Source organism: Pseudacidovorax sp. DMC4, assembly GCF_056314265.1.
Genome location: NZ_JBQUYR010000003.1, coordinates 168,036 through 223,586 on the forward strand (window position 1 = coordinate 168,036; position 55,551 = coordinate 223,586).

The following is a 55,551-nucleotide window of genomic DNA, read 5'->3' on the forward strand; positions in this document are numbered from 1 at the left end:
GCAGGCCGCGGCTGTCGCTCTGGCCGCTGCAGACGGTGCCCAGCGGCTTCACCTCGGTCTTGTTGTCGTAGGTGTAGAAGCCGCCCACCATGCGCTTGCGGCTGGTGGTGGTGATGCGGGCCACGGCCTCGACCTTGATCTTGGCGTTGGGCTGCGGCTTGCCGGCCAGGTCCAGCGCCAGGGCCTGGAAGCGCAGCTGGCGGTCGGTGGACACCCAGCCCTCGGTCTTGATGCCGGCGACCACCGCCGCCGGCCACAGCGTGCGCGTGCTGCGCAGCGTCTGCACCTCGCCGTTGGGGTCGGCATAGCTGGCTTCGAGCAGCAGCTCGCGCGGGCCGGTGTCGGCCGTGGCGGGCAGCTTGTCGACGTTGACGCGGCCGGCGCCGCTGCGGTCCAGCGTCAGCGGCAGCTTGTCGGCGACGACGCGGGTGTCCTGCGTGGATTCGGGCTGTTCTTCATCACTGTTGGATGAGCGCTCCTCGGCCTTGCGCGGCGGCGAGAAGCTGAAGCCGTCGAAGTCCGGGTAGTTCGGCACCATGCCGCGCACCATGGCCGACACGCGCACCGGCAGGTTGGTGGCCGGACCGCCCGAGACGTAGTTCACCTGCACCGCCACCGGCAGGCTGGTAACGGCCACCAGCGGCTTGTTGTCGGCGGGCGCCACGCGGCCTTCCAGCACCGGCAGGCGGAATTCCTCGACGCGGAACTGGCCGGTCGAATAGCTGCGGCCACTGCGATCGCCGTCTTCCTCGGCCTCGCCGCGCTGCGGCGCTGATCCACTCCGCAGCTCGATCTGGTAGACGCCCAGTTTGGCCGCCGGCGGCACCTGGAAGGTGTTCTCCGCGCTCAGGCCGCCGGTGCCGGTGGAGCGCCAGTTGATCGGCTGGGTGAACTCCTGCCCGCTGCCCACATGCGTGATGACCAACCGGCCCGGCCGGTCCGTCGGCAGGCCGAAGCCCTGCGCCGTCTGCGTGCGGATCAGGTGCTTCATCGACACTGTCTCGCCGGCGCGCAGCAGCGGCCGGTCGAGCACGGTGTGCGCGACCACGTCGGGCTGCGTGTCCAGGCTGGTGGGCACGTTGAAGCGCCAGGGCTCGATGCCGCGCTGCCAGTTGCTCCAGACGAAGGCCAGGTCTTCCACGCCCTTGTCGTCCTTGGCGCGGGCGCTGACGAACCAGGCGGCCTCGCTGTAGTAGTCGTCCTCCCCCGAGCAGCTCGTCGGCTCGGAGGGCACGTCGGCCAGCCGCGCCAGGCCGTTGGCATCGGTGCGGGCCGTGGCGATTTCCCTGCCGCGGCAGTCCGACACGCGCACCTGCGCGTTGGCCACCGGCTTGCCCTTGTCCAGCGTCGTGACCCAGGCCAGGCTGTTCTCGCGGCCCAGTTTGAAGTGCACGGCCAGATTGGTGGCGAGCGCCGTCGTGCGCACGTACATCGTGCGGTTGGCGCCGTACTCCTCGTTCAGCAGGGCCTCGCCCAGCTTGCGGGAGGCGATCTCCAGCACATGGAAACCGGGCGTGAGTGGAATGCCCACCACCTCGAAGGGCCGGTCGTCGGCGGCATCGGACTTGGGCATGTCCAGCTGGCGTGCGCCGGCCTGGCTGGTCAGCAGCGAGACGGCGCGCGTCTCCACCCGCTTGGCGTTGTCCCGGTCCACCACCGGTGGCAGCGGTGCGCGGCTGTCGCGGCGGGCCTCGTCGCGCGCCACCGTGGTCTGGTCGTAGCGCTGCACCTTGCGGTACCAGGCGATGATCTCGGCGTCGGTCTTCGGATTGAGGTCGCTCACCTTGCCGGGCGTCAGTGCCTCCACGCGCAGGGCAGGCTCGACCCGGCGCACCGTGACGGGCATCAGCGCCACGCCGTTCGGCTCGGCCAGCCGCTCGACCACGCCGAAGGGCGAGGCCGCGAACTTGGCCAGCGGCGGCATCGCGCCGGTGGCGGTCTTCATCGGAAAGGCATCGGCCTGGCCGAGCGTGCGGCCAGAGGCGTCCTGGAAGCCGCGGGGCAGCGAGATGGTGAACTCGGTGCGCTCGGGAAAGGGCGCGGGCAGGGTGACCGAATAGACCACCGCGTCGTCGCCGCCGCCGTTGTCCTCCAGCACCGGCTTGATGGTCTTGCCACCGCCCTTGGCCTCGATCTGGCTGGCCAGCTTGCGGGTGACCGGCGCGTTGAAGCTCAGTGTCATCGGGCGCAGCGGCAGGCAGGCCGCCTGGGCGTTCTCGCGCTCGCAGCTGAAGCTGACGGCGAAGGGCTCGCGCACCTCGAAGGACAGGCGCTTCTCCACCGAGTTGGCGACGCCCGAGGGCGTGGTCACACCCTTGCCGTACACCAGCTGCACCCGGCTGCCGGGCGTGAGCGTGCGGTTGCACTGCAGGGCGACGAAGCGCAGTGGCTCCTTCTTCGCCAGGCTCTCGACGCCGCGGGCCTTGATCAGCGCGGCGCGCTGATCGCCCTCGACCAGCTTGACGGGGATGCGCTCGCCGATGCCGTCGGCCGCACACCAGACGTTGGCCTGGAGGCTCTGCGTCGTCGCCGGGCCGGTCAGCTGCAGCAGGAAGAGCTGCTCCTCGTCGATCTTGCCGTAGCTGGGCCAGTGGTTGCGCACCGCCGGGCCGCCGGTGCTGAAGGCATAGCTCTGCGAACCGGACAGCGCCTCGCCGGCGGGCGACTTGAAGTTGGCGACCCGGGTGGCGGTGCAGCGCACGCCGGCGGGCAGGTCGTCTTCGAAGGTCCAGACCCAGCGGCGGTCGCTGGTCCAGCGGCCGCTGCCGCGGCCGGCCTGGGCGTTGTCGCAGCTCACGGTGAGCGGCGCGGGGGCCTGGGCGTCGCCGAAGCGTACGGCCGGCTGGTCGAAGCTGGCCACCACCTGCCGCACGCGGGCCACCTCGCCCTGGGGCGACAGGTTGGCGATCTGCAGGGCCTGGGCGCCCAGGGCCGTCAAGCCGGCCGCAAACAGGGCGGCGACGGACGGAAGGCGTCGTGCAAGTCTCATTTCTTGTCCCTCTGACTCGGAAAGCACCCGGCAGGTTAGCGGATGTCCGTGGCGGGCCCGGCGCAGAACCGGTCGCCTCCTACAATCGCGCCCTCGTCCGCAGGCCGTGCGCGTGGGTGGCAGTAAGCCGTTTCGCTTCAGGCCCGACCGCCGCCACCCGCCTCATGAAACGCCATTGGGAAATCGACGCCTTGCGCGGGCTGATGCTCGTGCTGATGACCGTCACCCACCTGCCCACCCACTTCACTGACCCGCTCGGCCAGCCCTTCGGCTGGGTGTCCGCCGCCGAGGGCTTCGTGCTGCTGTCGGCCTTCATGGCGGGGCTGGTCTACAGCCGCTATGCACGGCGCGATGGCGTGGAGTCGATGCGCAGCGCCTTCTGGCGGCGGGTGCTCAAGATCTACCTGGCGCATGCGGCGCTGCTGCTTTTCCTGTTCACCGTGATCACGGCGCTGGGCGTGCGGCGCATGCAGCCGGCGGTGACCAATCTCGTGTCCTGGTACCTCGCGCAGCCCGGTGAAGGCTTCGTCTTCGGCCTGCTGCTGGTCTACGAGCCGGCGCTGCTGGACATCCTGCCGATGTACATCTTCTTCATGCTGCTGAGCCCCTGGGTGCTGGCTTTCGCACTGCGCCATCAGCGCTGGGGCTGGCCGGCGGTCATGGTGGCCAGCGCCTTGCTGTGGATCGGCGCGCAGTACGGGATGAGCGAATGGCTGTACGGCTGGACCTTCGCGCTGACGGGCCTGCCGGTGCCTTTCAACGAGATGGGCGCCTTCAATGCCTATGCCTGGCAGTTCCTGTGGTTCGGTGGACTGTGGCTGGGCTTCACGCGCAGCGCGCCGCATGCCCGGCCCCTGCGGTTGCACTGGGCGGTGGTTCTGCCGGCGGTGGCGGTGGCGCTGGTGGGGCTGTACTGGCGGCACTTCGGCGAGCATGGCCAGGCGCCCTTCGGCGCGGACATCGCCCGCAATCTGTGGGTGGACAAGTGGCAGCTGGGGCCGCTGCGCCTGCTCAACCTGATCGCGCTGGGCATCGTGGCCATCCGCTTCGGTCCGACCTGGGCCCGCTGGCTGCCGCGTGTGCGTTGGCTGGAGACGATGGGCCGAGCCTCCCTGCCGGCCTTCTGCGCCCATCTGGTGGCGGTGCTGACCGTGCTGGCCATCTTCGGCGACAGCCAGACCTCGCGCCCCTGGTGGGCCGACACGCTGCTGCTGGCCGTGGTGCTGGCGTGGATGTGGGCCGTGGCGCGCTATACCCAGAACGCGGATGCCGCGCCGCCCGAAGAGACGGTTCAGCCGCCCGAGGACCTGGGGTCGGCGAAGGCCGTTGCGCCCGCCGGATCTGCCGGCCTGACCTGAAGCCGGGCGGCTGGAGTACCGCCCGCGGCCATGTCGCCGCCGGACCCACGCAGGGCCGGCCGGGTGTCGCCGGTCAGTGCGGCCGGCTGGCCGTCGCCATTGCACCCGTCGGCGCCATCGCCGGCACCGAGGGTACGGCCGCCGCGCTGGAGGCGCCCACCGCAGGCGGGGGTTGCACGGGCGTCGCCGCCTGCGCCCCGGCCGTCGGCTGCACCTGGCTGGCGATCACCGAATGCCAGACGCGATAACCCGCCTCGGTCATGTGCAGCCGGTCCGGCAGGAAGAGTTCGGGCCGCGGCTGACCGTCGGCGCCCAGCATGGGGTTGAAGATGTCGATGAAGTCCGACTTGGCCTGGGTGCGCAGGTAGGCCGCGATGATGTCGTTGGTCTCGCGGATCTTCGGCAGCAGGTGGGCCCGCGACGGGCTGGGCTTGATCGAGATGTAGCTGATGCGCGTGTCCGGCAGCTCGTTCTGCACGGTGTTGACGAAGAGGGCGAAGTCTTCCAGCACCTGGAAGGGCGTGCGGCCTTCGGCCAGGTCGTTGTCGCCGGCGTAGACCAGCACATGGCTGGGCTTGTAGCGCACCACCAGGTCGCGCACGAAGAGGCTGCAGTCGGCCATGGTCGAGCCGCCGAAACCGCGGTTGATGACCACCGGCCAATTGCGGAAGTCCTGGGCCAGGTTGGTCCACATCCGCACCGTGGAACTGCCGACGAAGAGCACGCCGCCCTCGGCCGGCAGGGCCGCCTTGTCCGCCTTCTCGAAGGCGTCGAGCGAAGCCTTCCAGCGCGCGTGGGCCGCCAGGTAGGCGGGCGACGGCCCGTTGGTGGCGACGGCCACCGGGCTCTGCGCCAGGGCCGAAGCGGTCGCCAGCAAGGTGGCGAGACCCAGGACCACCGGGCGCACGCGCGCACCGAGGCGGGACGAAAGGTGGGGCAGGAGTGTCATCGGCACGAAGAACTCAACCGAACGGCAGCGCAATCGGTTGACGGCTGTCCGAAAAGCAACGGATGTTAGGTCAGCCTGTCGCCGACGCGCCAGCGCGGCCGCCCATTCCCGCACTCGCCACGCGGGCGACGGCTCCTCTTATTGGCAAGGGACGGCATGCCTCTGCCCTGATCGAGCGGCCGCGGAGCAGGCCATGCCAGGGCACCCGAGGAACTGGCTCCGCCAGGCCTCTGGGTGCGCCCCCCTCCAAGCCGAAGGCTGTAGAGAGGGGGGAGCCGCGAAGCGGCATCGGGGGATCAAAGTTTCTGGATTTTTGCCTTGGCGATCACGTCGCTCCAGCGCTGGATGTCGGCCGCCAGGAAGTCGCGTGCCTGCTGCGGCGTGCTGCTGCGCGCCGCGAGGTTCAGGTCGCGCAGGCGCTGGACCAACTCGGGCTTGGCCAGGGCCGCCTGGATCTCCTTGCTGAGGCGGTCCACCACGGCGGGCGGCGTCTTTGCGGGCGCGGCCAGGCCATTCCAGGAGCTCAGGTTCATCTGGGCGAAGGCCGGGCCGGTCTCGCGGGCGGCGGGTACGTCGGGCAGCTGGGGCGCGCGGTCCTTGCCGAGCACGGCCAGCGCACGCAGCGTCTTGCCCGAGATCTGCGTCACCAGCGGGCCCAGGATGTCGACCATGGCGTCGATCTCGCCGCCGCGCACGGCCGTCACCACCGGCGGGGTGCCGTTGAAGGGCACCACCTGCGCGTCGATGCCGGCCGTGAGCTTGAACATCTCGGCCGCCAGGTTCTGCGTGGTGCCGATCTGCGGCGTACCGATGTTGAGCTTGCCGGGATTGGCCTTGGCCCAACTGACCATCTCGGGCAGGCTCTTGAAGCGGCTGTTGCCGGCCACGGCGATCACCAGGTCGAAGGTGGCCAGCAGCGAGATGGGCGCGAAGTCCTTCATCGTGTCGAAGGGCATGCTCTTGAACAGCGCCGCGCTCACGGCCGAGCCGCTGGAGATCAGCAGCAGAGTGTGGCCGTCCGGCTCGGCGCGCGAGACGGTCTCGCCCGCCACGATGCCGCCGGCGCTAGGCTTGTTGTCGATCACCACCGCCTGACCGAGCGGGCCGGCGATGGCCTGGCCCACGGCACGGGCCGTCAGGTCGGCGCCGCCGCCGGCGGCATTGGGCACCACGATGCGGATCGGGCGCGACGGAAAGGTGCCCTGGGCCCCGGCCAGGCCGGGCAGCAGGCTGCCGGCGGCCAGCGCGGCGGAATGGGCTAGGAATTGGCGTTTGCTGTGCATGTCTCGTTCTTGGCGAGGGAGGGAAGAGGGGAGATCCGGCAGCCGCGCTCAGTCGCGCGTCGCCTTGCGCTGCACGCAGTCGACATAGGCGTGGCCGTCGGGCGGCCGCCCGGCGCGCTGGCTTTCCCACATCATGCGGCCGAGGCACTCCATGGCCTCGTGGTGCGCCTCCAGCAGGGAGCCGCGGCGCGCGGCCAGCAGTTCCACCGCCTGGCGGATGCCGCGCGGCTGGTCGATGGAGCACTGCTCGCTGATCGACAGGTGCATCGACAGGTGCAGGAAGGGGTTCTCGCGGCCGTCCTTGCCGTCGTAGACGCGGGCGACGGCGGCATCGGCGTCGGCCAGGTCGGCGTGGTATTCGGGGTGCTGCGCAATCCACTCCGCGGCGATGATCTCGAGCGCCTCCATGGGCTGGCCGGCGCGGTGCTTGGCGTGGACGGCGCAGAAGAAGCGCCGTACGTCTTCCTGGGTGGGATTGAACATCCGGCCGAGGTTAGCACCGGCGACCACGCTGCCGCCGCGGGGCTGTCTTGCGCATCAGGCAAGATCGCGGATTCCCCATTTCACCGTCCGGATGACCAACCTGCCCCCCTGGGCCCGCGAACTGGGCTCCCGAATGCGCGAGCGCGCCCCGCTCAAGATCGTCGGCACCACCATCTGGGTGTGGGTGTTCTTCATCGGCTACTTCTACCTGCTGCGCCACCCGGCGCGGCCACCCCTGGTCATGCCGCTGACCTGGGTCGATGCCTGGGTGCCCTTCGAGCCCCTTGCGCTGGTGCCCTACCTGTCGCTGTGGCTGTACGTGGGCATCGCCCCGGGGCTGCTGCGCGGCTTCATGCCGCTTCTGGTCTATGGCGTTTGGGCGGGGGCGCTGTGCGCCTGCGGGCTGATGATCTTCTACCTGTGGCCCACGCAGATTCCTCCGCTGCCGCTGGACCGCGCCGATGCGCCCGGCTTCGCGCTGCTGGCCGGCATCGACGCGGCGGGCAATGCCTGCCCGTCGATGCACGTGGCCATCTCCGTCTTCACGGCGGTATGGATCGAGCACCTGCTGCGGCGCGTGGGGGCGCCGGCGGCGCTTCGGCTGACGAGCCTGGCCTGGGTGCTGGCCATCGCCTGGTCCACGCTGGCCACCCGGCAGCATGTGGCCTGGGACGTGGTGGGCGGCACGGCGCTGGGCCTGGTGTTTGCTGCGGCCTCGCTGCGGTGGCGCTGGCGCGAGCCGGACGAGGCCCCGCGGATCGAACGGCTATCATGAAATTTGACATTACAGACACAAGACTCATGAGCTCGCTGAAGGAATTGCAGGATCTGATCCAGGAGAAATACGGCATCGACCCTGCCACCCTGGACCCGAACGAGTCCATGCGCGACAAGGGGCTCGATTCCCTCGCCCTGGTTGAATTCCTGTTCGAGATCGAGGACCGCTTCAAGATCTCCATGCCCGATCCGGATCCGAGCATCGAGACCCTCGCCGGCCTGGCCGCGGTGGTCGACAAGGCGCGTGCCGAGGCGGCCGCGAAGCAGGCCTCGTGACGCAGGTCGCCATCACCGGGCTGGGCGTGGTCTCGCCGCATGGCGAGGACGCCCAGGCCATGTTCGCGGCCCTGATGCGGGGCGAATCCGCCATCCGGCCCGTCTTTCCCGACCTGCCCAAGCCCGCCGCCGCGGCCACGCTGCAGTTCGACGAATCCCGCTGGTTCACCAAGCTGCAGCTGCCCGGCGTGGACCGGGTCAGCCAGCTGGCGGTCGCCGCCGCCGAGATGGCCGTCCGCGATGCCGGCGCACTGCGCGATGTGGCGCCTGAGCGCCTTGGTGTCTACGGCGGCTGTGGCATGGGCGGCGCCACGGCGCTGGAGGCCGCCTACCGCGGCAACGGCCGGGTGCCTCCGCTGACCATTCCCGCCTTCATGCCCAACGCGCCGGCGTCGCAGGTGGCGATGCGGCTGAATGCGCGCGGGCCGGTGTTCACCTATTCGGTGGCCTGCGCCTCGTCGGCGGTGGCCATCGCCGAGGCCGCCAAGGCGGTGCAGCGCGGCGAGGTCGATGTGGCCATCGCGGGCGGCAGCGAGGCGCTGATCGTGCCCGGCGTGGTGCTGGCCTGGCAGGCCATGCAGACGCTGGCGCCGGTGGTGGCGGGCGAGGAATCGCGCGCCGTGCGGCCCTTCGCGGCCGACCGGGCCGGCTTCGCGCTGGGCGAGGGTGCGGCCTTCCTGGTGCTCGAATCGGCCGAGCGCGCCCGCGCGCGCGGCGCCGCGGCGCATGCCCTGCTGACCGGCTGGGGCCACAGTTGCGACGCCACCCACCTGACCAAGCCCGACGCGGCCGGCCAGGCCCGCGCGATGCACGCCGCCCTGCAGGTGGCCGGCCTGCAGCCGTCCGATGTCGGTTACTGCAATGCCCATGGCACCGCCACCCGAATCGGCGACGGCGTCGAGGCCGAGGCGCTGAGTGCCGTCTGGGGCGATGCCATCGGCGCGCTGCGCGTCAGCTCCACCAAGGCGCTGCATGGCCACCTGCTGGGTGCGGCCGGCGCGCTGGAGGCGGCCATCACCGTGCTGGCGGTCAAGAACGGCCAGTTGCCGCCCAATGCCCATGCCGAGCAGCCCGACCCGGCCTTCGGCCTGAACCTGGTGCCGGCGGCCGGCCTGGATGCGCCCGACCTGCGGGCGGCCGTCAGCAGCTCCTTCGCCTTCGGCGGCTCCAACGCGGTGCTGCTGTTCGAACGATCCTGACCGCGCGCCCGGCTTTCAGCCGGGCACGGCCTGTCGCGCGGTGGCAGGCGAGGCCAGCGCGAACTGCATGTCGGCCAGGGCCCGCAGCAGTTGCGCATGCGCGGCCTGCAAGGTGTCGACGCGGGAGCGGGCTTCGTCGATCGCTCCCAGAGCAAGCGCCCGTCCGACCTCGTCGCTGTGCCGGCGCACGATGGCGTGCTCCTGGCGCACCCGGTCGACCAGCGCGAGGCGGTCGACGGCGGACAGGGTGGGTGCTGCGGCGGGGTCGGGCAAGGTCGGCAGCGGCGGCATCACGGGGCTCGTGAGGCGCCGGCCGTGCTGCAGCGCATGGCGCAGCTGTTGCAGGTGGCCGCGCGCCTGCACTTCGGCCAGCAGCAGCGGATAGACCTCGTCCGTCCAGCGCACGCGCGCGCAGTCGCGCCAGGCCTGCGGCGGCTGCCACACCTGCACCCAGGCCGGCAGGTCGGCCGCCGGCATGGGGCGGGCCACGCCGTAGCCCTGGGCGCGGTCGCAGCCCATCTGCAGCAGCAGGCGGCCGTGGGCCTCGCTTTCCACGCCTTCGGCGATGACCCGCCGGTCCAGCGCGTGGACCAGCCGGATCACGCCATGCGCGATCACCAGGTTGTCGCTGTCCTCCAGCAACTCGCGCACGAAGCTCTGGTCCAGCTTGATGGTGCGCGCGGGCAGGCGCTTGAGGTAGGTGAGCGAGGAATAGCCGGTGCCGAAATCGTCGATGGACACATGCACGCCGAGGGCGTGGCATTGCTCGATGATGCGGGCGGCCTTGACCACGTCGTCCAGGCTGGTGGTCTCTAGGATCTCCAGCTCCAGCAGGTCCGCCGCGTCCGGATGCCGCTCCAGCGCCAGGCCGAGCTTGCGCATGAAGTCGGCCGCCTGCAGCTGCGCGCTGGCCACGTTGACCGACACCGGCAGTCGCAGGCCGGCGGCTGCCCAGCGCCCGGCTTGCACCAGCGCCTGCTCGATCACCCATTCGCCGAGGTCGATGGTCAGCGCATCGTCCTCCAGCAGGGGCAGGAAGGCACCGGGCGGCAGCAGCCCGCGTTCGGGATGCTGCCAGCGGATCAGCGCCTCGGCACCGAGCACCGTGCCCAGGCGCATGTCCACCTTGGGCTGGTAGTGCAGCACCAGCTCGCCGTTGCGCATGGCCTGCCGCAGGCGCTGCGCATGGTGGCCGACATCGCGGGCATGGCGGTCGTCTTCGGCATCGAAGACATGGAAGCGACCGCCGCCGGCCTGCTTGGCGCGGTACATGGCCTGGTCGGCATGGCGCAGCAGGGCTTCGGGTTCCACCTCGTCCTGCGGGAAGAAGGTGACGCCGATGCTCCCGGTGAGCGTGTGGCTGCCGCCGCCCACCTGCAGCGGCAGCGTGATGGCATCCACCACCTGCTGCAGCATGCGGTGGCAGCCTTCGGTGTCGCTGCGCTCGAAGAGCAGCACGAACTCGTCGCCGCCGGTGCGCGCCACCGTGTCGTCGGGCTGGACGGCCGCCTGCAGGTGCCGCGCCACCTGGACCAGCGCCAGGTCGCCCGCCGCATGGCCATGGCCGTCGTTGACGGGCTTGAAGTTGTCCAGGTCCATGTAGCAGACGGCCAGCACCGTGGCGCGCCCGCGGGCCCGTGCCACGGCGTGCTGCAGCCGGTCGGCCAGCAGCACGCGGTTGGGCAGGCCGGTGAGCGCGTCGTAGTAGGCCATGCGCGCCAGTTGCTTCTCCTGCGCCTTCAGGTGCCGGATGTCGGCGAACACGGCGACGAAGTTGCTGACCTGGCCGTGGCCGTCGCGGATGGCCGAGATGGACAGCAGCTCCGGGTACACCTCGCCGTACTTGTTGCGGTTCCAGATCTCGCCGTTCCAGTTGCCCGTCTCCAGGATGCGCTTCCACATGGCCGTGTAGAAGGCGCGGTCGTGGCGGCCCGACTGCATCATGCTGGGGTTGCGGCCGATCACCTCGGCGCGGCTGTAGCCGGTGATGCGGCAGAAGGCCGGGTTGACGTCGACGATGTTGCCCCGCGCGTCGGTCAGGGTGATGCCGTCGTAGGCGTTCTCGAAGGCGGTGGCATGCAGCTTCAGGCGCTGCTCGGCCGCCAGCTGCGCCTGGTAGCGTCGCTGCAGTTCGCCATGGGCGCCCGCCAGCTGGCGCTGCATGCGGTGCCACTGCAGGAAGGCCCAGCTCAGGTAAGCGGCCATGAGCATGGCCAGGCCGAACAGCACCAGGCGCCAGGCGTGGGCCTCGGCGTCCAGGCGCCGCCAACTTTCCTCGTAGCGGCGCTGCACGTCCTGGATGCGGGCCGTGGTGTCGAGCCTGCGCACGGCGTCCACCGCGCCGTCGCGGGCGCTGCGCAGGCGATGGATGGTGTCGCCCTGGGTGAGCAGGCGCTGCACGGGCAGGGCGAGCGCGGGGTCGGACTGGGCGGCCACCCGCAGCGCCTCGGCCGCCGCGTCGGCCTCCGCGCCGTCGCTGTCGCTGTTGCCGCTGCCCGGCAGGAAGCCGAGCACGTAGCGCCGGGCAGCCCCTTGCAGCGGCGTGCTCTCGGTGGCCTGCAGAAGGTCCTGGGCGGCAGAGGGCAGGCCGGCCTGGGCCTGCACCAGTCCGAGGTGGCTGCGCCGGAAGTCTGGCAGGCCGGCGGCCTTGGCCTCCATGGCCGTGCGCAGGGCGGCGAGCGCCTGCTGCAGCGCGGGCCGATCCGCCGCGGGTACGACGTCGGGCAGGGCCTGCAGCTGCTGGATCTGCTGCGCGGCCCGGGTGGCGAACTGCGACAGCGCGCGGTCGTCCACCGTGCGCCCGGCCTGTAGCGAAAGCAGTTGCGCATCGAAGCCGGCATCGGCCTCGCGCACGCCCAGCAGCTGGCACAGGAAGGCCATGTGCGCGCTGGCCGGTGCCGGATCGGCGCGCAGGTAGGTGAGGGTGAGGCCCGCCAGCAGCAGCGCCGCCATCGCGCCCACCCGCAGGTACCAGGCGCGAGGCAGTTGCACCGGGCGCGCATCGGGGGCCGCCGCCGGCGCGGCCAGGGCGTGCCGCGGCTGGAGGCTGCCCCAGTCCGAGGGTGGGGCGGAGGGCGCCGCGCTCACGGGGCGGCCTTCGGCAAGGCCTGAGGTGACGGTGCCAGCCGGTGCGGCTGGGCGGGCATGGCGCCGCATCCGGCCATGGCATCGGGCCGCGGCGGCGGGCGCAGGCGCCCGGAGGGCCGCGGGGGCAGGGAGGGAGGGCGCATGGCGCGCCGATTCTGGGCAGCGCCGCCCCTGCTTGTATTGCGCTAGATCAAATCTACGGGTTCGGCGGCGACCCTACAGCAGGCTGGACACCCGCGCCGCGGCGTCCAGAAGCGGCGGCAGCAGGCTGTCCTGCATCACCTTGGCGCTGGTCCGGTTGGCCTGGCCGCTGATGTTGAGCGCGGCCAGCACCCGGCCCGCGCGGTCGCGCACCGGTGCGGCGATGGAGATCAGCCCTTCCTCCAGCTCCTGGTTCACCAGGCACCAGCCCTGGCGCCGCGCCTGGGCGATACGCGCGGCGATGGCCTCGGGATCGGTCAGCGTGTGGCGCGTGAGCGGGGCGATGGGCGAAGCGGCCAGGCGGCGCTGCAGTTCGTCCTCGGGCAGCGCAGCCAGCAGCACCCGGCCCATCGAGGTGCAGTAGGCCGGCAGGCGCGAGCCGATGCCGACGTTGATGCGCATGATCTTGTGCGTGGGCACGCGCATCACGTAGACCACGTCGGTGCCCTCCAGCACCGCGGCCGAGCACGACTCCTTGACCTGGGCCACCAGCGACTCCATCACCGGCTCGGCGCGGTTCCAGATCGGCATCGACGACAGGTAGGCGAAGCCCAGGTCCAGGATGCGCGCCGTGAGCGAGAAGAAGCGGCCGTCGCTTTCCACATAGCCCAGCGTCTGCAGCGTGAGCAGGATGCGGCGCGCCCCGGCGCGGGTGAGGCCGCTGGCGGCCGCGACCTCGCTCAAAGTCTGGCGCGGCGCGCTGGCGCTGAAGGAGCGGATGACCTGCAGGCCGCGGGCGAAGGACTGCACGAAACCGTCGCCGGGGCGTGGCGCTTCGGGGACTTCGGTGGAAGACGGGGTGGATGGCATGGTCGAGGAAGCGGGCTAGAATTCATTCTAAGAACAAATGTTCGTATTGCGAACATCTTCCGGCTTTTCCCCGTCGACTTTCCCGTGACCCGCGCCCGCCCGTGCAAAGGCTGGCGTCCCTGAAGAAGGAACCCCGCATGATCGACAAACTCGCCGCCTCGGTGGAGGAGGCGCTCCAGGGTACGCCCGATGGCGCCACGGTGCTGATCGGAGGCTTCGGCACGGCCGGCATCCCCGACGCGCTGATCGACGGCCTCATCGCGCAGGGTGCGCGCGACCTCACGGTGGTCAACAACAACGCCGGCAACGGCGAGGCCGGCCTGGCCGCGCTGCTCAAGGCCGGCCGGGTGCGCAAGATCATCTGCAGCTTCCCGCGGCAGGCCGACAGCTTCGTCTTCGACGGGCTCTACCGCGCCGGCAAGATCGAGCTGGAGCTGGTGCCCCAGGGCAATCTGGCCGAGCGCATCCGCGCCGCCGGTGCCGGCATCGGTGCCTTCTTCTGCCCGACCGGCTATGGCACCGAACTCGCGGCCGGCCGCGAGACCCGCGTGATCGATGGCAAGCACTACGTGCTCGAACTCCCCATCCACGGCGACCTGGCCCTCATCAAGGCCGAGCGGGGCGACCGCTGGGGCAACCTCACCTTCCGGAAGGCCGCGCGCAACTTCGGCCCCGTGATGGCCATGGCCGCGAAGACGACCGTCGCCACGGTGCACGAGGTGGCCGAGCTGGGTACGCTCGACCCCGAGGCCATCGTCACGCCCGGCATCTTCGTCAGCCGGGTGGTAAAGATCGACCGCACGGCCACCCAGGCCGGCGGCTTCAAGAAGAAGGAGGTGGCGTGATGGCCGACTACCAACGCCGAACCAAGGACCAGCTCGCCGCCCGCGTGGCACAGGACATCTTCGACGGTGCCGTCGTCAACCTCGGCATCGGCCAGCCCACGCTGGTGGCCAACCATCTGCCCGCGGGCCGCGAGGTGGTGCTGCACAGCGAGAACGGCATCCTGGGCATGGGCCCGGCGCCGGCCGCGGGGGAGGAGGACTACGACCTCATCAACGCCGGCAAGCAGCCCGTGACGCTCCTGCCGGGCGGCGCCTACTTCCACCATGCCGACAGCTTCGCCATGATGCGCGGCGGCCACATCGACATCTGCGTGCTGGGCGCCTTCCAGGTCAGCGCCACGGGCGATCTGGCCAACTGGAGCACCGGCGAGCCCGGCGCCATCCCGGCCGTCGGCGGCGCCATGGACCTGGCCACGGGTGCCAAGCAGACCTGGGTCATGATGGACCTGCTGACCAAGCAGGGCGTGAGCAAGGTCGTGGCGCAGTGCAGCTACCCGCTCACGGGTCTCGCGTGCGTCAAGCGCATCTACACCGACCTGGCGACACTGGCCTGCACATCGCAGGGCCTGCGCTGCATCGACCGCGTGCCGGGCCTGTCGCTGCAGGAACTCGAACGGCTGGTGGGCCTGCCCATTGCCGAAGACACGGCTGCCGACTGAACCCCCCCTCTTTCATCCGATTCCCAAGGAGACCTTCCGCATGACCATCGACGCCTTCATCTGCGACGCCATCCGCACCCCCTTCGGCCGCTACGGCGGCGCACTCGCCAGCGTGCGTACCGACGACCTGGGCGCGATCCCCATCAAGGCGCTGATGGAACGCAATGCCAAGGTCGACTGGCAGGCCGTGACCGACGTGCTCTACGGCTGCGCCAACCAGGCCGGCGAGGACAACCGCAACGTCGCGCGCATGGCCGCGCTGCTGGCCGGCCTGCCCATCGAGGTGCCGGGCGCCACCATCAACCGCCTGTGCGGCTCGGGCCTGGACGCCGTGGGCAGCGCGGCCCGCGCCATCAAGGCGGGCGAGGCGCAGCTGATGATCGCCGGCGGTGTGGAGAGCATGAGCCGCGCGCCCTTCGTCATGCCCAAGGCCGAGTCGGCCTTCAGCCGCAGCAACGCCGTCTACGACACCACGATCGGCTGGCGCTTCGTCAACAAGCTGATGAAGGCGCAGTACGGCGTGGACTCCATGCCCGAGACGGCCGAGAACGTGGCCGAGCAGTTCAAGATCGAGCGCGAGGCGCAGGACCGCATGGCCCTGGCCAGCCAGCAGCGCGCGGTGGCGGCGCAGAAGTCCGGCTTCTTCGAGTCCGAGATCGTGCCCGTGACGATCCCGCAGAAGAAGGGCGACGCCATCGTCGTGGCCAAGGACGAGCATCCGCGCGACACCAGCCTGGAGTCGCTCGCCAAGCTCCGTGGCGTGGTCAAGCCCGAGGGTACGGTCACGGCCGGCAATGCCAGCGGCGTGAACGATGGCGCCTGTGCGCTGCTCATCGCCAGCGAAGCGGCGGCCGCGAAGAACGGCCTGACGCCGCGCGCCCGCATCGTCGGCATGGCGACGGCCGGCGTGGCGCCGCGCATCATGGGCATCGGTCCGGCACCGGCCACGCAGAAGGTGCTGGCGCAGACCGGCCTCTCGCTGGACCAGATCGACGTCATCGAGCTGAACGAGGCCTTCGCGGCCCAGGGCCTGGCCGTGCTGCGCATGCTGGGCCTGAAGGACGACGACGCGCGCGTCAACATCAACGGCGGCGCCATCGCGCTGGGCCATCCGCTGGGCGCCAGTGGCGCGCGTCTGGCGACCACGGCGGTCAACCAACTGCACCGCGGCGGCGGCCGCTATGCGCTGTGCACCATGTGCATCGGCGTGGGCCAGGGCATCGCCCTGATCCTCGAAAAGGTCTGATCAGCGGCCGATGAGCGCCAGGTAGTCGCTGCGCGTGCGCGGCGACACCGAGGCCAGCACCTGCTCGTACGAGGTGCCGTGCCGGGCCAGCAGCCGCGCGCTGGCCACGGCCTTGGAGCGGCAGAACCAGTGGCAGGTGTGCTGCAGCAGAAGCAGCTCCGCACTCATCATGAAGGCCCGCGGCTTGTCGGCCAGCCCGGGCTCGTTGGCCGCCACGGCCGCGATGCCCTTCGCATGGATGGCGAAGGCGCGCCGCACATCGAACAGCAGCCCGCCCGACAACAGCGGCTGCGCCCAGGGCAGCCACATCGGCAGCTTGCTCATCTGCGCCAGCGGTGCCTCCGTGCCGGCCACGTCGGCAGCGAAGCGCCGCAGCTGCTCGGCCAGCGATTCCTCCGTCGCGCACAGCGTCTGCCAGATCTGCCGGCGGCGGTCCTCGTCCGCCTCGTCCAGCCAGCGCAGATAGCCGTCGAGCAGCGTCTCCATCTGGGGTTCGATGCGGTAGGGCGCCAGCTTCGCGCCGAGCAGCGCGATGCGACGTTGTTGATCGCGCCGTTTCAACAAATGCAGGCCGAGCGCGGCCAGGGCCAGCAAGGCCAGGAAGTCCATGAAAGTTCCGCAGGGAAATGCCGAAAACGAGGCAGTGTAGGCAGGTCTGCAACACCTGCCGCGCGCGCAACGTCAGAACGAATACTTAAGGTTTCCAAAAATGTGTCGCGAAGTCCTAAGGTCGAGACACAATTTGCAACATGGCCAATTCCTCTTCAAGATGCGGGGATTGATTGCGCGCCGCACGTTCATTTCTGCCCCATGCGCCTCTTCCTGAGGATTTTTTTTTGCTGTGTCTGGGCCGCCGCCTGGCCCGCGGCAGGACAGGACACGCCCCTGCAGTTGCGGGTTGTGGGGGGGCTGGCCGGCGTTGCCCAGTACACGCAGCACGAGGCGCCTTTCTGGACGCAGACCTTGCCCCGGCTGATGCAGGGGCGGGTGGCTGCGACCATCGCGCCCTTCGACCAGGCCGGGGTGCCCGGCAACAAGATGCTCACCCTGCTGGAGACCGGCGTGGTGCCTTTCGGCACCGTGCTGCTCAGCCAGGTGGGCGGTGAGCATCCGGCCCTCGCCCTGCCCGACGTGGCCGGCCTCAGCGCCGATGCCGCCACGTTGCGGCGGGTGGTCGATGCCTTCCGGCCCGAGATGGACCGCATGCTGCGCGAGCGCTTCAACGTGAAGCTGCTGGCCATGTACATCTACCCGGCGCAGGTCATCTTCTGTGCCACGCCGATGAAGGGCCTGACCGACCTCAAGGGCCGGCGCGTCCGGGTCTCCAGCGGCACCCAGGCCGACTTCGTTCAGGCATTGGGCGGCACCCCGGTGCCGACCGCCTTCGCCGCACTCATGAGCAACATGACCTCGGGCAACACCGACTGCGCCATCACCGGCGGGGCCTCGGGCAACACCCTGGGGCTGCACCGCATCACCCGCTCGCTTTTCACCATGCCGATCAACTGGGGCCTGGCCATCTTCGGCGCCAATGCCGACGCCTGGGCGGTGCTCCCGGCCGACCTGCGCATCGTGCTGGAGCAGCAGTTGCCGCAGCTCGAACGCCGCATCTGGGACCAGTCCATCCGCGACACCGACCTCGCCGTCGCCTGCAACACCGGCGCCGGTCCCTGCGACGGCGGCACGCCCGGCGCCATGGTGGCCGTCGCGCCCACCGCCGAGGACGACCGCCTGCGCCGCCAGATCCTCCGCTCCACCATCCTGGTCAACTGGCTGCAGCGCTGCGGTACCGAGTGCACGCGGCTATGGCAGCGCACGATTGCGCCCGTGGTCGACGGCAAGGCGGCGCGGACGCCATGAAGTCGACCAGCAGCCCGCCGCGGCAACTGGCCGCGTCCACCCTTGCGCTGGCCACGCTGTTCATCGTGGTGGTCTTCGGCCTCTCCGTGTTCGCGGTGCTGGAGATGCGCAGCCGCGCCGTCGACGACGCCCGCGACCAGATCGACCGCTTCCTCAGCGGGTCGGTGGCGGCCGTCAACCAGAACCTGCTGGGCGTGGATCTGCTGCTGGCCGACCTGGGCATGCTGCTGCGCCCCGTGGGCAACGAGGACATGGCCGCGGCGGCGCAGCGGGCGGCCACCAGCATGCAGTCGCTCGCCCGGCACAGCCTGCTGGTCGAGCGCCTGGAGGTGCTGCGTCCGGACGGCAGCGTGGTCTCGCCTCCGGGCGGCGAGGCGGTGCAGCTGTCGCCCGCCTTCACCGCCCGCCTGATGGGCCAGCCCGTGCCCGAGCTGATGACCACGGCGCCCTCGCTCAGCCCGCGCACCTCGCAGCAGGTGCTGTACTTCACCCGCATGGTGCGCCTGCCCGACGGCACGCAAGGCATCGCGCTGGCCGAGGTGCAGGTGGCGTCGCTGGCCCGGCTGCTGGCGCATGGGGCGGGCATCGACGGCATGGAGGTCACGCTCGAAAGCCTCAGCCAGGGCCTGCTGGTCAGCGTGCCTCCGCGCAGCGAGATCGCCGAAGGCTCGGCCTCGCTGCCCGAACTGCGCAGCGCCGCCGATGCGCGCGGCATCGTGCGTGCCAATTCGCGCCTCATGGGGCAGGACGCGCTGATGGCGCTGCGCCCCACGCTCAACCAGGACATCGTGCTCAGCGCGGGCCTGCCCATGGAGGAGGTGCTGGAGGGCTTCCGCACCGAGCGCAACCTGATCGTGGGCGTGACGGTGCTGCTGATGCTGATGGTGGTGGGCGTGTCGGCCTACGCGCTGCACCAGTTGCGCGAACAGTGGCTGCGCCGCCGCGAGGCGCTGCATGCCAAGAGCATGCTGGACCAGGCCCTCGAATCCATGTCCGACGGCTTCGTGCTGCTGGATGCCGAAGGCCGCGTGGCGGCCTGGAACCGGCGCTTCGCCGAGATCTTTCCGCAGGCGCGCGTCGCGCTGGAGGCGCGCATGCACATGGTGGCGGTCGAGAGTGCCGTCTCGGGCCGCAGCGCAGAGGAGGCGGCCCTGCTGCCGCCGAGCCTGCCCGCGCCGGGCGAGCAGGAGCTGGAACTGCCCGACGGCCGCACGGTGGTCGTCGTCAAGAGCCCGACGCCCAACGGAGGCATGGTCTGCGTCTACCGCGACACCAGCGAGAAGCGCCGCCACCTGGCCGACATCGTGGAAGGCAAGGCCCAGCTGCAGGCCACGCTCGACGCGCTGCCCGACGTGCTGCTGGAGCTGTGCCTGGACGGACGCTGCATCGGCTTCCATTCGGCGCGCGCCTCGCTGCTGGACATCGGCGACCCGGTGGGCCGCACCCTGTCGGAGGTGCTGCCCGGCGACGCCGCCATCCAGATCATGGCCGCCATGCGCGAGGCCTATCTGAAGGGCCTGTCCTTCGGCAAGCAGTTCGAGCGCCGCGCCTCGCAGGGCACGGCCTGGTTCGAGATCTCAGCCTCGCGCAAGCTGGTGGGCGAGGGCGCGGACGCGCGCTTCATCGTCATCCTGCGCGACATCACCGACCGCATGTCGGCGCAGCTGCAGATCGACCATCTGTCCTTCTACGACAACCTGACGGGCCTGCCCAACCGGCGCATGCTGCTGCACCGCCTGCAGTCGGCCATCGACGCCAACGTGCGGCGCGAGCGCCAGGCGGCGCTGCTCTTCCTGGACCTGGACCACTTCAAGACGCTCAACGACGCGCAGGGCCGCAATGCCGGCGACGTGCTGCTCAAGCAGGTGGCGCAGCGGCTGCAGCAGCTCATGCGCGAGGGCGACACCGTGGCCCGCCTTGGCGGCGACGAGTTCGTGATCCTGATCGAGGGCCTGAGCGCCGACTCCGCCACCGCCGTGATGCAGACCCAGGCCTTCGGCGAGGCGGTGCTGGCCGAGCTGGGCCGGCCCATCCAGCTGCCGGCGATGACCTACCACGGCACCTGCAGCATCGGTGCCACGCTGATCAGCGCCAGCTCGGCCTCGCTGGAGGACCTGCTCAAGCAGGCCGACATCGCCATGTTCCACGCCAAGACGGCCGGCGGCGACGTGCTGCGCTTCTTCGAGGCCGACATGCAGACCACCGTCAATGCGCGCGCCTCGCTGGAGAGCGAGCTGCGCGCGGCATTGAAGGCGCGCGGCCAGTTCCTGCTGCACTACCAGCCGCAGGTGACCTCCGAAGGGCGCGTGGTGGGCGCCGAAGTGCTGATCCGCTGGCTGCATCCGCAGCGCGGGCTGATCCCGCCGGCCGCCTTCATCGACGTGGCGGAAGAGACCGGTCTGATCTCGCCCATCGGCCTGTGGGCGCTGGAGCAGGCCTGCAAGCAGCTGGACGACTGGAGCAACCATCCGCGCCGCCGCCACCTCACGCTGGCCGTGAACGTGAGCGCGCGCCAGTTCCGCAAGGAGGACTTCGCGGACAAGGTGCGCGAGGTGCTGATCCGCACCGGCGCCGATCCGTCCAAGCTCAAGCTGGAGCTGACCGAAAGCCTGCTGCACGACGAGGTGGCCGAGACCATCCGCAAGATGAAGTCGCTGGCCGCCATCGGCATCCGCTTCTCGATGGACGACTTCGGCACGGGCTACTCGTCGCTGTCGTACATGGCGCAGCTGCCGCTGCACCAGATCAAGATCGACAAGTTCTTCGTCAGCGGCATCGGCACCAATCCCAAGATCGAGCTGATCGTGCAGACGCTCATCGGCATGGCGGCCAACCTCGACCTGGAGGTGGTGGCCGAGGGTGTGGAGACGCAGGCGCAGCTGGACTTCCTGACCCGCAACGGCTGCCGCGTGTGCCAGGGCTTCCTCTTCGGACGGCCGCAGCCGGTGGAGGTGCTGGAGTCGCAGCTCGACACGGAGCTGATCCCGCTCTGAAGGCAGGGGCGCGGGCCGGCCCGGCGTCCCGCGCCGCGTCCTGCACGCCGGGGCGGCCCTCGGCACAATGCCCGCTTCGCTCTTCCTGCCACGGCCCGCCGCGCGGCCGCCCCGCCTTGTCCTTCCCCGAGTTCTTCGCGCCGCCGATCGCGGACCCTGCCTTCTACCTGGTCGCCGTCCCCGCCGTGCTGCTGCTGGGCATCAGCAAGAGCGGCTTCGGCGCGGGCTTCGGCTCGCTGGCGGTGCCGCTCATGTCGCTGGCCATCACGGTGCCGCGCGCGGCCGCCATCCTGATGCCGCTGCTGTTCGTGATGGACGTGCTGGGCATCGCCGCCTTCCGCCGCGACCTGGACCGCCGGCTGCTGGCCTTCCTGGTGCCGCCGGCGCTGGTAGGCGTGGTGCTGGGGGCCTTGCTCTTCCATGCGCTGTCGGCGGCGACGGTGGCCGGCATCGTGGGTGTGTGCACGCTGCTCTTCCTGGCGCAGCGGCTGCTGTTTCCGCCGCGCCCCGATGCGCCGCCGCCCTCGCGCGCCGCGGGCTGGGTGCTCACCGTGCTGTCGGGCTTCACCAGCTTCATCTCGCATGCGGGCGGGCCGCCCATCAACGCCTACCTGCTGCCGCTGAAGCTGCGGCCCATCGTCTTCACGGCCACGATGGCCTACCTGTTCTTCCTGGTGAACCTCGCCAAGTGGATCCCCTACGCCTGGCTGGGCCTGCTGGACGCGCGCAGCTTCAGCACCTCGCTGCTGCTGATGCCGCTTGCGCCGCTGGGCGTGTGGGCGGGCGTGCACGTGGCACGGCGCATCGATCCGACGTGGTTCTACCGCTGCGTCTACGGCGGCATGTTCCTCACCGGCCTCAAGCTGGTGTGGGATGGTTTCTTCTGAAGGCGGCGCGCGCTCGCTGGCCTGCCTCGCCCATCCTCGACTTTCCATTGCAAGGAGTTTTTCGCCCATGGCTTCTGTCCACGAACTCATCGTCCTGACGGGCGCCTCGCGCGGCATGGGCCGTGCGATGGCCAGCCAGCTGCTCGCGCGCGGCGGCGTGCGGCTGCTGTGCCTGTCCCGCGGCACCGATGCCACGCTGGAGACCGAAGCAGCCGCCGCGGGCAGCGAGGTGCTGCAGTGGTCGGCCGACCTGGCCGATCCGCTGCCGGTGGCCGAGCGGCTGGCCGCCTGGCTGGCCGAGCAGGACCCTTCCGCCCTTGGCCGTGCCGTGCTGATCAACAACGCGGGCACCGTGGGGCGCACGGCGCCACTGGCCCGGGCTTCGCTGGGCGAGCTGTCGGCGGCACTGCGCGTGGGCCTGGAGGCGGCGCTGCTGCTGACCAGCGCCTTCCTGTCGGCGACCGCCGGCTGGTCGATGCCGCGGCAGGTGCTCAACATCTCTTCGGGGCTGGGCCGCAATGCCATGGGCAGCCAGGCGCCCTATTGCGCGGCCAAGGCAGGCATGGACCATTTCTCGCGCGCCGTGGCGCTGGAGGAGGCCGAGGAAGGCGGCGCCCGCATCGTGTCGCTGGCGCCCGGCGTGATCGACACCGACATGCAGATCGCGCTGCGCAGCGCCGACGCGGCGCTCTTTCCCGATCGCGGCCGCTTCGAGGCCCTGCACCGCAACGGGCAACTGGATTCGCCCGAGTCGGCCGCCCGCAAGGTGCTGGCCTGGCTGGATCGGCCGGACTTTGGCGCCCAGCCGGTGGGGGATGTGCGGAAATCCTGAACTGAAGCACCCCCCAAGCCGCTTACGCGGCTCCCCCCTCTCTCTGTCGCCTTCGGCTCGGGAGGGGGGCGCACCCGGAGGCCTGGCAAAGCCAGTTCCTCGGGTGCACTGGCATGGCCTGCTCCGCGGCCGTTCGATCAGGAAGGTGACGCCAGGTCTATGCCGGGCGGCGCGCTGGCGCCGCTACAGGTAAATCTTCTGCAAGAGCCGGATCAAGGTCTCGCGCTCGCGGTCGGTGAGCTTGTGGCTGGCTTCTTTCTCCAGCTGGATCACGGCCTCTTCCGCCTCGACCATGAGCTGATGGCCGGCTGGCGTGAGGTGCAGGCCCACCGCGCGGCCGTCGTGCGGATGGGGTCGTCGTTCGATCAGACCCCGGCGGTCCATGGCCGCGACCAGGCTCACGAAGTTAGGCGGCTGGATGTCCAGCGCCGCGCACAGCTGGCGCGAGGTGGCGCCCGGGTTGTGCGCGAGCAGCGAAAGCACCGAGAAATCCGTCGGCTTGAGGCCATAGACGGCCATCCGCTCGGCGAAGGCGACATACACGACCAGGTAGGCGCGGCGCGCGTTGTAGCCCACCAGGCTTTCGAGCACATGGCTGTCCAGCGGCTCGGGCGCGGTGGTCGGGGGCGGGACGGGCTTGCGCGGGCGGGGCTTGGAGGTGGTCATGGCATGCGCAGTCTAGAGCGGCAGGGCCCGCTCACTTCTGCGGCTCGCAGGCCTTCTTGATGATCGCCGCGCGCATGTCGAACTCGGGCAGCACCCAGCGGCGGAAGGCGGCCGCGGCGCGGGCCTGCGTCTCGCCGGCGCCGGGTGCCTGCTCGATCCGGGCCCAGGCCCAGGCCAGCAGCGTCACCATCACCAGCCGCAGATAGTCGTCGGCCAGCTCGTAGGGCAGGCGCGGCTGGGCGTGGGCAGCCATGGCGATCTGCGTGGTCAGGTAGCGCAGCTGGGCCAGGCGGCGCTGGGCGTCGGCATCGATGTCGCGCGAGGCGTCCAGTTCGTCGCGCAGCGCCAGCAGCGTGGCCGCGAAGCCGGCGCCGGCATCGGGCAGCACCTTGCGCACCAGCAGGTCGATGGCCTGGATCTCGTTGGTGCCCTCGTAGATCATGGTCACGCGGGCGTCGCGCAGGATCTGCTCGATGCCCCATTCGCGCACATAGCCGTGGCCCCCGAACACCTGCAGGCAGGCACTGGCGCCATCGAAGCCCTGCTGCGTGCACGCCGCCTTGAGCACGGGCGTGATGTAGCTGCACCACTTGTGCGCCGCTTCGCGCGCCTTGGCATCCTCGGCATGGCGCGCCACGTCGAGCTGCAAGGCGGTGCGGTAGGCGATGAGCCGGCCGCCGTCGATCCAGGCCCGCTGCACGTCGAGCACGCGCGCCACCGCGGGATGCTCGGCGATCAGGCTGGGGCCGGCCGCACGGTCGGCGCCCGGGGCCACCATCTGGCGGCGCTCCTGCGCATAGGCATTCGCCTTCTGCCAGGCGGCGTCGAGCAGGCCGATGCCCTGCAGCGCCACATGCAGACGGGCCGCATTCATCATGACGAACATGGCGGCCAGGCCGCGGCCGGGCTCGCCCACCAGCCAGCCGGTGGCGTCGTCGAAGCGCATCACGCAGGTGGGGCTGCCGTGCAGGCCCATCTTTTCCTCGATGCGCTCGCACTGCAACGCGTTGCGCTCGCCGTCGTCGAGCACCTTGGGCACCAGCGCCAGCGACAGGCCCTTGGGACCGGCCGGCGCATCGGGCAGGCGGCACAGCACCAGGTGGACGATGTTGGGCGTGAGGTCGTGCTCGCCGCCCGAGATGAAGATCTTGGTGCCCGAGACGCGCACGCTGCCATCGGCCTGCGGCACGGCGCGGGTGCGCACCAGGCCCAGGTCGCTGCCGGCATGGGCCTCGGTCAGGCACATGGTGGCCAGCCATTCGCCGGTGGCGACCTTGCCCAGGTAGCGGGCCTTGAGGTCGTCGCTGGCATGGTGGTGGATGCATTCGTAGGCGCCATGCAGCAGGCCCGGCGCCATGGTGAAGCCGTGGTTGGCGCCGGCCAGCCATTCGTAGAGCACGGCCTCCAGCACGGCGGGCAGGCCCTGGCCGCCGTCCTCGGCCGCGGCGGAGAGGCTGGGCCAGCCGCCCTCCACGAAGGCCTGGTAGGCGGCGGCGAAGCCGGGCGGCGTACGGACCTGGCCGTCTTCGAGGCGGCAGCCGATCTCGTCGCCGTCGCGCTGCAGCGGGGCGATCACCTCGCCGACGAAGGTGGCTGCCTGCTCCAGCACCTGGGCCTGCAGGTCGGCATCGACCTCGGCGAAGGGAGCAAGCCGGGACAGCTGCTGGGAGGCACCGAGGACGGAGTCGAGAAGGAAGCGGACGTCTTCAGGGCGAGGGGCGTAATCCATGGCAAACGGGCAGGAAGTCAGGGCGCGACGCAGGCGAAGCTGGTCGCGCGTTCGGTGTCGCCGCCGCGGAATCGTGCGACGGCGGGATAGGGGCACAGGGGACGGGTGCGGTCGGGCGCCCAGCTGGCGGGCACCTCGGGGTTGGGCTGCGGCGAGCCGGGGCCGCGGGCCTCGGCCAGCACCTGCTCGGGCGCGTGGCCGCCCTCGACCCAGTCCACCAGTGCCGTGAGCATGTCGAACTGGTCGGTCGAGGGGCCGCCGCTGCAGTGGTTCATGCCGGGCACCGGGAAGTAGCGCACGAATTCGCCCGCGCGTCCGGCGTGCGTGGCCTGCAGGCGGTCGTACCACGCGGCCGTGTCGTCGGACGAGAACACCGGATCGCCGGTGCCGTGATAGACGATCATCCGGCCGCCCCGGGCCCGCAGCGATTGCAGGCGTTCGACATTGGGCGGCGCCATGAAGGCCATGGCCGATTCGTCGTACGGGGCCTGCGTGGCATCGATGCGGGGTGCATCGCGGTCCATGTCGAAGCCGAGCGCGAAGGCCAAGCCCTGTGGCCGGTCGGCCATCGGCGGCGTGCTGAAGATGAAGGCCACGGCACCGGCGTCGCGGGTGGCCGGGCTGGCGAGCTTCCATTCGCGCCAGTTGGCGCCCGAGACGCCGGGGTCGAAGGGGAAGCTGCTGTAGATCTGGCGGCCATTGCTGTCGCGGGCGCCGGCGAAGACGCGGGCCAGGGCCATCTTCTGGGCCGGATCCAGGCAGCTGTCCTGCCGGCCGGCGGTGCAGGTGGGCACGTCGCGGCCCAGGTTGAAGCGGGCCTGGCAGGACTTGAGGTCGCCGACGATGCCGTCGGTCAGGCCGTCGAGCATGTCGCAGCGCGCCAGGACGGCCCGCGAGAGCGTCTGCAGCTGCCCAGGCGTGAAGGCGGTCTGCAGATCCGGCTCGCCCTGCGCCGTCTTGCCCGTAGCCAATGCCGCGTACTGCTGCGCGCCATACAGCTGCGCGACGGCCGCGCGCGGCAGGTGGAACCCCGGGTTGCCGGCCAGTACGCCGTCGAAGGCCTGCGGCAGGCGCGAGGCCGCCACCATGGCGTGGCGCCCGCCGTTGGAGCAGCCCGCGATGTAGGAGCGGTCGGCCGGTCGCCCATAGGCCTGTGCGACGAGTTGCTTGGCCACGGGCGTGAGCTGGGCCACGGCGCTGTAGCCGTAGTCGCGCCGCGCCTGCGGATCGAGGCCGAAGCGCGGATTGGGCGCCGGATGGCCGGCGTCGCTGCTGACCACCGCGAAGCCCATCGACAGCGCGTTGGTGCGCGGCCCGCCGCCGCCGATGCCGCCCAGCGCCGGCACGACCACGCCGTCCAGCCCGCCGTTGGCCTGGAACAGGAAGCGGCCGTTCCAGGCCTGCGGCAGCCGCAGCTCGAAGCCGATGGCGTAGCGCTGGCCGTCCACCGTGCTGGTGCGCTCGGCCATGCGGCCCTGCACCAGGCAATGCGCCGGCGCCTGCTCGCTGCCGCCGCGCACCGCCACCGGTCCGGCCGGCACGCTGCGCACCGCGGTGAACACCACGCCGGGCGCGGCTTCGAGGCGTTCGCAGGTGTGCAGTTCGCCGGGGCGCGCCGCCTTCATGGCCGTGGCCGCTTCGGGCGGCCGCGAGCCGCAGGCACTGAGCAGGGAGATGGCGCCGCCGATGGCGGCAAGGCGGAAGGTGTTCATGGTCGGGGTCTCGCAAACGGCGCGAAGCCGGCATCGTAAGAGCCGGCTTCGCGATCGGTCAGCCTGGGGTGATCAGGACTCTGCCGTAAAGCCGATCTGCTTGACCAGGGGCCCCCAGCGCTCGTATTCCGCCTTCTGGTCGGCTGCCATGTCCTGCGCCGTGGTGCCGTGGGCCACCAGTCCCACCAGCGCCAGCGAGTCGATCACCGACTTGTCCTTCAGTGCTGCGTTGATCGCCGCATTGGCCGAGGCCAGCGTGGCGGCCGGCGTCTTGGCCGGCGCGTAGAAGCCGAACCACTCTTCCGAGGTCACGTCCGGGTAGCCCAGTTCGGTGAAGGTGGGCACATCGGGCAGGTAGGGCGAGCGCTTCTTGCCGGAGGTGGCCAGGACGCGCACGCGGCCGTTCTTCATGTACTGGAGGTAGTCGCCGCTGGGGTTCATGGCGGCGGCGATCTGGCCGCCCACCAGGTCGGTGATGCTGGGCACGGTGCCGCGGTAGGGCACATGCTTCAGCTCCACGCCCGAGCGCATGCCCAGCAGCGCGCCCAGCAGGTGCGGCATGGAGCCTGCGCCCGGCGAGCCGTAGCTGGCCTGGCCGGGGTTGGCCTTGGCCCAGGCCAGGAAGTCCTTCAGCGTCTTCACCTCGGCCGGCACCGCCGGGCCCACGGCCAGGCCGTGGAACATGATGGCGCCGATGGAGACGGGCGTGACGTCCTCCGGCTTGTAGGCCAGCTTGGGATAGATGTACGGGTACACCGACAGGGCCGACACCGGCGCCAGCGTGAGCACCGAGCCGTCCGGCGGCGAGTTCTTCAGCGTCTCGACCGCGATGCGGCCGCCGGCGCCCGGCTTGTTCTCGACGTAGGCGCCCTTGGCATAGGCGGTGCCGGCGATCTTCTCGGCCACGCGGCGGGCGACGGTGTCGCCGGCGCTGCCGGCGGGGAAGCCGTACATGATCTTGACCTGCTCGATGGCCTGGGCGAAGGCCGACAGGGGCGACAGGGCGCCCAGGGCGGCCGCGCCGCCGAGGGTGTGGAGGAATTGACGACGATGTTGCATGGATGTCTCCGGAGAGCGAAGGAAGAAAACGGGGTCAGCGGCAGCTGAAGTTGGCCGCGTCCTCCAGGCTGCCCGTGCCGTTGTAGCGGGCGACCTTCGGATAGGGGCACAGCGGCCGGGTGCGGGTGGCGGACCAGGTCGCCGGCAGGTCGGTGTTGGCGCCACCGGCATTGCCGGTGCCGCGGGCGCTGGCCACCACGCGGTCAGGGGCCTGGCCTTGCTCCACCCACTTGACCATGGCGCTGAGCATGTCGAACTGGTCGGTGGCGGGGCCGCCTGAGCAATGGTTCATGCCGGGGATCAGGTACAGCCGCGCGAAGTTGGAGGCGTCGCCGCCGTTGTCCTTTTGCAGTTGCTGGTACCAGTCGACCGAGTCGTCGCTGCTGAAGATCGGGTCGGCCGTGCCGTGGTAGACCATCAGCTTGGCGCCGCGCTTCTTGAGCGCCGGCAGCTTGCCGTAGTTGGGCGGCGTCATGAAGGAGATGCTGTTCTCGGTGTAGATGCCCGAGGTGCCGGTCACCTTGGCCAGGATGGTGTCCAGGTTGGTGCTGAGCGCGAAGCTCGGGCCGTTGAAGCTCGGGTCTTCCGGCGGCGACTGGAAGACCAGGCCGACGGAGCCGGAGTCGAGGATCAGCGGCACGGTGAACTTCCAGAACGACCAGCCGCCCGTGTCCAGGCCCGCGTCGTAGGGGAAGCTGCTGTAGATGCGCGTGCCGCTGTTGGTGGTGGCGCCCTTGAACAGCTTGTCGATCTTGGCCTTCTGGTCGGCGGAGAGGCAGGTGCCGTTGCGCGTGGTGGCGCAGGTGGGCACGTCGCGGTTGATGTCGAAGGCGGCCTGGCAGGCTGCGGTGTCCTGCACCATGCCGTCGGCGGCACCGTCCAGGCCGTCGCACTGGGCGAGCACGGCCTTGGTGACCAGCGTGCGCTCGGCCTGGGTGAAGGCCGTGCTCAGGTCGCCCGGCGTGGTCGCCAGCGTGGCATAGGTCTGGGCGCCGGCGATGTTGGCGGTGGCCGCCAGCGGCAGGCGGGTGCCGGGGTCGCCGGCAATGATGCCGTCGTACTGGTCGGCATAGCGCGAGGCCGCGACCATGGCGTGGCGGCCGCCGTTGGAGCAGCCGCCGAAGTACGAGCGGTCGGGGCCCTTGCCGTAGGCGGTCTGGATGGCACTCTTGGCCATGGGCGTGAGCTTGGCCACGGCCTGGTAGCCGTAGTCCAGGCGCGCCTGGGGGTCAATGCCGAAGGTGGCGCCCAGGCTGCCGTCGTGGCCGGCGTCGGAACTGAGCACCGCGAAGCCGGTGGAGAGGGCGCCCGTCAGCGGTCCGCCGCCCAGCGTGCCGGTGGCGGTCACGACGCTGCCGTCCAGGCCGCCGTTGCCCTGGTAGAAGAAGCGACCGTTCCAGGCGCGCGGCAGGCGCATCTCGAACTTGATCGCATAGTTCTTGCCGTCCACGCTGCTGGTGCGGGGGAACATGCTGCCGGTGACCAGGCAGTGCTCGGGCACATCGGTGCCGGCCACCTTGAGCGTGCCGGCCGCGACCAGCGTCGAAGACGCGATGGTGGTGTTGGCGAAGCTGATGCGCGTGGCTAGATCGGTGCACGACTGCAGCGATGCGCCCACCGCGGCCGACAGCTGCGGGATGGTCTCGACTGCAGGCGCCGGTGCGGGCGCCGGCGCAGGGGCGGGTGCAGGCGCGGGCCGGTTGGCGGCGATCAGCGCCGCCGCCAGCGCGGCGTTCTGGTTGTTGTCGTTGCCCGAGCCGCCGCAGGCCGCCAGCAGCGCGAGGGGTGCGGCGGCCGCCAGGGCCCGCAGCGCGAAAGTCTTGCCGTCTTCCTTCTTCATGGTGTGTCTCCGTGGTGGTTCTTCGTGAAGGTCTCGCACAAGGAAAGAGCGGCCCCTCGGCCGCTCCGGGGGTCAGCGCGGCGCCATGCGCAGCGCGCCGTCCAGCCGGATCACCTCGCCATTGAGGTGGCCGTTGGTCACGATGTGGCAGGCCAGCTCGGCGAATTCCGAGGGCTTGCCCAGACGGGGGGGGAAGGGGATGGCGGCCGCCAGCGACTGCTGCACCGGCTCGGGCAGTTCCAGCAGGAGGGGCGTCGCGAAGATGCCGGGCGCCACGGTGCAAACGCGGATGCCGTGCTGCGCCAGGTCGCGCGCCATGGGCAGCGTCATGCCGACCAGACCGCCCTTGGAGGCGCTGTAGGCCTGCTGGCCCACCTGGCCATCGAAGGCAGCCACCGAGGCGGTGAACATCATCACGCCGCGCTCGCCGCCTTCGAGCGCTTCCAGCTTCGCGCAGCGGGCCGCGAAAAGACGGCTCACGTTGTAGGTGCCGATCAGGTTGACCTGGATGACGCGCGCGAAGTCCTCCAGCGGGGCGGCACTGCCGTCCTTGCCGACGATCCGCTTGGCGCTGCCGATGCCGGCCACGTTCATCAGGATGCGGGCCGGGCCGTGGGCTTCGGCCGCGGCGCTCAGGGCCGCGTCGACGCTCGCCGTGTCGGTGATGTCGCAGGCGAAGGCCGTGCCGCCGATGTCGGCGGCGACCTTCTTCGCCTGATCGAGATTGCGGTCCAGCACCGCCACCCGGGCACCCAGCCGGGCGAGTTCGCGGGCCGTGGCTTCGCCCAGTCCGGAGGCGCCACCGGTGACGAGTGCGCTTTGTCCTTCGATCTTCATGACTTCATCTCCTTGTCGGGTCTTGCACCTTCCCCCTTTTGGGGAAGGTGGGGATGGGGGCCCTGGGCGCTGGATGCGTTGCAGCTTTTCGACCGCCGCAGGCCCCCACCCCAGCCCTCCCCCAGTGGGGGAGGGAGCCAATGGCTACTGCCACTGGGGCTTGATGGTGAAAGGCAGCGTGTCGGCGTGCAGGGCCTGCACGGCGGCGTCGCGGTGCTTGAGCACGGCGCGCTGGTTGATTGAGCCCTTGTCGGTGATCTCGCCCTTGTCGATGGAGGGCGGCTCTGCCACCAGCGCGGCCCGGGCGATGCGGTTGGCACTGCCCGTGGCGTCGCCGGCCAGGCGGTCGATCACCTTCTGGAAGTGCAGCTGAACCTCCGGATGCTCCAGCACCGACTTCAGCGGTGCATCGCCCGGCAGCGAGGGAGCCAGCTCGCGCACCGCCTGGGTCGGGAAGATCAGCGCCCCCACTTCCTTCAGGTTGATGCCGGTGAGCACCACGTCCTGCACATAGGGCGCGCCGAACGCGATCACCTTGGCGCGCAGCGGGCCCACGCTCACGAAGGTGCCGGTGGCCAGCTTGAAGTCCTCGGCGATGCGGCCGTCGAAGCGCAGGCCCAGGTGGATGTTTTCGGGGTCGATCCAGGTGACGGCATCACCCGTCTTGAAGAAGCCTTCCTCGTCGAAGGCCTCGTGCGTGGCCTCGGGCATGCGCCAGTAGCCGGGCGTGACGTTGGGACCGCGGTAGCGGATCTCGATCTTGCCGTCGGTGGGCACCAGCTTGATCTCCATGCCTGCGGTGGGCAGGCCCAGGTCGCCGGTGCGCACTTCGGGACGGGTGATGTACAGGCCGAAGGGGCCGGACTCGGTCATGCCCAGGCCCGTGCCCATCACCAGCCGTTCGCCGATCTCGGCCTCCTGCAGGCGGTGAAGCTGGTCCCACACGGCTTGCGGCAGCGCGGCGCCGGCGTAGAAGAACATGCGGCAGCGCGACAGCAGCTTCTTGCGCAGCACCGGGTCTTCCTCCATCGCGTTGGCGATGTACTCGAAGCCGGTGGGCACGTTGAAGTAGACCGTGGGCGCGATCTCGCGCAGGTTGCGCAGCGTTTCGGCGATGCCTGCGGGCGTGGGCTTGCCGTCGTCGATGTACAGCGTGCCGCCGTTGTCCAGCACGATGCCGACGTTGTGGTTGCCGCCGAAGGTGTGGTTCCAGGGCAGCCAGTCGACCAGCACCGGCGGCTCCTCGCCCAGCGCGGGGATGGAGGCGCGCAGCTGCTGCTGGTTGGCGCACCACATGCGGTGCGTGTTGATGACCGCCTTGGGGTTCTTGGTGGAGCCCGAAGTGAACAGGAACTTGGTGATGGTGCCCGGGTGCGTGCCGTGCATGGCCGCTTCGACGGCGGAGGTGGGCTCGGTGGCCAGCAGCTGCGACAGCGGCGTGACCGTGCGGCCTTCCAGCGCGCCGCCGCCCAGCACCACCTCGGTGTCGGCCGGCACCACGGCGGCGATGGCGGCGGCGTAGCGCGTATCGCTGGCGAACACCAGTCCGGGCGTGAGCGTGCCGATCACATGGCGCAGCTTGTCGTAGTCCTTGCTGACCAGCGAGTAGGGCGGCGACACCGGGCAGTGCGGAATGCCGACATAGAGTGCGCCCAGCGCCAGCAGCAGGTGCTCGATGCTGTTCTCGCTGAGGATGGCGACCGGCCGGTCCTCGCTCAGGCCGCGGTCCAGCAGCGCCTGGCCGATGGCACGGACCTTGGCCAGTGCCTCGCGATAGCTGATGCGGATCCAGTCGCCGGTGCTGCCGTCGGCATTGCGCGCGCGGCGGGCCACGAAGGTCCGGTCGGGCGCCATGGCGGCCCAGTACACCAGGCGGTCCGTCATGCGGTGGGCATGGTGGCCCAGCGGCTTGTCGGCCTGCAGGTATTGCACGCCGCCTTCGGCCTCGCGCAGCACGGCGCGGGTGATGCCGAATTCGAGCGCGCGGTAGCGGGCGGCGGGCGCTGCAGTTTGGGCTGCGGGCATGTCGAGTGTCTCCAGCATGTTCTTGTCCTCCGGTGCCCGGGCCTCAGCCCTTGCTGACCTTGGCGGCCTTGCCTTCGAGGAAGGCGCGCACGCGGGCCTTGGCCTCGGGCGCGTCCTGCACGATGCCGGACATCAAGGCCTCGGTGAAGAAACCGTGGTCGGCGTTCTGCTCGGCGATGCGGGGCAGGGCGTGCATCAGCGCATAGTTGGTGAGCGGCGCGTTGGTGGCGATGCGGCGGGCCAGCTCGACAGCCTTGTCCAGCGCGGCACCTTCGGGCACCAGGTACTGAGCGAAGCCGGCGCGCTCGCCGTCCTCGGCGTTGTAGACGCGGCCGGTCATCATCATGTCGGTCATGCGGGCCACCCCGATCAGGCGCGGGATGCGCACCGAGCCGCCGCCGCCCACGAAGATGCCGCGCGTGCCTTCGGGCAGCGCGTAGAAGGTGCTGGCATCGGCCACGCGGATGTGGCAGGCGCTGGCCAGTTCCAGGCCGCCACCCACCACGGCGCCGTGCAGCGCCGCGACGACGGGCACGGGGCCGTGCTGCACCAGCTCCAGCGCGGCATGCCACATGCGCGAATGGCGCAGGCCGCCACCGGCATCGCGCTCGCTGATTTCGGACAGGTCGAGGCCGGCGCAGAAGTGCGGACCTTCCCCGTCGATCACGGCCGCACGCACGGTGTCGGGCAGGCTCTCGAAGGTATTGCGCAGCGCCAGGATGAGGCCGTCGTTGAGCGCGTTGCGCTTGGCGGGGCGCGTGAGGCGGACGATGGCGATGTCGCCCTGGATGTCGAGGCTGAGGTCCTGATGAGTCATGATTGCGTTCGGAAGTTGGATCGATTATGGTTATCCGAAATAATCAATTCAACGGCCCGGAACGGCCAACTCCTCAGTACTTACCCGAACGGAGACGCGTCCCATGGACATCGCGAACCTCACCGCCATCGACATCCACACCCACGCCGAGATCAGCTGCTGGAACCCCTTTGACAACTACGGCGAGGAGTACGACCGCGCGGCGGACAAGTACTTCCGCTCCAGCCGGCGCCCCACCATCCAGGAGAGCATCGACTACTACCGCGAGCGCAAGATCGGCTTGGTGATGTTCGGCGTGGACAGCGAGTCCAACCTGGGCCGCCGCCGCATCCCGAACGAGGAGATCGCCGAGGCGGCGCAGAAGAACAGCGACATCATGATCGCCTTCGGCAGCGTCGATCCGCACAAGGGCAAGATGGGGGCGCGCGAGGTGCGCCGGCTGATCGAGGAGCATGGCGTCAAGGGCTTCAAGTTCCATCCGACGGTCCAGGGCTTCCACCCCTACGACCGCATGGCCTGGCCGCTGTACGAGGTGATTGCCGAGCACAAGCTGCCGGCCATCTTTCACACCGGTCACAGTGGCATCGGCTCGGGCATGCGCTGCGGCGGCGGACTGCGGCTGGAGTACAGCAACCCGATGCACCTGGACGACGTCGCCATCGACTTCCCGGACATGCAGATCATCATGGCCCACCCCAGCTTTCCGTGGCAGGACGAGGCGCTGTCGGTGGCCACGCACAAGCCCAACGTCTGGATCGACCTGTCGGGCTGGAGCCCCAAGTATTTTCCGAAGCAGCTGGTGCAGTACGCCAACACGCTGCTGAAGGACCGCATCCTGTTCGGCAGCGACTACCCGCTGATCACGCCCGACCGGTGGATGAAGGACTTCCAGGAGGCCGGCTTCAAGCCGGAGGTGATGCCCGGCATCCTGAAGGACAACGCGGTGCGTCTGCTCGGGCTGAAGTGATCGGCAGGCGCGTCACGGCCGGTCGGCGCTGCCGGCCTTCTGCGTCGCGCCGCCTTGGGCCTCGTGCCGCACGCCCCACGAGTCGCGGGCCCGTCGGCGCTCCTCGCGCTCACGGGCCATCTGTTCCTCGAACTGCTGACGGCCTTCCTTGGCCACCGCAATGAGTTTTTTGCGGTCCTTGTAGTGCGGATAGCTGTCTTCCGCGATGCGCATGTTGCGCAGGCGGAACTGCATCGCCGCCTCACGGGCCTCGTGCGCGGGCCAGCCCAGCGTCTCCAGCACCGAGCGCGCACTGCGAAGCGACGACTCGAACAGCTCGCGTTCGGCCAGGGTGATGCCGCGGTCGCGCAACTGGTAGTAGTGCCCCAGGTTGCGGGCGCGGGCGATGATCTCGGCCTGCGGAAAGTGCTCCCGCACCAGGTCGACGATGGCCAGGCAGGTGGCCACCTCGTCCACCGCCACTACGATGGCACGGGCCTGGCCGGCGCCTGCGATGCGCAGCAGATCGAGTCGCGTCGCGTCGCCATAGAACACGCGGAAACCGAACTCCCGCAGGCCTTGCACCGTGTCGGGATCATGGTCCAGCACCGTCACCGGCATGCCCTGCGACAGCAGCACGCGTCCGACGATCTGGCCGTAGCGGCCGAAGCCGCAGATCAGCACCTGCGCTTCCTGCGGCTCGGAGATCTCCTCCACCTGCGCCCGGATCTGCGGGTCGGGAATGAGGCGGTCGAAGAGCACCAGCAGCAGCGGCGACAGCAGCATCGACAGCGCCACCGCGCCGATCAGCAGCGACGAGGTTTCGGGCGCCAGCACCTGCGCGCCGACGGCCGCCTGGAAGACGACGAAGGCGAACTCGCCACCCTGCGCCAGCAGCAGCGTGAACACCGGCCGCTCGCGCGCCGGCAGCCCCATGGCGCGCGCCAGCCCCAGGATCACGCCGAACTTGAGCGCCATGAAGCCCACCACCAGCGCGGCCATCAGCAGCGGCTGGGCCAGCAGCACGCGGAAGTCGATGCTCATGCCCACGGCGATGAAGAACAGGCCAAGCAGCAGGCCCTTGAAAGGCTCGATGTCGGTCTCCAGCTCACGGCGGTATTCGCTCTCGGCCAGCAGCACGCCGGCCAGGAAGGCGCCCAGCGCCATCGACAGGCCCACGAACTGCATCAGCGCCGCGATGGCCACCACCAGCAGCAGCGAGGCCGCGGTGAAGATCTCGGGCGTGTTGCTGCGGGCGATCCAGCGCAGGATCGGCCGCAGCGCCAGCCGGCCGCCCAGCACGATGCCCCCCACCACGCCGATGATCTTGGCGGCTTCGAGCGCGCGGGCCGTGGCGTCCAGCGGCGCGTCGGCCGGTCCGCTGGCCAGCACCGGCAGCAAGGCCAGGATGGGAATGGCGGCGACGTCCTGGAACAGCAGGATCGAGAAACCCGCCTGGCCGCTGGCCGTCTTGAGCAGCTTGCGCTCGCCGAAGACCTGCAGCGCGATGGCCGTGGAGGAGAGCGCCAGCCCCAGCGCCGCCACCAGTGACACCCGCCAGGGCGCGCCGGCCGCGCAACCCACCGCGAAGAGCACCACGGCGCAGCCCAGCACCTGGGCGCTGCCCCAGCCGAAGATGGGCCGGCGCAGCAGCCAGAGCCGGCGCGGCTCCAGTTCCAGCCCCACCAGGAAAAGCATCAGCACCACGCCGAACTCGGCGAAGTGCAGCACCTCCTCGACGCTGGACACCAGCCCGAGGCCGGCCGGGCCGATGGCGATGCCGGCCACCAGGTAGCCGATGATGGCGCCCAGGCCGAGCGCGCGCGAAAGCGGCACGACCAGCACGGCGGCGCCGAGGTAGATCAGGCTGTTGGTCAGCCAGGCGGGTGCGTGTTCCATGCTCAGCGCACCCCCTGGGCCTGGGGTCGGTCGCCCGCAGGCACCAGGCATTCGGGGCAGTCCTCCAGCTCCGCCAGTTCGGGCCAGTCCGGATAGCTGCTCAGGCGCTGGGCGAAGACCTCCACATGCGCCGCGAGTTCGGGCTCGGGCACGCGCCGGGCATCGTGCAGCAGCAGCGGCGGCAGGAAGCGCATGCCGCACAGGGCCGCCGTCTGTTCGTAGGGCGGCAGGAAGGCGTCGAAGAAATAGCGGTTGTAGCCTGCGGGGTGGTAGCTGTCCTGGGCGCCGCCGGTGCTGGCCACCAGCCACATCGACTTGCCGCGCAGTGCATGGCCACCGGGGCCGTACGCCCAGCCGTAGCCCAGGACCTCGTCCAGCCACAGCTTCTGCAGGGGCGGCATGCTGTACCACTGGATCGGATGCATCAGCACCACCAGCTCGGCGGCGTCCAGTCGCCGCTGCTCGGTCGCCACATCGATGGCGTAGTCGGGGTAGGTGGCGTACAGGTCGTTGACCTGCACGTGTGGAAGACCCAGGGCGGCGTCGCGCAGGCGCCGGTTGGCCCGGGATTCCCGCCAGTGGGGATGCGCCGCCAGCACATAGACCGCGGCCGCGTCAGGCTCGCTGGAGGGGGCGCCGGATGTTGAGGTTGGAATGGTCGGCATGGCGGCGACCATAGCGCAAACGCGTGTCGGCCTGCCGGCATCGGCTGGGCCTACCATGCAGCCTGGTTCAACGCCAGGAGCGCTGCATGCCGGTGGTTCTCGTCGCCAATCCGAAGGGTGGGTCGGGCAAGTCGACGCTTGCGACCCACATCGCGGGCTATTTCGCGAGCCGGGGCCATCCGGTCATGCTGGGCGACGTGGATCGGCAGCAGTCCTCGCGGCTCTGGCTCTGGCTGCGGCCGGCGCAGGCCGTCGGCATCCGCGGCTGGGAGGCGCAGGGGCAGGGCAGCATCGTGCGTCCACCCGCGGGGACAACCCACGCCGTGCTGGACACGCCGGCCGGATTGCATGGCTGGCGTTTCAAGGAAGTGCTGGCGCTGGCAGACAAGGTGGTCGTGCCCGTGCAGCCCAGCCTGTTCGACATCTTCGCGACCCGCGATTTCCTCGACCGGCTGGCGGAGCGCCTGCCGGGCAAGAGGGCGCCGCGCATCGGCCTGGTGGGCATGCGGGTAGGGGCGCGCACGCTGGCCGCCGAACGGCTGCGCGAATTCGCCATGCAGATGAAGATGCCGCTGGTCACGGAACTGCGCGAGACGCAGAACTATGTGCAGCTCGCGGCCCACGGCCTGACCCTGTTCGACCTTTCGCCCACGCGCTACGAGCGCGACCTGGCGCAGTGGCAGCCGCTGATCCAGTGGCTCGACGATTGACGGCCTGGCGCCAGCCGCTTGCGGGAAAGCACCGACCGCTCCTGTCCCGGCGCAGACAGCAGGGCTGGCGGGCCCGGGGCATCATCCGCCGCATGACCAAGCGCATCTTCCAGACCCTTGCCGACCTGAGCGCCTGCGTCGGCCAGGACATCGCCACCAGTGACTGGACCACCGTGACGCAGGCCCAGGTCAACCAGTTCGCCGAGGCGACGGGCGACCACCAGTGGATCCACGTGGATGTGGAGCGCGCCAAGGCCGGCCCGTTCGGCGCGCCCATCGCTCACGGCTTTCTCACGCTGTCGCTGTTGCCGACCTTCTTCGACACCGCGGTCGAAGTGGTCGAGGCCCGCATGGGGGTCAACTATGGCCTGAATCGCGTGCGCTTCATGTCGCCGGTGCCGGTCGGCAGCCGGTTGCGGGCCCATATCAAGCTGCTGTCGAGCGAAGCCATCGAAGGCGGCGGCTACCAGATGGTCTGGCAGAGCACCATCGAACTCGAAGGCGCCGCGAAGCCCGCCTGCGTGGCCGAGTCGGTGGTGCGGCGCTACCCCTGAAATCAGGGCGCGCCGCGGCGGCTCACAGCGTGCCGACTTCGGCGCAGTTGGCGCAGCCCTCGCGCGCCGTGGCCCGCGCACCGGCCTGGACCACGGCCCGATCCGTGTTGCCGCGCACCTGGAGCACGCCGGTGCTGCCGTTGTTGGGCGTCGGCGCATTGCCGGCCTCTGCCTGCACCTGTGCCCGTGACAGCGTGGACTGGAAGGGGGCCGGCGGGTTGGGCGATATCTCGCCGTCCACGGCATGGGCAGCGCCCGCGGTGAACAGGGTGGCGAGGGCAACGGCGGTGAGCTTGCGGATCATGGGAGGCTTCCTTGGTAAGAGGTGGAGGGATGGCGCTTGGCCGCCGTGAGGCTGCACAGGGGCCTGATCCAGATACGCCCGCGCCCTCTGCCTGGATTCACGTGTAGCCAACGGATACACGTTCCCTGGCGCCGCCCCGACTCAACCTTCCGTGGCGAACCCGTTCTGTCGCCAGGCTTCGAACACCGTCACGGCCACCGCGTTCGACAGGTTGAGGCTGCGCTGGCCCAGCCGCATCGGCAGCTTCAACTGCTGCGGCGGGGCGAAGCGCTCCCGCAGTTCGGGCGCCAGTCCGCGGGTCTCGGCCCCGAACACCAGCCAGTCGCCGGGCTGGAAGGCGACGTCGTGCACCATGCGCGTGCCGCGCGTCGTGAGGGCGAACAGGCGCTCGGGCGCCGGCGCGTGCCGGTCGACCAGCGCCTGCCAACTGGCATGGCGCTCGACGCGGGCGAACTCGTGGTAGTCGAGGCCGGCCCGCCGCAGCAGTCGGTCTTCCATCGAGAAACCGAGCGGCTCCACCAGATGAAGCTCGCAGCCGGTGTTGGCCGCGAGACGGATCACGTTGCCGGTATTGGGCGGGATCTCGGGCTCGACGAGAACGATGCGGAACATGGGACGGTCGACCAGGCAGGGAGGGGCGGCGAGCTTAACCGCCGCTGGATGGCCCCGTGCGACGCGGCGATGGTGCATCCGTCACGCGTCGCCGGGGGCGGGCGTGCGCGCGAGCACCAGGGCCGTCACCTGCGCCGCGCCGGCCTGCCGAAGCACCCGGGCGGCGGCACTCAGTGAGGCGCCGGTGGTCATCACATCGTCGACCAGCAGCACGGCGCGGCCCCGCAGGCCGTGAGCGCGCGCGGGCTCCACCGCGAAGGCCCCCCGCAGGTTGCGCAGCCGGTCGGCCCGGCTCAGGCCCGACTGCGGCAGTGTGTGGACCGGCCGCAGCAGCACGTGGGCATTGCAGCGGCCCGGCGCCAGCCGGCGTGCCAGTTCCAGGGATTGGTTGAAGCCGCGCTCGCGCAGCCGTTCCTGCGACAGCGGCATCGGCAGCACGAGGTCGGCGGCGTCGATCAGGTCCGCCGCCCGTGGGTGGCGGCGCAGCACGGCCGCCAGCGGCGCCGCCCAGCCGGCTTCGCCCGCGAACTTGAAGCGCGAGACGCAGGCGCTCCAGGGCCAGTCGTAGTCGCAGGCGGCGACGCATTCGTCCAGGGGCGGCGGATCGCGCAGGCAGGCACCGCAGACGGGCTGGCCCGGCGGCACCGCCAGTGCGCAGTGCCGGCATCGCGGGACGGGGACGGCGAACTGGTCCAGACAGGCGCGGCAGAGCACCTCGTCCGGCCAGGCCCGGCAGAGCGCGCATTGGCTGGGAAGCAGGTCGAGCAGGGCGCTGAACAGTCGGGCAGCCGGGAGGCGAAGCCGGGTCGGCGCAGAGGTCGGCATCGGCTCAATATACTGGCGCGCCCCTCGCCGACCCCGCCCGCCGCCGTGACGATTCGCACGCGGCGCGCCTCTTCATCGACATGTCTTCTTCTTCCGCATCCCGGCCGCCCACCATCGACCCGGTGGCCGCCCGCCGCTGGGCGCGGCAGGCGCCCGGCGATGCGGCGCCCTGGCTCCACGAGGAAGTGGGCCGGCGGATGGAAGAGCGCCTGCAGTGGATCAAGGCCACGCCGCGGCACTGGGCCGACTGGTCGCCGCTTCGAGGTGGCCTGGAGGTGCATGAGCGGGTGGCGCAGCGCTATCCCCAGGCGGCTGCCTATGTGCAGGAGCCGGAGCCGGCCCTGCACGCCCTCACGGCGGCCGCCTTTGCCGCACCCTGGTGGAGCGCGAAGCGCTGGCGGGGCGGCCGGCCGCAAGTCTTCGGCGCCTTGCCTGAAGGGGGCGTCGACCTGCTGTGGGCCAACATGGGGTTGCACATGGCGCCGGACCCCGAGGTCCTGATCGCCGAATGGCACCGCCGCGTGGCGACCGACGGTTTCCTGATGTTCTCCGGCCTCGGCCCCGACACACTGATGGAACTGCGTTCCGCCTATCGGGCTCGCGGCTGGCCGGAGCCAGCCCATGCCTTCACCGACATGCACGACTGGGGCGACATGCTCGTGCATGCCGGCTTTGCCGAGCCGGTCATGGACATGGAGCGCATCGTGCTGACCTGGGGCACGCCCGAGGCGGCGCTGGCCGAATTGCGCACGCTGGGCCGCAACCTGCATCGGGATCGCTTCCCGGCCCTGCGCGGGCGGCGCTGGCGCGCGCAGATGCTCGACCTGCTGGCCGGCCTGGCGTCCGACGAGCACGGCGGACGCATCGCCCTGACCTTCGAGATCATCTATGGCCATGCCTTCAAGCCGGTTTCGCGGGTGGCGGTCGCCCCGGAAAGCGCCATCGGCCTGAATGACATGCGTCAAATGTTGCGACGCGGCCGCGACGGCGCCTAACCGCTCAGGCGACGCTCGCGAAGGGGCTTCGGGGCAGGGCTTGCCCCGACTGCCGAAACAGGGTGCCACGCTACAATTCTTGAGTGCTTGCGGCCCTGGGACTGGCCCTCGGCTGCAGCGGCACCCCCTCGAAAGAGCCCCTCCCGCCCGTGCCGAATCCCGTGTTTCGCTTCGCCACTGTTTCGGGCCAGAGCATCCACTGGTTCCTGCGGCGCAATTGCTCGATCACGCCCAGCCAGCTCGGGTGGGCCTATGCGTCGTTGTGCGTGGTGTCTCTCGGGATCGCCGGTGTCTTCTGGCTGCAGGGCGCCAAGCTCGTGTTGCCATTCGCCTGGCTGGAACTGGCGGCGGTGGGATTGGCGTTCATGTTCTATGCCCGGCATGCGACGGACGGCGAGCGCATCGCGCTGCAGGACGGTCGGCTCGTGATCGAGCACGAGCATGGCGGCAGCGTCAAGCGGGCTGAATTTCTTCGGCACCAGGTGCGCGTGGAGCCCCAGGCGAGCGACCGCTCGCTGATCGAGGTGTCGGCGCAGGGGCGTTCGGTCTGCGTGGGACGCTATGTGCGTCCCGAGCTTCGGGCCGCACTGGCACGGGAGATCCGCAGCGCGTTGCGCGAAGCCTAGCTTCGCGCGGCGCTGGTGGATGGTGGAGACGGTGGATTGTTTGAAGGTCTGAAAAAAGTGAACACGATGAAGAGCATTTGGACCGTGCCGGCAAGATGGATGCTGGCGGCTGGCGTGGCGTTCAGTGGCGCCGCGCATGCAGTCGAGGATCTGCCGGGCGGCCCGATGGTGCGCCAGCTCAACCTTCCGGTGGGGGCGACGCGCATCTCGGAGGAGCAGCACTTCCTGCACAACGTGCTGTTGCTGCTGTGCTTCGTGATCTTCGTCGGTGTCTTCTCGGTGATGTTCTATTCCATCTGGAAGCATCGGAAGTCCGTGGGCCACAAGGCCGCCAACTTCCATGAGTCCGTGGTGGTCGAGGTGGTCTGGACCATCGTCCCCTTCATCATCGTGATCCTGATGGCCCTGCCTGCCACCAAGATCCTGGTGGCGCAGAAGGACACCACCAACGCCGACCTCACGATCAAGGTGACCGGCTACCAGTGGAAGTGGGGCTACGACTACCTCAAGGGCGAAGGGGAAGGCCTGTCCTTCATCTCCACGCTCGACAGCTCGCACCGTGCCCTGTCCGACGCTGGTGCCAAGGGCGATGTGCCCAACGACTACCTGCTCAAGGTCGACAACCCGCTGGTGGTGCCCGAGAAGCAGAAGATCCGCATCATCACCACGGCCAACGACGTGATCCACGCGTTCGCCGTGCCGCAGTTCGGCATCAAGCAGGACGCGATTCCCGGCTTCGTGCGCGACACCTGGTTCCGCGCCGAGCGAACTGGCGATTTCTATGGTCAATGCCAGGAATTGTGTGGAAAGGAGCATGCGTACATGCCGATCCACGTCAAGGTCCTGTCCGCTGCCGATTACACCGCGTGGGTCGACACCAAGAAGAAGGAAGCCGCCGCCAAGCAGGACGACCCCAACAAGGTCTGGACGCTGCCCGACATCCTGGCCCGCGGCGAGCGCGTGTACGCCGCCAACTGCGCGGCCTGCCACCAGGCCAACGGCAAGGGCGCCGGCCCCATCAAGCCCCTCGACGGGTCCGCCGTGGTGCTCGACGCCGACCACACGAAGCAGATCCATGTGCTGCTCAACGGCCAGAACAACGGCGCCATGCCGTCGTGGAAGCAACTGTCCGATACCGATATCGCGGCAGTCGTCTCCTACACCAAGAACAGCTGGTCCAACAAGACAGGCCAGCTCGTGCAGCCGGCCGAGGTGCTGGCACAGCGCGGCAAGTGATGCCGGCGCCATTGCAGTCCCTCCGAGAGTCAGCCAAGGAATAACGACATGAGCGCAGTCCTCGACCCGCATGGCCACACCGCCCACGGTGGCGATGTGCACGACGAACACCACGACCACCCGCACGGCTGGCGCCGCTGGATGTTCGCCACCAACCACAAGGACATCGGCACGCTGTACCTGCTGTTCTCCTTCACCATGCTGATGATCGGCGGCATCCTGGCGCTGCTCATCCGCGCCGAGTTGTTCCAGCCCGGCCTGCAGTTGGTGAATCCCGAGCTGTTCAATCAGTTCACCACCATGCACGGCATCATCATGGTGTTCGGCGCGATCATGCCGGCCTTCGTGGGCTTCGCGAACTGGATGATCCCGCTGCAGATCGGCGCCAGCGACATGGCCTTTGCGCGGATGAACAACTTCAGCTTCTGGCTGATGATTCCCGCCGCCCTCATGCTCGTGGGCTCCTTCTTCCTGCCGGGCGGCGCACCGGCAGCGGGCTGGACGCTCTATGCACCGCTCACGCTGCAGATGGGCCCCTCCATGGATGCCGGCATCTTCGCGATGCACATCCTGGGTGCCTCGTCGATCATGGGCTCGATCAACATCATCGTGACCATCCTCAACATGCGTGCCCCCGGCATGACGCTGATGAAGATGCCGATGTTCTGCTGGACCTGGCTGATCACCGCCTACCTGCTGATCGCCGTCATGCCCGTGCTGGCCGGCGCCATCACCATGACGCTGACCGACCGGCACTTCGGCACGCACTTCTTCAACCCCGCCGGCGGTGGCGACCCGGTGATGTACCAGCACATCTTCTGGTTCTTCGGTCACCCCGAGGTCTACATCATGATCCTGCCGGCCTTCGGCATCATCAGCCAGATCGTGCCGGCCTTCGCGCGCAAGAAGCTCTTCGGCTATGCCTCGATGGTGTACGCCACCAGCTCGATCGCCATCCTGTCCTTCATCGTGTGGGCCCACCACATGTTCACCACCGGCATGCCGGTGACGGGCCAGCTGTTCTTCATGTACGCGACCATGTTGATCGCGGTGCCGACGGCCGTGAAGATCTTCAACTGGATCGCGACCATGTGGCAGGGCTCGATGACCTTCGAGACGCCGATGCTCTTCGCCGTGGGCTTCATCTTCGTGTTCACCATGGGCGGCTTCACCGGCCTGATCCTGGCCGTGGCGCCCATCGACATCCAGCTGCAGGACACCTATTACGTGGTGGCGCACTTCCACTACGTGCTGGTGGCCGGCTCGCTCTACGCCATGTTCGCTGGCGTGTACTACTGGCTGCCCAAGTGGACCGGCGTGATGTACGACGAGGCGCGGGGCAAGCTGCACTTCTGGTGGTCGCTGATCTCGTTCAACGTCACCTTCTTCCCGATGCACTTCCTGGGTCTTGCGGGGATGCCGCGTCGCTATGCGGACTATCCGATGCAGTTCGCCGACTTCAACGCCATCGCCTCGGTCGGTGCCTTTGCCTTCGGCCTGGCGCAGGTGTACTTCTTCCTCTTCGTCGTGCTGCCCGCCATGCGAGGCAAGGGCGAGCCTGCGCCCCAGAAGCCCTGGGAAGGCGCCGAAGGCCTGGAGTGGGAAGTGCCGTCGCCAGCGCCATTCCATACCTTCGAGAACCCGCCCCGCCTGGACGCCACCGCGACCAAGGTGATCGGCTGAGGCTGAACACGTGTCCCCACCTGCCATGACGCCCGACCAGAAGAAGAACAACCGCCGCATGGGCCTGACGTTGGCCTCCATCGCGGTGCTGTTCTTCATCGGCTTCATCATCCGGATGGCCTGGCTGGGCCACTGAGGATCTTCCATGGCCCTGCACTTTGCCCGGCGCCTGCGCCGCGAGAACCTCCAGATGGTGGGCAAGCTCGCGATCGTGGTGGCGGGCATGTTCGCCTTCGGCTATGCGCTGGTGCCGCTGTACCGTGCCATCTGCGAGGTCACGGGCATCAATGTGCTGGCCCGGTCCGAACTCGACGTGCCGGGTGGCGCCAAGGGCGGCTCGGCGGTCAAGGTTCCGGCCAATACGCAGGTGGACCTGTCACGCACCATCACGGTGGAGTTCGATGCCAATGCACACGGGCTGTGGGACTTCGCGCCCGCCCAGCGCTCGATGCAGGTCCATCCCGGCGAACTGCATACGGTGATGTACGAGTTCCAGAACGTCCAGAACCGCCGCATGGCTGCACAGGCCGTGCCCAGCTATGCGCCGCAGCAGGCCGCGCCGTACTTCAACAAGCTGGAATGCTTCTGCTTCAACCAGTACACGCTGGACGCCGGTGAGAAGAAGCAGTGGCCCGTGGCCTTCGTGATCGATCCGCGCATCTCCAAGGACGTGAAGACGATCACCCTGTCGTACACCTTCTTCGAGGTCGGCGGCCGTACGCCGCCCGCGCCCACGGCGGCGGCCGGCAACGGGGAGCCGCGCTCGTGACCGCGCCGGAAGATGGCCGCCCGGTGCCCAAGCCGTCGCTGTGGCGCACCATCAAGGCAGTGGCCTGGGGCTTCTTCGGCGTGCGCAAGCACAGCGAGTACCAGGAAGACATTTCGCGCCTGTCACCGCTGCACATCGTGGCGGTGGGCTTCGTCGCGGTGCTGGTGCTCATCGCAGTGCTGCTTGCGCTGGTGAAGTTCGCCGTTTCGACCTGAGCCGACATCCGTTCCCCTGCAACCCACAAGACAGAGATCAAGCCTGAGGAGCAACATGAGTTCGACCACCCACGGCACCGCGCCTTACTACTTCGTGCCGGGCCCATCGCGTCATCCGCTGATGGCCGCCATCGGCCTGTTCTTCGTCATCCTCGGGGCCGGGCAGTGGATCAATGACCATGCATGGGGCGCCTATTCGCTCGCCTTCGGCCTGATCTGGTGGTGGGTGGTGCTCTTCCAGTGGTTCCGTGAAGCGGTGGGAGAAAGCGAGGCCGGCAAGTACAGCGCCAAGATCGACCTCTCGTACCGCTGGAGCATGAGCTGGTTCATCTTCTCGGAGGTGATGTTCTTCGGTGCCTTCTTTACCGCCCTGTGGTGGACCCGCACCCACTCGCTGCCGGCGCTGGGCAGCCTGGACAACGCGCTGCTGTGGCCCGACTTCAGGGCCGTGTGGCCCAGCGTGCAGGCCGGTGCCACTGGCTCGCCCGCCGGCATCGTCGAGCCCTTCCAGACCGTGGGACCCTTCTGGCTGCCCACCATCAACACGGCGCTGCTGCTGTCCTCGGGCGTGACACTCACCATCGCCCACCATGCGCTGCGCGCCGGCCACCGTGCCCAGACCATCCGCTTCATGTGGATCACGGTGCTGCTGGGCGTGATTTTCCTCGGTGTGCAGGGCTACGAGTACTACCACCTCTACACCGAACTCAACCTCAAGCTGAGTTCGGGCGCCTACGGCTCTACCTTCTTCATGCTCACCGGCTTTCACGGCCTGCACGTGTTCGTCGGCATGCTGATGCTGCTGTTCATCACGCTGCGCTTGATGAAGGGCCACTTCACGCCGGAGCGCCACTTCGGCTTCGAGGGCGCGGCCTGGTACTGGCACTTCGTGGACGTGGTCTGGCTTGGCCTGTACGTGCTCGTCTATTGGCTTTGACCGACAAGGCTGCCGAAGGGGCCTCGCTATGATCGAGGTCCAGAAAGCACAAAAGCGCCGCAAGGCGCTTTTTTGTTGTCGTCCGCTGAGGACTCAGCGTCCGGCCGGCAAGCCCGTCGGCTGGATGTAGCCGAGCTTCCAGGCGAGCAGCAGGCACAGGAACAAAACCACCGACAACCCGATCCGAACGGTCAGCGCGCGAGCCATGCCACCCGGCCTGGACTTGCCGTCGCGTCCGCCGGTGAGCATGTGGTACAGCGCCCATGCCAGGCTGCCCAGGATGCCCATGAAGCCCAGGGCCACGAGATATTTCATGAGTTCGATTATGTGCGGCCCTGGCCGCGTTCATTGCCATGCGTGACCGGATGCGGGTTTCCTCTTCCTCGTCGCGCGCGCACCCTGCCGTGCGTTTCTGGATCATCACCCTGGCGGCCCTGCTGGTCGCGGCCACAGCGGTCGCCTTGGGCCGCTGGCAGCTTTCCCGTGCCGCGCAGAAGGAGGCTCTGCAGGCCAGCATCGAGACGCAGCAGGCGTATCCCGCCTTGGCAATGGAAGACTTCCTCGCGGTGGAGCAGCCCACCACCGAGCTCCATCGCAAGGTGCGGTTGCGCGGGCTCTGGCTGCCGACGCAGACGGTCTTCCTCGACAACCGCCAGATGCACGGGCAGCCCGGCTTCTACGTGCTCACGCCCCTCGCCCTGGAGGGCACCACGCAGACGCTGATGGTCCAGCGCGGCTGGGTCCCGCGCAATTTTTCGGACCGCACGCAACTGCCGCCGATCGACACACCCGCCGGCCTGGTGGACATCGAGGCCCGCATCGAACTGCCGCCCGCCAAGCTGCTGCAGTTGGGTGCCGATCCGCCGGCCCAGCCCGCGTCCGCCGCGCAGCCCGGAACCGAAAAGCCCGCAGACGTGGCCCACGCCCGCATCCGGCAGAATCTGGACCTGGAGACTTTCCGCAACGAGACCGGGCTGCCGCTGCGCACCGATTTTTCGCTGCAGCAGGTCGGCCCTGCCTCCGAAGGCCTGCTGCGCGAGTGGCCGGCACCGGCGCTGGGCATCGAAAAGCACTACGGCTACGCCTTCCAGTGGTTCGGGCTCGCCGCCCTGGTGGTCATCCTCTATGTCTGGTTCCAACTCATCGCGCCCCGCCGTCGCCGCTCTCGCTGACGAGCCCCTGGGCCTGACCGTCCATTCCATGCCTTCGCCGGGCGAGGCGTTGGGCATGGGCGCCGACGCCGGCCGACAGCGCAAGCGGGGCCGTTGGCAGATGACGCTGGTTCTGCTGTGCTGCGCGGCACCGGTGATCGCCTCCTACTTCACCTATTACGTGATCCGGCCGCAGAGCCGCAGCGTATTCGGCGAGCTGATCGATCCGCAGCGGCCGCTTCCGCCGATCGACGTCCGCACGGCCGATGGCACCCCGCAGCCGCTCGCCCAGCTCAAGGGCCAGTGGCTGTTGGTGGCGGTGGCCGGCGGCGCGTGCAACGAACTGTGCGAGCAGCAGCTCTACCTGCAGCGCCAGTTGCGGGAGACGCTTGGCCGTGAGAAGGACCGCGTGGATCGGGTCTGGCTGGTGTCTGACGATGCACCCATTCCCCAGCGGCTGAAGGCGGCGCTCGACGGTGCGACGGTGCTGCGCGTGCCCGCAGACACGTTGGGGGGGTGGCTGGCGCCGGCCTCAGGCGCATCGTTGGGCGAGCACCTGTACGTGGTGGACCCGATGGGCAACTGGATGATGCGCTTTCCCGCCCGCATGGACCTCAAGGGCGCGGCCAAGGCCAAGCGCGATCTCGACCGCCTGCTGCGCGCGTCGAGTTCGTGGGACCAGCCGGGGCGGTGATCGACGTGCAGACGCAGGCCCTCTATGACTTCGAACCCGTTGCGCTGCTTCTGCTGGGCGGTGCGCTGCTGGCGCTCGGCCCGGTGCTGTGGGTGTGGCGACGCAACGCCGGCGCGGGCGCGGCGCGCCGCCTGCATGCGCTCACGGTGCTGACGCTCTTCCTCACCTTCGACCTCACGCTGTTCGGCGCCTTCACGCGCCTCACCGATTCCGGTTTGGGCTGCCCCGACTGGCCGGGTTGCTACGGCAATGCCAGCCCCCTGGGCGCGCGCCACGAGATCGCCATGGCGCAGTCGGCCCAGCCGACGGGCCCCGTCACGCATGCCAAGGCCTGGATCGAGATGGTCCACCGCTACCTGGCCACGGGCGTCGGGGCACTCATCGTCACGTTGGCACTGGCGACTTGGTGGGCGCGGCGGCAGCAGCGGCTTCACCAGGGCGGTGAGCCGCAGGTCCTCAGTCCCCTGTGGCCCGCGGCCACGCTGGTGTGGGTGTGCCTGCAGGGCGCGTTCGGTGCCTTCACCGTCACCTGGAAGCTGTTCCCGGCCATCGTCACGCTGCATCTGATGGGCGCCGTCGTGCTGCTGATGCTGCTGTGCATCCAGGCCGTGCGCTACCAGCAGGCGGCCGCGGCCCGGCGGCCGGCCGCCGTCACTTCGTCGTTGCGCGGATGGCTGTGGCTGGGCATGGGCCTGCTGGTCGTGCAGATCGCACTCGGGGGCTGGGTCAGCACCAACTATGCGGTCCTCGCCTGCACCGAGTTCCCGAAGTGCCAGGGCAGCTGGTGGCCCACCATGAATTTCGCCCAGGGCTTCCAGCCCTGGCGCCACCTCGGCATGGATACCGCCGGGGCGCCCATCGAATTCGCCTCGCTCACGGCCATCCACTACACACACCGACTGATGGCTTACGCGGTCTTTGCCGTTCTCATCGTGCTCTTCCTCAAGCTCCGTCATGTTCCCGCATTGCGCACCCAGGCCCGCTGGCTCGGGGGCCTTGCTCTGCTGCAACTGGCCACCGGTCTCGGCAACGTGCTGCTGGGCTGGCCGCTGGCTGCGGCCGTGCTGCACACGGGCGGTGCCGCCGCGCTGGCCACGGTGATGACCTGGGCGCTGTGCGAGAGCCGAGTGCAACGGGGCGGCCTGCCGCAGGCACCGACGCGGCGTCCGGCCTTCGGTCCGCAGGAGGCTCGACCGTGAGCGCGCCAGCCCATCCCGCCCAGATGCCGGCCACCAGCGTGTGGCGGCAGTTCTACGCGCTCACCAAGCCGCGCGTGGTGCAGCTGATCGTGTTCTGCGCCCTCATCGGCATGGTGCTGGCCGTGCCCGAGGTGCCTACGCTGGCAGAGCTGCTGCGCATGGCCGAGGCCTGCCTTGGCATCTGGCTGGTCGCCGGTGCGGCCGCAGCCTTCAACTGCCTGGTCGAGAAGGGCATCGACGCCCGCATGAAGCGCACGGCCTGGCGGCCGACCGCCCGTGGTGAACTCTCCGACCGACAGGCGCTTCTGTTCTCTGCAGCGCTCTGTGCGCTCGGCTCGGCCATCCTGTGGTTCGCGGTCAACCCGCTGACGATGTGGCTCACCTTCGCCACCTTCGTGGGCTATGCCGTGGTCTACACCGTGGTGCTCAAGCCGCTCACGCCGCAGAACATCGTGATCGGCGGTGCCTCCGGCGCGATGCCGCCGGTGTTGGGCTGGGCCGCCATGACGGGCAGCGTCGACCCGGAGGCGCTGATCCTGTTCCTCATCATCTTCCTGTGGACGCCGCCGCACTTCTGGGCGCTGGCGCTTTACCGTGTGGAGGACTACCGCCGCGCCGGCCTGCCGATGCTGCCGGTGACGCACGGCAACGAATACACGCGGCTGCAGATCCTGCTCTACACGCTGATCCTGTTCGCGGCCTGCCTGATGCCGTTCATCTATCGCATGAGCGGCTGGCTCTACCTGCTGGCCGCCATTGCCGTGAGCGTGGGCTTCTGCGGCTATGCCTACGCCTTGCGGCGCCGCTATTCCGACCAACTGGCGCGCAAGACCTTCCGCTTCTCGCTCATCCATCTGAGCGTGCTGTTCGCAGCATTGCTGGTGGACCACTACGTCCTATGACCGACCGATTGCCTTCGCCTTCCTCGACGCTCGCGCATACGTTGCCGGCCCGGCGCCGCGCGCTGCAACTGCTGGGCGCCGGCTGCGCTGCCGTGGCGCTGGGTGCCTGCACCGATCCCAAGCCCAGCTTCCAGGCCGTGGACATAACCGGTGCCGACTATGCCAAGGACTTCCGCCTGACCGACATGAACGGCCGCGAGCGCACCATGGCGGACTTCAAGGGCAAGGCGGTGGTGCTCTTCTTCGGCTACGCACAGTGCCCCGACGTGTGCCCCACCACCATGAGCGAGATGCTCCAGGTGCGGGAGAAGCTGGGTGCCGATGGCCAGCGCGTGCAGGTGCTGTTCGTCACTGTCGATCCGGAGCGCGACACGGCCGAGGTGATGAAGGCCTACATGACCGCCTTCGACCCCAGCTTCCTGGCGCTGATCCCCACGACGGAGCAACTGCCCGCGCTGGCCAAGGACTTCAAGGTCTACTACAAGAAGGTGGAGGGCAAGACGCCCACCAGCTATTCGATGGACCATTCGGCCGCGAGCTTCGTCTACGACCCGCAAGGCCGGCTGCGTCTGTACGCCCGCTACGGCCTGGGCACCGACGCGATGGCCTCGGACCTCAAGACGCTGCTGGCGTCGAGCTGAGCCAGACCGTTGACGGGTGCGCCATCCGCGCGCAAGGTGTGCCGGAGGGCGGACGCCCAATGAAAAACCCGGCTTCGGCCGGGTTTCATTGGTAGCGCGCGGCGAAGCTCAGGCGTATTCGGCCAGCGCCTTCTTCATCTTCTTCATCGCCGCCGACTCGATCTGGCGGATGCGCTCGGCCGACACGCCGTAATCGGCGGCCAACTCGTGCAGCGTCATGCCGCCGGAACCGTCGTCATTCACCTTGAGCCAGCGCTCTTCCACGATGCGGCGGCTGCGCGGGTCCAGCGTCTCCAGCGCGGTCGCGATGCCGTCGGTGGACAGGCGATCGCGCTGGCGCGACTCGAGTTGCGCCGTCGGCTCTTGCGTTGCGTCGGCCAGATAGGCGATGGGGCCGAAAGCCTCGTCGTCGCCGTCCGAAGGCGTCGGGTCCAGCATCACGTCACCACCCGACAGGCGGGTTTCCATCTCCACGACTTCTTCGCGCTTGACGTTCAGGTGCTCGGCCACCAGGCCGATCTCCTCGCTGTTGAGGGTTTCCCGATGCGTGTCGGCATCAACCGCCTCGGCCTTGAAACCCTGCTTGAGCGACCGCAGGTTGAAGAACAGCTTGCGCTGGGCCTTGGTGGTCGCCACCTTCACCATGCGCCAGTTCTTGAGGATGTACTCGTGAATCTCGGCCTTGATCCAGTGGATCGCGTAGCTCACTAGCCGCACGCCCTGGTCTGGATCGAAGCGGCGGACGGCCTTCATCAGGCCGATGTTGCCTTCCTGGATCAGGTCGCCGTGCGGCAGCCCATAGCCCAGGTATTGGCGGGAAATCGAGATCACCAGACGCAGGTGCGACAGGATCAGCGCACCGGCGGCCTGCAGGTCGCCTTCGTCGCGCAGACGGCGCGCGAAGTTGCGCTCTTCTTCCTGGGAGAGCAGGGGCAGGCGATTGGCCGCCGAGATGTAGGCGTCCAGGTTGCCCAGCGGGGGCACCATCGCCCACGGGTTGGCAACGGCCAGTGACTGCGAAGACACAGCAGACAGGTTGGACATCGGGGTTACTCCTTGCTTGAGGATATTAGCACTCGGGAGGTTGGAGTGCTAACGCCCGGGTGAGTTCCCATCATTCCCGCATAGTCGATAGTTTTTATTGGTAGGACGTGGACGCCGCCGATACGCCGACGCGTCCTGCGCTCGGGCTGAACCCACCTTGGTGGAGTCCATGAGCTCCGCTTCGCCCGAAGGAGAGCACCGACTGGCTGGGTTAGAGCTCGGCTGGTGGCGCTGCGTTCCCGCCGGGGCGGAACGCAGCGCCTTTCCGGCTCAACCCAGCAGGTTGTGGAGCAGGCCCGACACGGCGCCCACGGGGCTGTTCGCCGCACCCGTGGCCGTACCGCTGGACACGGGCTCGGTGGTGCTCGCGACGGTGCCGACCAGGCTGCCCAGCAGCCCGCCGACCGCGCCGTCACCGGAAAGCAGGCCCCCTGCAGAGCCGGCGAGCCCGCCACCCAGCAGCCCGCTGTCTCCGGCGACGGTATCGAGCACGCCAGCCAGCGCGCCGTTGTCGCCCAGAACGCTGTCCAACAGGTCATTGGCGCCGGTGGCCCCGCTCAGCGCACCACCGACCGGCCCGTTACCACCCAGGACGCCGTCCAGCAGATCCCCGCCCGTGACGTTGCCCAGCACGCCGTCGGCGCCTGCAACGGTATCCAGCAGGCCACCGACGATGCCGTCTTCGCCGAGCAGGCCGCCGACGGCGTCGCCGCCTGTCAGGTTGCCGCTGGCGATGCCGCCCAGCAGGCCATCGTCACCCAGCACATTCCCCAGCAGATCGCCCCCCAGGAGTTCGCCGCCGGTCACGCTGCCCAGCAGGCCGCCGTCGCCGGCCACGGTGTCGAGCAGACCGCCCACGATGCCGGTGTCGCCAGCGATGCCGCCGAGCAGGTCACCGCCGGTGAGACCACCCAGCAGACCGTCCTGGCCCAGCACGCCGCCGAGCAAGTCACCTCCCAGCAGGTCACCCCCAGTGACGCCACCCAGCAGGCCGTCGCTGCCGAGCACGCCGCCCAGCAGGTCGCCGCCGAGTGCACCGTCGGTGATGTTCGCCACGCTGTCGGTCACGTAGTCCACCTGCTGTGTCACGCCGGAGAGGACGTCGTGCACGATGTTCGAGCCCAGCAGCCCTTCGCTCAGCGGCGAGACCAGGCCGTCCACCGCACCGGTGGCCGTGCCCACGACGTCATCCACGGGGTCCAGCACGTTCGGATCGTTGGCCGTGAAGCTGTCGCCCAGCAGCGGCGACAGCGCACCGCTGACCGTGCCGCCGACGTTGTCCACCAGACCCGTGACCGGTGCCAGCGTGTCCGACAGGCCCAGCTCGCCCACCAGGGGCAGGCTGTCCAGGCTGGCGACGGTGTCGGAGGCCACGCCCACCGCGGGGTCCAGCAGCTGGTTGCCCGTGCCACCGTCGCCCCCGCCGGTCAGGCCGCCAAGGAGGCCTCCCAGCAGGCCATCGTCACCCAGCACGCCACCGAGCAGATCGCCGCCCAGCAAGTCACCACCAGTGAGGCCACCCAGCAGACCGTCCTCGCCCAGCACGCCGCCGAGCAGATCCCCACCCAGCAGGTCACCACCGGCGAGGCCGCCCAGCAGCCCGTCTTCACCCAGCACGCCGCCGCCCAGCAAGTCACCACCAGTGAGGCCACCGAGCAGGCCGTCTTCACCGAGAACGCCGCCGAGCAGGTCTCCGCCGAGGAGCTCGCCTCCCAGCAGGCCGCCCACGACGCCGTTCTCGCCGACCAGACCGCCCACCAGGCCGTCCTCGGTCAGCAGGCCACCGACCAGGCCGTTGTCGCCCAGCACGCCACCCAGCAGCCCCTGGTCGCCCAGCACGGCATCCAGCGGGCCGCCGAGCGTGCCCCCCACCAAGCCGCCGATCAGACCGTCCTCGCCCAGCAGCGTGTCGGTCAGCCCGTCGACGATGCCGCCGTTGCCGACCACGCCACCGAGCAGGCCGTTGTCGGCCACCAGGCCGCCGACCAGGCCATCCTCGGCCAGCAGCCCGCCCACCAGGCCGTTCTCGGTCAGCAGCCCGCCGACGAGGCCGTCGTCGCCGAGCACGCCGCCCAGCAGGTTGCCGACGACGCCGTCCTCGGCGAGCAGGCCGTCCACCACGCCGTCCAGGCCGGTGGCGCCGAGCACGCCGCCCAGGGGGCCGTCGCTGCTCACGAGGTTGTCCAGCAGGTTGACGACGGCATCGGTGACGTAGTCGACCTGGGTGTCGAGGGAGCCGAGCACGGCGCCCGTGGTGCCGCTGCCCAGGAGGTCGTCCACGACAGGGGTGAGCACGGTGCCCAGGCCGTCGGTGACGCTGTCGACGCTCTGGTCGACGGGGTCGAGGGCGTTGGGGTCGTTGGCGGTGAATTCGGAGCCGACCAGGGGCGAGAGGGTGTTGTCCAGCACGGTGGTCACGTTGTCGACGACGCTGACCACGGGGTTGAGCGAGTCGCCCAGGCCCAGGGCATCGGAGACGCCACCGACGACGGTGCCGCCGAGGCTGTCGGTGGGATCGAGCAGGGCATCGGCGTCTGCGTCTGCGTCGGCATCGGCATCTGCATCTGCATCTGCATCTGCATCCGCATCCGCATCCGCATCCGCATCCGCATCCGCATCCGCGTCAGCATCGGCATCGGCATCGGCATCGGCATCGGCATCGGCATCGGCATCGGCATCGGCATCGGCATCGGCATCGGCATCCGCGTCGGCATCGGCATCGGCATCGGCATCGGCATCGGCATCGGCATCGGCGTCGGCATCGGCGTCGGCATCGGCATCGGCATCGGCATCGGCGTCGGCATCGGCATCGGCATCGGCATCGGCGTCGGCGTCGGCGTCGGCGTCGGCGTCGGCGTCGGCATCGGCATCGGCATCGGCATCGGCATCGGCATCGGCATCGGCATCGGCATCGGCATCAGCGTCAGCGTCAGCGTCAGCGTCAGCGTCAGCGTCAGCGTCAGCGTCAGCGTCAGCATCGCCGTCATCAGGCGGGGTCGTGGGCGGGTTGGTGCCGCCAGGCTGTGTGAGGAAGACGGGGAAGGCCGTGCCGTTGTCGTCGCCGCCGCCGGCCAGTGCGCCCAGGACCAGTCCACCGCCCAGGGCGGCCAGGGCGAACTCGCCGAGTCCGAGGCCGCCGGCCATCGGGGGCGCGCCCTTCTTCACGGCCAGCGCGGCGGAGTCGACGCCCGAGTCGACCTGCAGGTCGCCCGAGGCAAGCCCCACATCGAGCTGGGAGCCGCCGCCTTCGAGCGCGCGGGTGGTCACGGTGGCGTCCGTGCCACCGACGAAGGTGCCGCTGATCGGCTGGGTGTTCGGCCCCGTCGGGTTGAACACCACGCCTGCCTGGCCGTCCTGCGGCACCAAGACCCGGTCACCCGCCTGTAGCAATTGGTTGGCCTGCGCCGGGATGTCCACGCCATCGCGCACCACCATCACGCCGGGCGAAACGCTGGTCAGCGTTCCAATTCCGCCGGCGGCATTGGCGCTGCCACCCCCCATCGGAATTGGCGTGGCCATGACGCC

The 55,551-nt window shown here is 69.6% G+C and carries 50 protein-coding genes (2 of these 50 running past the window's edge); 27 read left to right on the forward strand and 23 right to left on the reverse strand.

All coding sequences use genetic code 11. From position 1 onward, the window contains the following. On the reverse strand, positions 1-2,989 hold the beginning of the coding sequence (locus ACT54X_RS07315) for an alpha-2-macroglobulin family protein (RefSeq protein ID WP_476345779.1). Its footprint begins 3,002 nt before the window's first position; only the first 2,989 of its 5,991 coding nucleotides appear in the window; its start codon is at positions 2,987-2,989; the stop codon falls past the left edge of the window. A gap of 164 nt (positions 2,990-3,153) precedes the next feature. Here ACT54X_RS07315 and opgC point away from each other — a divergent pair, with 164 nt between their 5' ends. Then, positions 3,154-4,347 carry an OpgC domain-containing protein gene (gene opgC, locus ACT54X_RS07320; protein ID WP_476345781.1) on the forward strand — a complete coding sequence of 398 codons (1,194 nt, stop codon included), beginning with the start codon at positions 3,154-3,156 and terminating at the stop codon, positions 4,345-4,347. A gap of 73 nt (positions 4,348-4,420) precedes the next feature. Here opgC and ACT54X_RS07325 read toward each other — a convergent pair whose 3' ends face one another. The 3 genes from ACT54X_RS07325 to ACT54X_RS07335 form a co-directional block, all read right to left on the reverse strand. Next, the gene (locus ACT54X_RS07325) at positions 4,421-5,296 is read right to left on the reverse strand and encodes an SGNH/GDSL hydrolase family protein (RefSeq protein WP_354321146.1); all 876 of its coding nucleotides are present in this window, start codon (positions 5,294-5,296) and stop codon (positions 4,421-4,423) included. A 296-nt stretch (positions 5,297-5,592) separates the two neighbouring features. Continuing rightward, positions 5,593-6,579, reverse strand: a complete 987-nt coding sequence (locus ACT54X_RS07330) for a Bug family tripartite tricarboxylate transporter substrate binding protein (RefSeq protein ID WP_476345783.1) — start codon at positions 6,577-6,579, stop codon at positions 5,593-5,595. 48 nt (positions 6,580-6,627) lie between these two features. Further along, positions 6,628-7,062, reverse strand: coding sequence for a DUF1841 family protein (locus ACT54X_RS07335; protein ID WP_234197961.1), 435 nt, complete (start codon positions 7,060-7,062; stop codon positions 6,628-6,630). A 91-nt stretch (positions 7,063-7,153) separates the two neighbouring features. On the opposite strand from ACT54X_RS07335, the gene ACT54X_RS07340 reads away from it, so the two are divergent. The 3 genes from ACT54X_RS07340 to ACT54X_RS07350 are packed head-to-tail and all read left to right on the forward strand — an operon-like array spanning position 7,154 to position 9,314. After that, entirely contained in the window at positions 7,154-7,837 is a 684-nt protein-coding gene (locus tag ACT54X_RS07340) for a phosphatase PAP2 family protein (RefSeq protein WP_294370011.1), read from the forward strand. Positions 7,838-7,863: 26 nt separating this feature from the next. After that, positions 7,864-8,115 carry an acyl carrier protein gene (locus ACT54X_RS07345; RefSeq protein WP_017759745.1) on the forward strand — a complete coding sequence of 84 codons (252 nt, stop codon included), beginning with the start codon at positions 7,864-7,866 and terminating at the stop codon, positions 8,113-8,115. After that, complete coding sequence (locus ACT54X_RS07350) at positions 8,112-9,314, forward strand: beta-ketoacyl-[acyl-carrier-protein] synthase family protein (protein WP_476345786.1); 1,203 nt, start codon at positions 8,112-8,114, stop codon at positions 9,312-9,314. The genes ACT54X_RS07345 and ACT54X_RS07350 overlap by 4 nt, the downstream gene beginning before the upstream one ends. 15 nt (positions 9,315-9,329) lie before the next feature. On the opposite strand, the gene ACT54X_RS07355 is transcribed toward ACT54X_RS07350, so the two are convergent. Continuing rightward, positions 9,330-12,401: an EAL domain-containing protein gene (locus tag ACT54X_RS07355; RefSeq protein ID WP_476345788.1), complete on the reverse strand. Its 3,072-nt coding sequence runs from the start codon at positions 12,399-12,401 to the stop codon at positions 9,330-9,332. Positions 12,402-12,617: 216 nt separating this feature from the next. Next, the gene (locus tag ACT54X_RS07360) at positions 12,618-13,412 is read right to left on the reverse strand and encodes an IclR family transcriptional regulator domain-containing protein (protein WP_294370000.1); all 795 of its coding nucleotides are present in this window, start codon (positions 13,410-13,412) and stop codon (positions 12,618-12,620) included. 137 nt (positions 13,413-13,549) lie between these two features. On the opposite strand from ACT54X_RS07360, the gene ACT54X_RS07365 reads away from it, so the two are divergent. Genes ACT54X_RS07365 through pcaF form a run of 3 tightly spaced genes read left to right on the forward strand, consistent with a single transcriptional unit; the run spans position 13,550 to position 16,162 of the window. Then, entirely contained in the window at positions 13,550-14,257 is a 708-nt protein-coding gene (locus tag ACT54X_RS07365; protein WP_294369997.1) for a 3-oxoacid CoA-transferase subunit A, read from the forward strand. Continuing rightward, positions 14,257-14,916, forward strand: a complete 660-nt coding sequence (locus ACT54X_RS07370; protein ID WP_294369995.1) for a 3-oxoacid CoA-transferase subunit B — start codon at positions 14,257-14,259, stop codon at positions 14,914-14,916. The genes ACT54X_RS07365 and ACT54X_RS07370 overlap by 1 nt, the downstream gene beginning before the upstream one ends. Positions 14,917-14,956: 40 nt before the next feature. Then, the gene (pcaF, locus tag ACT54X_RS07375) at positions 14,957-16,162 is read left to right on the forward strand and encodes a 3-oxoadipyl-CoA thiolase (protein ID WP_294369992.1); all 1,206 of its coding nucleotides are present in this window, start codon (positions 14,957-14,959) and stop codon (positions 16,160-16,162) included. On the opposite strand, the gene ACT54X_RS07380 is transcribed toward pcaF, so the two are convergent. Further along, positions 16,163-16,771 carry a hypothetical protein gene (locus tag ACT54X_RS07380; RefSeq protein WP_294369990.1) on the reverse strand — a complete coding sequence of 203 codons (609 nt, stop codon included), beginning with the start codon at positions 16,769-16,771 and terminating at the stop codon, positions 16,163-16,165. It abuts the gene before it with no gap. Between the two features lie 201 nt (positions 16,772-16,972). Here ACT54X_RS07380 and ACT54X_RS07385 point away from each other — a divergent pair, with 201 nt between their 5' ends. The 4 genes from ACT54X_RS07385 (at position 16,973) to ACT54X_RS07400 (ending at position 22,734) form a co-directional block, all read left to right on the forward strand. Continuing rightward, positions 16,973-18,022 carry a TRAP transporter substrate-binding protein gene (locus tag ACT54X_RS07385; protein WP_294369988.1) on the forward strand — a complete coding sequence of 350 codons (1,050 nt, stop codon included), beginning with the start codon at positions 16,973-16,975 and terminating at the stop codon, positions 18,020-18,022. Next, positions 18,019-21,015, forward strand: a complete 2,997-nt coding sequence (locus ACT54X_RS07390; RefSeq protein WP_294369985.1) for a putative bifunctional diguanylate cyclase/phosphodiesterase — start codon at positions 18,019-18,021, stop codon at positions 21,013-21,015. The genes ACT54X_RS07385 and ACT54X_RS07390 overlap by 4 nt, the downstream gene beginning before the upstream one ends. A 116-nt stretch (positions 21,016-21,131) precedes the next feature. Continuing rightward, positions 21,132-21,902 (forward strand): sulfite exporter TauE/SafE family protein, encoded by a 771-nt coding sequence (locus ACT54X_RS07395; protein ID WP_294369982.1) that lies wholly within the window; start codon positions 21,132-21,134, stop codon positions 21,900-21,902. A 67-nt stretch (positions 21,903-21,969) separates the two neighbouring features. Beyond that, entirely contained in the window at positions 21,970-22,734 is a 765-nt protein-coding gene (locus ACT54X_RS07400; protein ID WP_294369979.1) for an SDR family NAD(P)-dependent oxidoreductase, read from the forward strand. Positions 22,735-22,917: 183 nt separating this feature from the next. Here ACT54X_RS07400 and ACT54X_RS07405 read toward each other — a convergent pair whose 3' ends face one another. From ACT54X_RS07405 to ACT54X_RS07440, 8 genes are all read right to left on the reverse strand, one after another. Next, on the reverse strand, positions 22,918-23,400 hold the full coding sequence (locus ACT54X_RS07405; RefSeq protein WP_294369976.1) for a MarR family winged helix-turn-helix transcriptional regulator: 483 nt from the start codon (positions 23,398-23,400) through the stop codon (positions 22,918-22,920). Between the two features lie 31 nt (positions 23,401-23,431). Further along, positions 23,432-25,129, reverse strand: coding sequence for an acyl-CoA dehydrogenase family protein (locus ACT54X_RS07410; RefSeq protein ID WP_294369974.1), 1,698 nt, complete (start codon positions 25,127-25,129; stop codon positions 23,432-23,434). Positions 25,130-25,146: 17 nt separating this feature from the next. Beyond that, positions 25,147-26,841 carry a tannase/feruloyl esterase family alpha/beta hydrolase gene (locus ACT54X_RS07415; protein ID WP_294369971.1) on the reverse strand — a complete coding sequence of 565 codons (1,695 nt, stop codon included), beginning with the start codon at positions 26,839-26,841 and terminating at the stop codon, positions 25,147-25,149. A 72-nt stretch (positions 26,842-26,913) separates the two neighbouring features. Beyond that, entirely contained in the window at positions 26,914-27,900 is a 987-nt protein-coding gene (locus ACT54X_RS07420; RefSeq protein WP_294369968.1) for a Bug family tripartite tricarboxylate transporter substrate binding protein, read from the reverse strand. A 34-nt stretch (positions 27,901-27,934) separates the two neighbouring features. Next, positions 27,935-29,740: a tannase/feruloyl esterase family alpha/beta hydrolase gene (locus ACT54X_RS07425; protein ID WP_294369965.1), complete on the reverse strand. Its 1,806-nt coding sequence runs from the start codon at positions 29,738-29,740 to the stop codon at positions 27,935-27,937. A 72-nt stretch (positions 29,741-29,812) separates the two neighbouring features. Then, positions 29,813-30,577 (reverse strand): SDR family NAD(P)-dependent oxidoreductase, encoded by a 765-nt coding sequence (locus ACT54X_RS07430; protein ID WP_294369962.1) that lies wholly within the window; start codon positions 30,575-30,577, stop codon positions 29,813-29,815. 144 nt (positions 30,578-30,721) lie between these two features. Further along, positions 30,722-32,602, reverse strand: a complete 1,881-nt coding sequence (locus tag ACT54X_RS07435; protein WP_476345795.1) for a feruloyl-CoA synthase — start codon at positions 32,600-32,602, stop codon at positions 30,722-30,724. A gap of 43 nt (positions 32,603-32,645) precedes the next feature. Then, a complete protein-coding gene (locus tag ACT54X_RS07440) occupies positions 32,646-33,419 on the reverse strand; it encodes a crotonase/enoyl-CoA hydratase family protein (RefSeq protein ID WP_017760569.1) in 774 nt (257 codons plus the stop codon). A 103-nt stretch (positions 33,420-33,522) separates the two neighbouring features. Here ACT54X_RS07440 and ACT54X_RS07445 point away from each other — a divergent pair, with 103 nt between their 5' ends. Then, entirely contained in the window at positions 33,523-34,386 is an 864-nt protein-coding gene (locus ACT54X_RS07445; RefSeq protein ID WP_076511995.1) for an amidohydrolase family protein, read from the forward strand. Positions 34,387-34,398: 12 nt separating this feature from the next. On the opposite strand, the gene kefC is transcribed toward ACT54X_RS07445, so the two are convergent. Together kefC and kefF are read right to left on the reverse strand one after the other, a co-directional pair. Continuing rightward, a complete protein-coding gene (gene kefC / locus ACT54X_RS07450) occupies positions 34,399-36,264 on the reverse strand; it encodes a glutathione-regulated potassium-efflux system protein KefC (protein WP_476345797.1) in 1,866 nt (621 codons plus the stop codon). A gap of 2 nt (positions 36,265-36,266) precedes the next feature. Next, the gene (gene kefF, locus ACT54X_RS07455; RefSeq protein WP_294369957.1) at positions 36,267-36,929 is read right to left on the reverse strand and encodes a glutathione-regulated potassium-efflux system oxidoreductase KefF; all 663 of its coding nucleotides are present in this window, start codon (positions 36,927-36,929) and stop codon (positions 36,267-36,269) included. 86 nt (positions 36,930-37,015) lie between these two features. Between kefF and ACT54X_RS07460 the strand changes: the two genes are divergently transcribed. Both ACT54X_RS07460 and ACT54X_RS07465 read left to right on the forward strand, forming a co-directional pair. After that, complete coding sequence (locus tag ACT54X_RS07460; protein ID WP_476345799.1) at positions 37,016-37,639, forward strand: nucleotide-binding protein; 624 nt, start codon at positions 37,016-37,018, stop codon at positions 37,637-37,639. Positions 37,640-37,731: 92 nt separating this feature from the next. Then, positions 37,732-38,193, forward strand: coding sequence for a MaoC family dehydratase (locus ACT54X_RS07465; protein ID WP_017760949.1), 462 nt, complete (start codon positions 37,732-37,734; stop codon positions 38,191-38,193). A 22-nt stretch (positions 38,194-38,215) separates the two neighbouring features. Here the strand turns inward: ACT54X_RS07465 and ACT54X_RS07470 are convergent, their stop codons facing one another. From ACT54X_RS07470 to ACT54X_RS07480, 3 genes are all read right to left on the reverse strand, one after another. Beyond that, complete coding sequence (locus ACT54X_RS07470; protein WP_294369952.1) at positions 38,216-38,497, reverse strand: DUF4148 domain-containing protein; 282 nt, start codon at positions 38,495-38,497, stop codon at positions 38,216-38,218. A 141-nt stretch (positions 38,498-38,638) separates the two neighbouring features. Continuing rightward, positions 38,639-39,109, reverse strand: a complete 471-nt coding sequence (locus tag ACT54X_RS07475; RefSeq protein WP_294369950.1) for a tRNA (cytidine(34)-2'-O)-methyltransferase — start codon at positions 39,107-39,109, stop codon at positions 38,639-38,641. Between the two features lie 81 nt (positions 39,110-39,190). Then, complete coding sequence (locus ACT54X_RS07480) at positions 39,191-39,934, reverse strand: ComF family protein (protein WP_294369947.1); 744 nt, start codon at positions 39,932-39,934, stop codon at positions 39,191-39,193. Positions 39,935-40,014: 80 nt separating this feature from the next. Between ACT54X_RS07480 and ACT54X_RS07485 the strand changes: the two genes are divergently transcribed. From ACT54X_RS07485 to ACT54X_RS07520, 8 genes are all read left to right on the forward strand, one after another. After that, a complete protein-coding gene (locus ACT54X_RS07485; RefSeq protein ID WP_294369945.1) occupies positions 40,015-40,929 on the forward strand; it encodes a class I SAM-dependent methyltransferase in 915 nt (304 codons plus the stop codon). Positions 40,930-41,078: 149 nt separating this feature from the next. Next, positions 41,079-41,555: a DUF2244 domain-containing protein gene (locus ACT54X_RS07490; RefSeq protein ID WP_476345801.1), complete on the forward strand. Its 477-nt coding sequence runs from the start codon at positions 41,079-41,081 to the stop codon at positions 41,553-41,555. A gap of 66 nt (positions 41,556-41,621) precedes the next feature. Further along, on the forward strand, positions 41,622-42,791 hold the full coding sequence (coxB, locus tag ACT54X_RS07495; protein WP_294369939.1) for a cytochrome c oxidase subunit II: 1,170 nt from the start codon (positions 41,622-41,624) through the stop codon (positions 42,789-42,791). Positions 42,792-42,839: 48 nt separating this feature from the next. Next, the gene (gene ctaD, locus ACT54X_RS07500; protein ID WP_294369937.1) at positions 42,840-44,474 is read left to right on the forward strand and encodes a cytochrome c oxidase subunit I; all 1,635 of its coding nucleotides are present in this window, start codon (positions 42,840-42,842) and stop codon (positions 44,472-44,474) included. A 25-nt stretch (positions 44,475-44,499) separates the two neighbouring features. Beyond that, entirely contained in the window at positions 44,500-44,610 is a 111-nt protein-coding gene (locus tag ACT54X_RS07505) for a cytochrome oxidase small assembly protein (protein WP_294370368.1), read from the forward strand. Positions 44,611-44,619: 9 nt separating this feature from the next. Next, positions 44,620-45,243 (forward strand): cytochrome c oxidase assembly protein, encoded by a 624-nt coding sequence (locus ACT54X_RS07510; protein WP_294369934.1) that lies wholly within the window; start codon positions 44,620-44,622, stop codon positions 45,241-45,243. Further along, the gene (locus ACT54X_RS07515) at positions 45,240-45,458 is read left to right on the forward strand and encodes a DUF2970 domain-containing protein (RefSeq protein WP_017761736.1); all 219 of its coding nucleotides are present in this window, start codon (positions 45,240-45,242) and stop codon (positions 45,456-45,458) included. Before ACT54X_RS07510 ends, ACT54X_RS07515 begins: the two co-directional genes overlap by 4 nt. A gap of 55 nt (positions 45,459-45,513) precedes the next feature. Continuing rightward, positions 45,514-46,395, forward strand: a complete 882-nt coding sequence (locus ACT54X_RS07520) for a cytochrome c oxidase subunit 3 (protein WP_017761735.1) — start codon at positions 45,514-45,516, stop codon at positions 46,393-46,395. 93 nt (positions 46,396-46,488) lie between these two features. Here the strand turns inward: ACT54X_RS07520 and ACT54X_RS07525 are convergent, their stop codons facing one another. Next, positions 46,489-46,710 (reverse strand): twin transmembrane helix small protein, encoded by a 222-nt coding sequence (locus ACT54X_RS07525; protein ID WP_294369930.1) that lies wholly within the window; start codon positions 46,708-46,710, stop codon positions 46,489-46,491. Between the two features lie 50 nt (positions 46,711-46,760). On the opposite strand from ACT54X_RS07525, the gene ACT54X_RS07530 reads away from it, so the two are divergent. From ACT54X_RS07530 to ACT54X_RS07550, 5 genes are read left to right on the forward strand one after another with little or no spacing between them, the layout of a single operon-like run. Further along, complete coding sequence (locus tag ACT54X_RS07530; RefSeq protein ID WP_017761733.1) at positions 46,761-47,567, forward strand: SURF1 family protein; 807 nt, start codon at positions 46,761-46,763, stop codon at positions 47,565-47,567. After that, the gene (locus ACT54X_RS07535) at positions 47,521-48,240 is read left to right on the forward strand and encodes a thioredoxin domain-containing protein (protein WP_294369927.1); all 720 of its coding nucleotides are present in this window, start codon (positions 47,521-47,523) and stop codon (positions 48,238-48,240) included. The genes ACT54X_RS07530 and ACT54X_RS07535 overlap by 47 nt, the downstream gene beginning before the upstream one ends. A 5-nt stretch (positions 48,241-48,245) precedes the next feature. Next, on the forward strand, positions 48,246-49,439 hold the full coding sequence (locus ACT54X_RS07540; protein WP_476346087.1) for a COX15/CtaA family protein: 1,194 nt from the start codon (positions 48,246-48,248) through the stop codon (positions 49,437-49,439). A 23-nt stretch (positions 49,440-49,462) separates the two neighbouring features. Then, positions 49,463-50,341 (forward strand): heme o synthase, encoded by an 879-nt coding sequence (gene cyoE / locus ACT54X_RS07545; protein WP_294370366.1) that lies wholly within the window; start codon positions 49,463-49,465, stop codon positions 50,339-50,341. Continuing rightward, positions 50,338-50,982, forward strand: a complete 645-nt coding sequence (locus tag ACT54X_RS07550; protein WP_294369923.1) for an SCO family protein — start codon at positions 50,338-50,340, stop codon at positions 50,980-50,982. Before cyoE ends, ACT54X_RS07550 begins: the two co-directional genes overlap by 4 nt. A gap of 108 nt (positions 50,983-51,090) precedes the next feature. Here the strand turns inward: ACT54X_RS07550 and rpoH are convergent, their stop codons facing one another. Continuing rightward, the gene (gene rpoH / locus ACT54X_RS07555) at positions 51,091-52,026 is read right to left on the reverse strand and encodes an RNA polymerase sigma factor RpoH (RefSeq protein ID WP_017761728.1); all 936 of its coding nucleotides are present in this window, start codon (positions 52,024-52,026) and stop codon (positions 51,091-51,093) included. A 270-nt stretch (positions 52,027-52,296) separates the two neighbouring features. After that, a protein-coding gene (locus ACT54X_RS07560) for a hypothetical protein (protein ID WP_476345802.1) crosses the window boundary here: on the reverse strand, positions 52,297-55,551 show its 3' portion. Its footprint extends 75 nt past the window's final position; only the last 3,255 of its 3,330 coding nucleotides appear in the window; the start codon falls outside the window, past its right edge — the gene reads right to left on this strand; the stop codon is at positions 52,297-52,299.

What these genes read in the sequence shown, in the direction of transcription:
- rpoH (WP_017761728.1), bottom strand. Translation starts at nt 52,026, where the DNA reads ATGTCCAACCTGTCTGCTGTGTCTTCGCAGTCACTGGCCGTTGCCAAC.
- ACT54X_RS07425 (WP_294369965.1), bottom strand. Translation starts at nt 29,740, where the DNA reads ATGAAGAAGGAAGACGGCAAGACTTTCGCGCTGCGGGCCCTGGCGGCC.
- ACT54X_RS07525 (WP_294369930.1), bottom strand. Translation starts at nt 46,710, where the DNA reads ATGAAATATCTCGTGGCCCTGGGCTTCATGGGCATCCTGGGCAGCCTG.
- ACT54X_RS07530 (WP_017761733.1), top strand. Translation starts at nt 46,761, where the DNA reads ATGCGGGTTTCCTCTTCCTCGTCGCGCGCGCACCCTGCCGTGCGTTTC.
- ACT54X_RS07365 (WP_294369997.1), top strand. Translation starts at nt 13,550, where the DNA reads ATGATCGACAAACTCGCCGCCTCGGTGGAGGAGGCGCTCCAGGGTACG.
- ACT54X_RS07430 (WP_294369962.1), bottom strand. Translation starts at nt 30,577, where the DNA reads ATGAAGATCGAAGGACAAAGCGCACTCGTCACCGGTGGCGCCTCCGGA.
- ACT54X_RS07410 (WP_294369974.1), bottom strand. Translation starts at nt 25,129, where the DNA reads ATGGATTACGCCCCTCGCCCTGAAGACGTCCGCTTCCTTCTCGACTCC.
- kefC (WP_476345797.1), bottom strand. Translation starts at nt 36,264, where the DNA reads ATGGAACACGCACCCGCCTGGCTGACCAACAGCCTGATCTACCTCGGC.
- ACT54X_RS07505 (WP_294370368.1), top strand. Translation starts at nt 44,500, where the DNA reads ATGACGCCCGACCAGAAGAAGAACAACCGCCGCATGGGCCTGACGTTG.
- ACT54X_RS07445 (WP_076511995.1), top strand. Translation starts at nt 33,523, where the DNA reads ATGGACATCGCGAACCTCACCGCCATCGACATCCACACCCACGCCGAG.
- kefF (WP_294369957.1), bottom strand. Translation starts at nt 36,929, where the DNA reads ATGCCGACCATTCCAACCTCAACATCCGGCGCCCCCTCCAGCGAGCCT.
- cyoE (WP_294370366.1), top strand. Translation starts at nt 49,463, where the DNA reads ATGCCGGCCACCAGCGTGTGGCGGCAGTTCTACGCGCTCACCAAGCCG.
- ACT54X_RS07480 (WP_294369947.1), bottom strand. Translation starts at nt 39,934, where the DNA reads ATGCCGACCTCTGCGCCGACCCGGCTTCGCCTCCCGGCTGCCCGACTG.
- ACT54X_RS07465 (WP_017760949.1), top strand. Translation starts at nt 37,732, where the DNA reads ATGACCAAGCGCATCTTCCAGACCCTTGCCGACCTGAGCGCCTGCGTC.
- ACT54X_RS07520 (WP_017761735.1), top strand. Translation starts at nt 45,514, where the DNA reads ATGAGTTCGACCACCCACGGCACCGCGCCTTACTACTTCGTGCCGGGC.
- ACT54X_RS07485 (WP_294369945.1), top strand. Translation starts at nt 40,015, where the DNA reads ATGTCTTCTTCTTCCGCATCCCGGCCGCCCACCATCGACCCGGTGGCC.
- ACT54X_RS07435 (WP_476345795.1), bottom strand. Translation starts at nt 32,602, where the DNA reads ATGCCCGCAGCCCAAACTGCAGCGCCCGCCGCCCGCTACCGCGCGCTC.
- ACT54X_RS07385 (WP_294369988.1), top strand. Translation starts at nt 16,973, where the DNA reads ATGCGCCTCTTCCTGAGGATTTTTTTTTGCTGTGTCTGGGCCGCCGCC.
- ACT54X_RS07335 (WP_234197961.1), bottom strand. Translation starts at nt 7,062, where the DNA reads ATGTTCAATCCCACCCAGGAAGACGTACGGCGCTTCTTCTGCGCCGTC.
- opgC (WP_476345781.1), top strand. Translation starts at nt 3,154, where the DNA reads ATGAAACGCCATTGGGAAATCGACGCCTTGCGCGGGCTGATGCTCGTG.
- ACT54X_RS07550 (WP_294369923.1), top strand. Translation starts at nt 50,338, where the DNA reads ATGACCGACCGATTGCCTTCGCCTTCCTCGACGCTCGCGCATACGTTG.
- ACT54X_RS07340 (WP_294370011.1), top strand. Translation starts at nt 7,154, where the DNA reads ATGACCAACCTGCCCCCCTGGGCCCGCGAACTGGGCTCCCGAATGCGC.
- ACT54X_RS07405 (WP_294369976.1), bottom strand. Translation starts at nt 23,400, where the DNA reads ATGACCACCTCCAAGCCCCGCCCGCGCAAGCCCGTCCCGCCCCCGACC.
- ACT54X_RS07460 (WP_476345799.1), top strand. Translation starts at nt 37,016, where the DNA reads ATGCCGGTGGTTCTCGTCGCCAATCCGAAGGGTGGGTCGGGCAAGTCG.
- ACT54X_RS07510 (WP_294369934.1), top strand. Translation starts at nt 44,620, where the DNA reads ATGGCCCTGCACTTTGCCCGGCGCCTGCGCCGCGAGAACCTCCAGATG.
- ACT54X_RS07345 (WP_017759745.1), top strand. Translation starts at nt 7,864, where the DNA reads ATGAGCTCGCTGAAGGAATTGCAGGATCTGATCCAGGAGAAATACGGC.
- ACT54X_RS07420 (WP_294369968.1), bottom strand. Translation starts at nt 27,900, where the DNA reads ATGCAACATCGTCGTCAATTCCTCCACACCCTCGGCGGCGCGGCCGCC.
- ACT54X_RS07370 (WP_294369995.1), top strand. Translation starts at nt 14,257, where the DNA reads ATGGCCGACTACCAACGCCGAACCAAGGACCAGCTCGCCGCCCGCGTG.
- coxB (WP_294369939.1), top strand. Translation starts at nt 41,622, where the DNA reads ATGAAGAGCATTTGGACCGTGCCGGCAAGATGGATGCTGGCGGCTGGC.
- ACT54X_RS07400 (WP_294369979.1), top strand. Translation starts at nt 21,970, where the DNA reads ATGGCTTCTGTCCACGAACTCATCGTCCTGACGGGCGCCTCGCGCGGC.
- ACT54X_RS07415 (WP_294369971.1), bottom strand. Translation starts at nt 26,841, where the DNA reads ATGAACACCTTCCGCCTTGCCGCCATCGGCGGCGCCATCTCCCTGCTC.
- ACT54X_RS07470 (WP_294369952.1), bottom strand. Translation starts at nt 38,497, where the DNA reads ATGATCCGCAAGCTCACCGCCGTTGCCCTCGCCACCCTGTTCACCGCG.
- ACT54X_RS07325 (WP_354321146.1), bottom strand. Translation starts at nt 5,296, where the DNA reads ATGACACTCCTGCCCCACCTTTCGTCCCGCCTCGGTGCGCGCGTGCGC.
- pcaF (WP_294369992.1), top strand. Translation starts at nt 14,957, where the DNA reads ATGACCATCGACGCCTTCATCTGCGACGCCATCCGCACCCCCTTCGGC.
- ACT54X_RS07440 (WP_017760569.1), bottom strand. Translation starts at nt 33,419, where the DNA reads ATGACTCATCAGGACCTCAGCCTCGACATCCAGGGCGACATCGCCATC.
- ACT54X_RS07330 (WP_476345783.1), bottom strand. Translation starts at nt 6,579, where the DNA reads ATGCACAGCAAACGCCAATTCCTAGCCCATTCCGCCGCGCTGGCCGCC.
- ACT54X_RS07535 (WP_294369927.1), top strand. Translation starts at nt 47,521, where the DNA reads ATGTCTGGTTCCAACTCATCGCGCCCCGCCGTCGCCGCTCTCGCTGAC.
- ACT54X_RS07380 (WP_294369990.1), bottom strand. Translation starts at nt 16,771, where the DNA reads ATGGACTTCCTGGCCTTGCTGGCCCTGGCCGCGCTCGGCCTGCATTTG.
- ACT54X_RS07475 (WP_294369950.1), bottom strand. Translation starts at nt 39,109, where the DNA reads ATGTTCCGCATCGTTCTCGTCGAGCCCGAGATCCCGCCCAATACCGGC.
- ACT54X_RS07360 (WP_294370000.1), bottom strand. Translation starts at nt 13,412, where the DNA reads ATGCCATCCACCCCGTCTTCCACCGAAGTCCCCGAAGCGCCACGCCCC.
- ACT54X_RS07390 (WP_294369985.1), top strand. Translation starts at nt 18,019, where the DNA reads ATGAAGTCGACCAGCAGCCCGCCGCGGCAACTGGCCGCGTCCACCCTT.
- ctaD (WP_294369937.1), top strand. Translation starts at nt 42,840, where the DNA reads ATGAGCGCAGTCCTCGACCCGCATGGCCACACCGCCCACGGTGGCGAT.